The organism is Paracoccus aurantiacus, assembly GCF_007993065.1.
GTDB classification, from domain to species: Bacteria; Pseudomonadota; Alphaproteobacteria; order Rhodobacterales; family Rhodobacteraceae; genus Paracoccus; species Paracoccus aurantiacus.
In genome coordinates this window covers 113,846-169,410 of record NZ_VOPL01000007.1, presented here as the reverse complement: position 1 = coordinate 169,410, position 55,565 = coordinate 113,846, and the positions used below count along the sequence as shown (strand labels likewise).

Annotated in this window: 60 protein-coding genes and 1 tRNA gene (2 of these 61 running past the window's edge); 34 read left to right on the top strand and 27 right to left on the bottom strand. The window is 61.6% G+C overall.

Annotated features, from left to right (window positions below; genetic code table 11):
• Positions 1-241, top strand: the 3' end of a protein-coding gene (locus FQV27_RS15725; RefSeq protein ID WP_222611712.1) for a DMT family transporter. Its footprint begins 659 nt before the window's first position; only the last 241 of its 900 coding nucleotides appear in the window; the start codon falls outside the window, past its left edge; the stop codon is at positions 239-241.
• Positions 242-308: 67 nt separating this feature from the next.
• On the opposite strand, the gene rpsI is transcribed toward FQV27_RS15725, so the two are convergent.
• Both rpsI and rplM read right to left on the bottom strand, forming a co-directional pair.
• Entirely contained in the window at positions 309-830 is a 522-nt protein-coding gene (gene rpsI / locus FQV27_RS15720) for a 30S ribosomal protein S9 (protein ID WP_147100340.1), read from the bottom strand.
• Positions 831-832: 2 nt separating this feature from the next.
• Positions 833-1,297 carry a 50S ribosomal protein L13 gene (gene rplM, locus FQV27_RS15715; protein WP_147100338.1) on the bottom strand — a complete coding sequence of 155 codons (465 nt, stop codon included), beginning with the start codon at positions 1,295-1,297 and terminating at the stop codon, positions 833-835.
• A 240-nt stretch (positions 1,298-1,537) separates the two neighbouring features.
• Here rplM and FQV27_RS15710 point away from each other — a divergent pair, with 240 nt between their 5' ends.
• On the top strand, positions 1,538-2,221 hold the full coding sequence (locus FQV27_RS15710) for a hypothetical protein (protein WP_147100336.1): 684 nt from the start codon (positions 1,538-1,540) through the stop codon (positions 2,219-2,221).
• Here FQV27_RS15710 and FQV27_RS15705 read toward each other — a convergent pair.
• Entirely contained in the window at positions 2,200-2,619 is a 420-nt protein-coding gene (locus FQV27_RS15705) for a PaaI family thioesterase (RefSeq protein WP_147100334.1), read from the bottom strand. The genes FQV27_RS15710 and FQV27_RS15705 overlap by 22 nt on opposite strands.
• A 59-nt stretch (positions 2,620-2,678) precedes the next feature.
• Between FQV27_RS15705 and FQV27_RS15700 the strand changes: the two genes are divergently transcribed.
• Positions 2,679-3,488, top strand: a complete 810-nt coding sequence (locus FQV27_RS15700) for an enoyl-CoA hydratase (protein ID WP_147100332.1) — start codon at positions 2,679-2,681, stop codon at positions 3,486-3,488.
• Positions 3,489-3,495: 7 nt separating this feature from the next.
• Here FQV27_RS15700 and FQV27_RS15695 read toward each other — a convergent pair whose 3' ends face one another.
• On the bottom strand, positions 3,496-4,197 hold the full coding sequence (locus FQV27_RS15695) for a rhomboid family intramembrane serine protease (RefSeq protein WP_147100330.1): 702 nt from the start codon (positions 4,195-4,197) through the stop codon (positions 3,496-3,498).
• Between the two features lie 81 nt (positions 4,198-4,278).
• On the opposite strand from FQV27_RS15695, the gene trpS reads away from it, so the two are divergent.
• The 3 genes from trpS to FQV27_RS15680 all read left to right on the top strand — a co-directional run bounded on the left by trpS (position 4,279) and on the right by FQV27_RS15680 (position 7,454).
• Complete coding sequence (gene trpS / locus FQV27_RS15690; protein WP_147100328.1) at positions 4,279-5,298, top strand: tryptophan--tRNA ligase; 1,020 nt, start codon at positions 4,279-4,281, stop codon at positions 5,296-5,298.
• 343 nt (positions 5,299-5,641) lie between these two features.
• Complete coding sequence (locus FQV27_RS15685; protein ID WP_147100326.1) at positions 5,642-6,469, top strand: DUF262 domain-containing protein; 828 nt, start codon at positions 5,642-5,644, stop codon at positions 6,467-6,469.
• 346 nt (positions 6,470-6,815) lie between these two features.
• Positions 6,816-7,454 (top strand): HEPN domain-containing protein, encoded by a 639-nt coding sequence (locus tag FQV27_RS15680; RefSeq protein WP_147100324.1) that lies wholly within the window; start codon positions 6,816-6,818, stop codon positions 7,452-7,454.
• A 228-nt stretch (positions 7,455-7,682) separates the two neighbouring features.
• Here the strand turns inward: FQV27_RS15680 and ggt are convergent, their stop codons facing one another.
• From ggt to FQV27_RS15645, 7 genes are all read right to left on the bottom strand, one after another.
• Positions 7,683-9,425, bottom strand: coding sequence for a gamma-glutamyltransferase (gene ggt / locus FQV27_RS15675; RefSeq protein ID WP_147100322.1), 1,743 nt, complete (start codon positions 9,423-9,425; stop codon positions 7,683-7,685).
• Between the two features lie 184 nt (positions 9,426-9,609).
• A complete protein-coding gene (locus tag FQV27_RS15670; protein ID WP_147100320.1) occupies positions 9,610-10,359 on the bottom strand; it encodes a DUF4167 domain-containing protein in 750 nt (249 codons plus the stop codon).
• Between the two features lie 228 nt (positions 10,360-10,587).
• On the bottom strand, positions 10,588-11,448 hold the full coding sequence (prmC, locus tag FQV27_RS15665; protein WP_246133131.1) for a peptide chain release factor N(5)-glutamine methyltransferase: 861 nt from the start codon (positions 11,446-11,448) through the stop codon (positions 10,588-10,590).
• On the bottom strand, positions 11,445-12,497 hold the full coding sequence (gene prfA / locus FQV27_RS15660; RefSeq protein WP_147100317.1) for a peptide chain release factor 1: 1,053 nt from the start codon (positions 12,495-12,497) through the stop codon (positions 11,445-11,447). The genes prmC and prfA overlap by 4 nt, the downstream gene beginning before the upstream one ends.
• 50 nt (positions 12,498-12,547) lie before the next feature.
• Positions 12,548-12,925, bottom strand: coding sequence for a DUF4345 domain-containing protein (locus FQV27_RS15655; RefSeq protein ID WP_186827326.1), 378 nt, complete (start codon positions 12,923-12,925; stop codon positions 12,548-12,550).
• A gap of 34 nt (positions 12,926-12,959) precedes the next feature.
• Positions 12,960-13,922, bottom strand: a complete 963-nt coding sequence (speB, locus tag FQV27_RS15650; protein WP_147100312.1) for an agmatinase — start codon at positions 13,920-13,922, stop codon at positions 12,960-12,962.
• Between the two features lie 145 nt (positions 13,923-14,067).
• Positions 14,068-14,844, bottom strand: coding sequence for a YceI family protein (locus FQV27_RS15645; protein WP_246133130.1), 777 nt, complete (start codon positions 14,842-14,844; stop codon positions 14,068-14,070).
• Between the two features lie 225 nt (positions 14,845-15,069).
• On the opposite strand from FQV27_RS15645, the gene rpsF reads away from it, so the two are divergent.
• The 16 genes from rpsF to FQV27_RS15565 all read left to right on the top strand — a co-directional run bounded on the left by rpsF (position 15,070) and on the right by FQV27_RS15565 (position 27,987).
• Entirely contained in the window at positions 15,070-15,471 is a 402-nt protein-coding gene (rpsF, locus tag FQV27_RS15640) for a 30S ribosomal protein S6 (RefSeq protein ID WP_147100310.1), read from the top strand.
• A 13-nt stretch (positions 15,472-15,484) separates the two neighbouring features.
• The gene (gene rpsR / locus FQV27_RS15635; protein ID WP_090520233.1) at positions 15,485-15,712 is read left to right on the top strand and encodes a 30S ribosomal protein S18; all 228 of its coding nucleotides are present in this window, start codon (positions 15,485-15,487) and stop codon (positions 15,710-15,712) included.
• Positions 15,713-15,724: 12 nt separating this feature from the next.
• On the top strand, positions 15,725-16,330 hold the full coding sequence (gene rplI, locus FQV27_RS15630; RefSeq protein WP_147100308.1) for a 50S ribosomal protein L9: 606 nt from the start codon (positions 15,725-15,727) through the stop codon (positions 16,328-16,330).
• A 173-nt stretch (positions 16,331-16,503) separates the two neighbouring features.
• The gene (locus FQV27_RS15625) at positions 16,504-17,232 is read left to right on the top strand and encodes a hypothetical protein (RefSeq protein ID WP_147100306.1); all 729 of its coding nucleotides are present in this window, start codon (positions 16,504-16,506) and stop codon (positions 17,230-17,232) included.
• A gap of 8 nt (positions 17,233-17,240) precedes the next feature.
• Entirely contained in the window at positions 17,241-18,311 is a 1,071-nt protein-coding gene (locus FQV27_RS15620) for a YihY/virulence factor BrkB family protein (protein WP_147100304.1), read from the top strand.
• Positions 18,308-19,117 carry an NAD(P)H-hydrate dehydratase gene (locus FQV27_RS15615; RefSeq protein ID WP_147100302.1) on the top strand — a complete coding sequence of 270 codons (810 nt, stop codon included), beginning with the start codon at positions 18,308-18,310 and terminating at the stop codon, positions 19,115-19,117. Before FQV27_RS15620 ends, FQV27_RS15615 begins: the two co-directional genes overlap by 4 nt.
• Positions 19,118-19,198: 81 nt before the next feature.
• Positions 19,199-19,283: transfer RNA gene (locus FQV27_RS15610), tRNA-Leu, on the top strand.
• 16 nt (positions 19,284-19,299) lie between these two features.
• The gene (gene tig / locus FQV27_RS15605) at positions 19,300-20,634 is read left to right on the top strand and encodes a trigger factor (protein ID WP_147100300.1); all 1,335 of its coding nucleotides are present in this window, start codon (positions 19,300-19,302) and stop codon (positions 20,632-20,634) included.
• 88 nt (positions 20,635-20,722) lie between these two features.
• On the top strand, positions 20,723-21,124 hold the full coding sequence (locus FQV27_RS15600; RefSeq protein ID WP_186827325.1) for a nuclear transport factor 2 family protein: 402 nt from the start codon (positions 20,723-20,725) through the stop codon (positions 21,122-21,124).
• A 149-nt stretch (positions 21,125-21,273) separates the two neighbouring features.
• The gene (locus tag FQV27_RS15595) at positions 21,274-21,612 is read left to right on the top strand and encodes a P-II family nitrogen regulator (protein WP_147100297.1); all 339 of its coding nucleotides are present in this window, start codon (positions 21,274-21,276) and stop codon (positions 21,610-21,612) included.
• 82 nt (positions 21,613-21,694) lie between these two features.
• Positions 21,695-23,101 (top strand): type I glutamate--ammonia ligase, encoded by a 1,407-nt coding sequence (glnA, locus tag FQV27_RS15590; RefSeq protein WP_147100294.1) that lies wholly within the window; start codon positions 21,695-21,697, stop codon positions 23,099-23,101.
• 176 nt (positions 23,102-23,277) lie between these two features.
• On the top strand, positions 23,278-24,423 hold the full coding sequence (locus tag FQV27_RS15585; protein WP_147100292.1) for a phosphoserine transaminase: 1,146 nt from the start codon (positions 23,278-23,280) through the stop codon (positions 24,421-24,423).
• Between the two features lie 95 nt (positions 24,424-24,518).
• On the top strand, positions 24,519-26,108 hold the full coding sequence (serA, locus tag FQV27_RS15580) for a phosphoglycerate dehydrogenase (RefSeq protein ID WP_147100290.1): 1,590 nt from the start codon (positions 24,519-24,521) through the stop codon (positions 26,106-26,108).
• Positions 26,109-26,183: 75 nt separating this feature from the next.
• Positions 26,184-26,945, top strand: coding sequence for a metallophosphoesterase (locus FQV27_RS15575; protein WP_147100288.1), 762 nt, complete (start codon positions 26,184-26,186; stop codon positions 26,943-26,945).
• Positions 26,942-27,493: a DUF2585 domain-containing protein gene (locus tag FQV27_RS15570; RefSeq protein WP_147100286.1), complete on the top strand. Its 552-nt coding sequence runs from the start codon at positions 26,942-26,944 to the stop codon at positions 27,491-27,493. Before FQV27_RS15575 ends, FQV27_RS15570 begins: the two co-directional genes overlap by 4 nt.
• Positions 27,494-27,504: 11 nt before the next feature.
• Positions 27,505-27,987, top strand: a complete 483-nt coding sequence (locus tag FQV27_RS15565) for a CreA family protein (protein ID WP_147100284.1) — start codon at positions 27,505-27,507, stop codon at positions 27,985-27,987.
• Here FQV27_RS15565 and FQV27_RS15560 read toward each other — a convergent pair.
• Positions 27,929-28,726 (bottom strand): sugar transferase, encoded by a 798-nt coding sequence (locus FQV27_RS15560; protein WP_246133129.1) that lies wholly within the window; start codon positions 28,724-28,726, stop codon positions 27,929-27,931. The two genes, FQV27_RS15565 and FQV27_RS15560, sit on opposite strands and share 59 nt — an antisense overlap.
• A 155-nt stretch (positions 28,727-28,881) precedes the next feature.
• On the opposite strand from FQV27_RS15560, the gene FQV27_RS15555 reads away from it, so the two are divergent.
• The 4 genes from FQV27_RS15555 (at position 28,882) to FQV27_RS15540 (ending at position 31,007) form a co-directional block, all read left to right on the top strand.
• Complete coding sequence (locus FQV27_RS15555; RefSeq protein ID WP_147100283.1) at positions 28,882-29,337, top strand: universal stress protein; 456 nt, start codon at positions 28,882-28,884, stop codon at positions 29,335-29,337.
• A 125-nt stretch (positions 29,338-29,462) separates the two neighbouring features.
• Positions 29,463-30,020, top strand: a complete 558-nt coding sequence (locus FQV27_RS15550) for a NifU family protein (RefSeq protein WP_147100281.1) — start codon at positions 29,463-29,465, stop codon at positions 30,018-30,020.
• Complete coding sequence (gene tsaB, locus FQV27_RS15545; protein ID WP_147100279.1) at positions 30,013-30,603, top strand: tRNA (adenosine(37)-N6)-threonylcarbamoyltransferase complex dimerization subunit type 1 TsaB; 591 nt, start codon at positions 30,013-30,015, stop codon at positions 30,601-30,603. The genes FQV27_RS15550 and tsaB overlap by 8 nt, the downstream gene beginning before the upstream one ends.
• A complete protein-coding gene (locus tag FQV27_RS15540; protein ID WP_147100277.1) occupies positions 30,600-31,007 on the top strand; it encodes a GNAT family N-acetyltransferase in 408 nt (135 codons plus the stop codon). The genes tsaB and FQV27_RS15540 overlap by 4 nt, the downstream gene beginning before the upstream one ends.
• Positions 31,008-31,060: 53 nt before the next feature.
• On the opposite strand, the gene secA is transcribed toward FQV27_RS15540, so the two are convergent.
• Complete coding sequence (gene secA, locus FQV27_RS15535; RefSeq protein ID WP_147100275.1) at positions 31,061-33,766, bottom strand: preprotein translocase subunit SecA; 2,706 nt, start codon at positions 33,764-33,766, stop codon at positions 31,061-31,063.
• Positions 33,767-33,966: 200 nt separating this feature from the next.
• Here secA and FQV27_RS15530 point away from each other — a divergent pair, with 200 nt between their 5' ends.
• The 4 genes from FQV27_RS15530 (at position 33,967) to FQV27_RS19295 (ending at position 36,884) form a co-directional block, all read left to right on the top strand.
• Positions 33,967-34,809, top strand: coding sequence for a peptidylprolyl isomerase (locus tag FQV27_RS15530; RefSeq protein WP_147100273.1), 843 nt, complete (start codon positions 33,967-33,969; stop codon positions 34,807-34,809).
• A complete protein-coding gene (gene argJ / locus FQV27_RS15525) occupies positions 34,809-36,170 on the top strand; it encodes a bifunctional glutamate N-acetyltransferase/amino-acid acetyltransferase ArgJ (protein ID WP_147100271.1) in 1,362 nt (453 codons plus the stop codon). Before FQV27_RS15530 ends, argJ begins: the two co-directional genes overlap by 1 nt.
• 73 nt (positions 36,171-36,243) lie before the next feature.
• Positions 36,244-36,642 carry an 8-oxo-dGTP diphosphatase MutT gene (mutT, locus tag FQV27_RS15520; protein WP_147100269.1) on the top strand — a complete coding sequence of 133 codons (399 nt, stop codon included), beginning with the start codon at positions 36,244-36,246 and terminating at the stop codon, positions 36,640-36,642.
• 113 nt (positions 36,643-36,755) lie between these two features.
• Complete coding sequence (locus FQV27_RS19295) at positions 36,756-36,884, top strand: hypothetical protein (RefSeq protein WP_281290031.1); 129 nt, start codon at positions 36,756-36,758, stop codon at positions 36,882-36,884.
• Positions 36,885-37,095: 211 nt separating this feature from the next.
• On the opposite strand, the gene FQV27_RS15515 is transcribed toward FQV27_RS19295, so the two are convergent.
• The 9 genes from FQV27_RS15515 to FQV27_RS15475 all read right to left on the bottom strand — a co-directional run bounded on the left by FQV27_RS15515 (position 37,096) and on the right by FQV27_RS15475 (position 46,374).
• Positions 37,096-37,491: a winged helix-turn-helix domain-containing protein gene (locus FQV27_RS15515; protein WP_147100267.1), complete on the bottom strand. Its 396-nt coding sequence runs from the start codon at positions 37,489-37,491 to the stop codon at positions 37,096-37,098.
• Between the two features lie 48 nt (positions 37,492-37,539).
• Complete coding sequence (locus FQV27_RS15510) at positions 37,540-38,760, bottom strand: phenylacetate--CoA ligase family protein (protein ID WP_147100265.1); 1,221 nt, start codon at positions 38,758-38,760, stop codon at positions 37,540-37,542.
• A gap of 50 nt (positions 38,761-38,810) precedes the next feature.
• A complete protein-coding gene (locus tag FQV27_RS15505) occupies positions 38,811-39,647 on the bottom strand; it encodes an ABC transporter ATP-binding protein (RefSeq protein ID WP_147100263.1) in 837 nt (278 codons plus the stop codon).
• A gap of 96 nt (positions 39,648-39,743) precedes the next feature.
• Positions 39,744-41,027: an ABC transporter substrate-binding protein gene (locus FQV27_RS15500; RefSeq protein WP_147100261.1), complete on the bottom strand. Its 1,284-nt coding sequence runs from the start codon at positions 41,025-41,027 to the stop codon at positions 39,744-39,746.
• Between the two features lie 52 nt (positions 41,028-41,079).
• Positions 41,080-42,156 carry a branched-chain amino acid ABC transporter permease gene (locus FQV27_RS15495; RefSeq protein ID WP_147100259.1) on the bottom strand — a complete coding sequence of 359 codons (1,077 nt, stop codon included), beginning with the start codon at positions 42,154-42,156 and terminating at the stop codon, positions 41,080-41,082.
• The gene (locus FQV27_RS15490; protein WP_147100257.1) at positions 42,156-42,527 is read right to left on the bottom strand and encodes a VOC family protein; all 372 of its coding nucleotides are present in this window, start codon (positions 42,525-42,527) and stop codon (positions 42,156-42,158) included. The genes FQV27_RS15495 and FQV27_RS15490 overlap by 1 nt, the downstream gene beginning before the upstream one ends.
• A gap of 2 nt (positions 42,528-42,529) precedes the next feature.
• Positions 42,530-43,540 carry a branched-chain amino acid ABC transporter permease gene (locus FQV27_RS15485; RefSeq protein ID WP_147100255.1) on the bottom strand — a complete coding sequence of 337 codons (1,011 nt, stop codon included), beginning with the start codon at positions 43,538-43,540 and terminating at the stop codon, positions 42,530-42,532.
• 24 nt (positions 43,541-43,564) lie between these two features.
• Complete coding sequence (locus FQV27_RS15480) at positions 43,565-44,386, bottom strand: ABC transporter ATP-binding protein (protein WP_147100362.1); 822 nt, start codon at positions 44,384-44,386, stop codon at positions 43,565-43,567.
• A gap of 11 nt (positions 44,387-44,397) precedes the next feature.
• Positions 44,398-46,374, bottom strand: coding sequence for a long-chain fatty acid--CoA ligase (locus FQV27_RS15475; RefSeq protein ID WP_147100253.1), 1,977 nt, complete (start codon positions 46,372-46,374; stop codon positions 44,398-44,400).
• Between the two features lie 189 nt (positions 46,375-46,563).
• On the opposite strand from FQV27_RS15475, the gene FQV27_RS15470 reads away from it, so the two are divergent.
• The 4 genes from FQV27_RS15470 (at position 46,564) to kduD (ending at position 50,823) form a co-directional block, all read left to right on the top strand.
• Complete coding sequence (locus tag FQV27_RS15470) at positions 46,564-48,447, top strand: hybrid sensor histidine kinase/response regulator (RefSeq protein WP_147100251.1); 1,884 nt, start codon at positions 46,564-46,566, stop codon at positions 48,445-48,447.
• Positions 48,440-49,150 (top strand): response regulator transcription factor, encoded by a 711-nt coding sequence (locus FQV27_RS15465; protein ID WP_147100249.1) that lies wholly within the window; start codon positions 48,440-48,442, stop codon positions 49,148-49,150. The genes FQV27_RS15470 and FQV27_RS15465 overlap by 8 nt, the downstream gene beginning before the upstream one ends.
• Before the next feature lie 105 nt (positions 49,151-49,255).
• Positions 49,256-50,080, top strand: a complete 825-nt coding sequence (gene kduI / locus FQV27_RS15460; RefSeq protein WP_147100246.1) for a 5-dehydro-4-deoxy-D-glucuronate isomerase — start codon at positions 49,256-49,258, stop codon at positions 50,078-50,080.
• Positions 50,080-50,823, top strand: coding sequence for a 2-dehydro-3-deoxy-D-gluconate 5-dehydrogenase KduD (gene kduD, locus FQV27_RS15455; protein WP_147100244.1), 744 nt, complete (start codon positions 50,080-50,082; stop codon positions 50,821-50,823). Before kduI ends, kduD begins: the two co-directional genes overlap by 1 nt.
• 13 nt (positions 50,824-50,836) lie before the next feature.
• Here the strand turns inward: kduD and FQV27_RS15450 are convergent, their stop codons facing one another.
• The 5 genes from FQV27_RS15450 to FQV27_RS15430 form a co-directional block, all read right to left on the bottom strand.
• Complete coding sequence (locus FQV27_RS15450; RefSeq protein ID WP_147100241.1) at positions 50,837-51,682, bottom strand: shikimate dehydrogenase family protein; 846 nt, start codon at positions 51,680-51,682, stop codon at positions 50,837-50,839.
• 155 nt (positions 51,683-51,837) lie between these two features.
• Positions 51,838-53,334 carry a tripartite tricarboxylate transporter permease gene (locus FQV27_RS15445; protein WP_377768743.1) on the bottom strand — a complete coding sequence of 499 codons (1,497 nt, stop codon included), beginning with the start codon at positions 53,332-53,334 and terminating at the stop codon, positions 51,838-51,840.
• Positions 53,335-53,345: 11 nt separating this feature from the next.
• On the bottom strand, positions 53,346-53,930 hold the full coding sequence (locus FQV27_RS15440) for a tripartite tricarboxylate transporter TctB family protein (RefSeq protein ID WP_147100236.1): 585 nt from the start codon (positions 53,928-53,930) through the stop codon (positions 53,346-53,348).
• Between the two features lie 99 nt (positions 53,931-54,029).
• A complete protein-coding gene (locus FQV27_RS15435; protein WP_147100233.1) occupies positions 54,030-55,031 on the bottom strand; it encodes a Bug family tripartite tricarboxylate transporter substrate binding protein in 1,002 nt (333 codons plus the stop codon).
• Positions 55,032-55,149: 118 nt separating this feature from the next.
• Positions 55,150-55,565, bottom strand: the 3' end of a protein-coding gene (locus FQV27_RS15430) for a LysR substrate-binding domain-containing protein (protein WP_147100229.1). It continues 508 nt past the right edge of the window; the window shows 416 of its 924 coding nt (coding positions 509-924); the start codon falls outside the window, past its right edge — the gene reads right to left on this strand; its stop codon occupies positions 55,150-55,152.

Sequence of the window (55,565 nt, the reverse complement as noted above, 5' to 3'; positions counted from 1 at the left end):
CGGTCTGTCGGCACATTTCACCATGGCGCGCGCGTTCCAGACCCTTGACGTCTCTGTCGCTATTCCGATCGACTTCCTGCGCGTACCGCTGATCGCGATTGTGGGCTATCTGTTGTATGGCGAGACAGTCGGCCCGTGGCTTCTGGTCGGGGTCGCCATGATCCTGTCGGCGAATTACTTTGCCTTGCGGGCCGAGGGAAGGCGGGCGCGGCTGGCGAAAGCCGTATCCGGGCCGGGCTGAAACAACGATTGGAAATGAAAAACGCGGCCCGAATGGGCCGCGCATTGATCGTAGCTTGAGACGCGGATCAGCGCTTCGAGAACTGGAAGCTGCGGCGTGCCTTGGCCTTACCGTATTTCTTCCGTTCCACAACGCGGCTGTCGCGGGTCAGGAAGCCAGCGGCTTTCAGCGCGGCGCGCAGCGACGGCTCGTGCAGTTGCAGCGCCTTGGAAATGCCGTGCTTGACTGCACCGGCCTGACCCGACAGGCCACCACCGGTAACGGTTGCAACAACGTCATACTGACCAGCAACGCCCGCGATATCGAAAGGCTGACGCAGGATCATCTGCAACACCGGACGCGCAAAATATTCGTTCATCGGCTTGCCGTTGACGGTGATCTTGCCGGAACCGGCTTTCACCCAGACGCGGGCAACGGCGTCCTTGCGCTTGCCCGTGGCATAGGCGCGGCCGTGCTGGTCGCGAACCGGCTCGCGCGGGGCGGCGGGTGCGACAGCGGTGCCTGCGGTTTCAACGGCGGCACCTGCGGGTGCTGCGGTTTCCGTGACCACGTCTTTCAACTGGTCGAGGGATTTGATGTCTTCGGCCATGATTACGCGCTCCGGGTGTTCTTCTTGTTCAGGGACTTGACGTCCAGCACTTCAGGCTGCTGAGCCTCGTGCGGGTGCTCGGTCCCGGCATAGACGCGCAGATTGGACATCTGCTGCTTGCCCAGTTTGTTGCGCGAGATCATGCGTTCAACCGCCTTGATCACGACACGCTCGGGATGTGCGCCTTCCAGCACCTGACGCGCGGTCCGGTGCTTGATGCCGCCCGGATGGCCGGTGTGCCAGTAATATTTCTTGTCATCGCGCTTCGCGCCGGTCATCTGCACCTTGTCGGCGTTGATGATGATGACGTTATCACCCATGTCCATGTGCGGGGTGTAGGTCGGTTTGTGCTTGCCACGCAGACGCATGGCGACGAGGGAGGCGAGACGGCCCAGAACGACGCCCTCAGCGTCGATCAGGATCCACTTCTTCTCGATCTCCGCCGGTTTTGCGGTATAGGTCTTCATGTCGCTGCCCTTTTGGGGGTTCAATTTCGAGATGGCGGTGTATTGACGATTGCTGATCGCAGGTCAAGCGAGCTTTACATAAATTTATCATTCTAAATCAATAGTTTAATAAATAGGTATTTTAATACCTTCCCAAAACCCCGCCAGATACCTGCAAAATCCGGCCTTGCGGACAGGCTGCCCAGCCGAGTAGGCAGGGCTCTTGCGCCATTCCTGCGCGCAAAGCAACGAGTTGACGATATGAGTACCGACCAAGAAAGCCAGGTGACGCTGCACCAGCGAATGAACGCCGCGCCGATGCCACCAGCCACGACTATGCCCGCCATGGTGGCCGCCCCCGCAATCTCTCTTGCCGTGCTGATGATTGCAGCCACCGGAATCGCCGCTGGCAAATGGGACGCGGCGAGCGTGTTCCGCGACCCTGCGACACAGTTCGGATTTCCGATATATGGCGGCTTCGTTTCCGCGCTAGGATTTGCTGGGTGGATCGTCGCGGCAACCGCCGGCGGCATTGGTGCCGCCCTTCTGCCCCACCTGCGCCGCACGCTGCTGGCTGCCTTCATGCTGTCGATGATGCTGGGGATCGACGACCGCTTCATGCTGCACGAGGCATTGCTGCCCCGCATCGGCATCCCCGAGGAAGCTGTGCTGCTGATCTATGCCGTGCTCTGCCTTTGCGCAATGTGGCCCTTCAGGGCGGAACTGGTGCGGTTCCGAATGCCGCTTCTGGCAATCGCGCTTCTTCTGTTCGTGTTGTCTCTGGTGGTCGACGACCTGACCGAATACAGCAGCGCTTCCGCCCTCATGACCGAGGATATGGCAAAATTTGCTGGCATCGTCTTCTGGGCGACCCATTGGTGCCACTTCACGATCCTAGCCGTTCGGCGGCGCATGGCGGCGGCTCAGCGCGGCGGGATCGAATAAGTCATTGAGCAGCGCGCAACGGGCTTCTCCTGCCCGTCCGAAAAAATCATCGCTTCACCAACCGCCAGAACCCGGCCCAGCTTCAGCAGGCGGCAATGCGCAAGCAAGTCGCGCCCTGCTTCCGGCTTTCGCATGAAGTCGATGCTCGCATTCGTTGTAACCGCCAGCCCTACCGGGCCGATATTCGACAGGATCGCGGTATAGATCGCGACATCCGCCAGCGCGAACATTGATGGCCCGCTGACCGTCCCGCCGGGACGCAGATGGGACTCGCTCACGTGCAGCCTTGCGATCAGCAGTTCCTCATCCGCATGCTCTACCGCGAATTGCCCGGTCAATTGCGGGAAGTCCGTGCCGAGAAAGGCGTTCAGCGCCGCCGCATCCATTTTCAAAGCCATGCTTTCCCCTCGTTTCGCTTTGGGTCTATGCTGCGTCGAGCCTTGGGAGGAAAGCAACGATGTCCGATCTGATCTTACGCGACGACACCGGGCCGATCGTGCGGCTTGTGTTGAACAGCCCACAGAATTTTAACGCCCTCTCGGCAGAAATGATTGCGACGCTCTATACGACGCTCGCCACCGTCGCCAATGAAGAAGGGCCGCGCGTCATCATCATTGCCGCCGAAGGAAAGGCATTCTCGGCGGGTCATGATCTGCGACAGATGCAGGCCGCGCGGGCCAATATCGACGGCGGGCGCGCAGGCTTTGCGGCGCTTTTCGAAGGATGCAGCCAGCTCATGCAGCTGATTTCGACGCTTCCGCAGCCAGTCATCGCCGAGGTTCAGGGCATAGCGACCGCAGCGGGTTGCCAGCTTGTCGCGTCGTGCGACCTTGCCGTCGCGTCCGAGAAAGCGCGCTTTGGCGTCAACGGGATTGATGTCGGGCTGTTTTGCGCGACGCCTGCCGTGGCATTGTCCCGCGCCATACCGCGCAAGGCTGCGTTCGAGCTGCTCGTCACCGGCGACTTCATTTCGGCCGTCGAAGCCCAGCGGCTTGGCCTTGTGAACCGCGTTGTCGCGCCCGATTCGCTTGCGTCGGAAACCATGTCGCTTGCAAGAAAAATCGCGCAAAAGCTGCCTTCGGCCATCGCCATGGGCAAGCGCGGATTTTATGAACAGCTCGCCCATGATACCGCTGACGCCTACGAGGCCGCGGGCGATACGATGGTCGCAAACATGATGCTGTCCGACACGAATGAGGGGCTTAACGCATTCCTCGAAAAGCGCCGCCCCTCATGGGATGCGACAGAGCCTGAGGCAGCGGAATAAGGTTCGCTCAGCGTCGGCGCAGGGCCGCAACCGCCCTGCCCCAGCCGCCGGGGACCAGAACGAAGCACAGCAGGAAGCCCACGCAGAAACCGCCGACTTCGGCGATCCAGGAATAGCCTGAATTGCCGAAAGCGAGCCCGAAAACCAGCTGGAACAGCAGCAACATGCCGATAAGGGTGAAGGCGCGCATGCGGTTCGCGTGCTCCATCCCTAGCCTGACCCACAGCAGGAACGTGAAGCCGCCGACCAGGCCGTAAACCGCCGGATACCCCCCGATCAGAGGGCCAAGATCAACCCCGAGGATCAGGCCGAAAACGGTATAAATCACCGCCCCGCCGATCGCAGCGCCGAAAAACAGCGCCAGCAGCGCCCACGGCCGGAACTGCTCGGCAATCATTTTGCCAAGCGCCAGCGTAAAGACGATCACGAACAACGCGTGGGTCAATGATCCGTGGATGAACGGATAGGTCAGAACCCGCGCCGCCTGCCGCAGATCGAAAACACCTAACTGCCACATGCGCAGCGGAATCTGCGGGAAATAGGCCGCAAGCTGCATGGCGTTCAGGCGAAACCCGACACCCTGCGCGCCACCGAGGAACCCGACCGAGGCCAGCCCGAAAACGACCTCGGACGCGATCATCGGCAGCGCCAACGCCCAGACGACGGGCGGCAGCGCATTGATGGGCGATTCGTCATATCCGGGGCGCATGGCATTCTCCTACTCAGGGCGGTTGCGCCCGGTTCTGCGCAGGGTTAAGCCACCAGCACGGATTTTCCAAGCAGGCGCGACATGACCGAAGCCACAACTCAACGCATCTTTTCCGGCATCCAGCCTTCCGGGCACCTGACTCTCGGCAACTATCTGGGCGCGCTCAAGCGCTTTGTCGAACGTCAGGATGACGGGATTGAGACGGTCTATTGCCTTGTCGACATGCATGCGATCACCGTCTGGCAGGCGCCCGAAACCCTGCGCCAGCAGACGCGGGAAGCGGCGGCGGCCTTCATGGCGGCGGGGATCGACCCGGCGCGGTCGATCCTGTTCAACCAAAGCCAGGTCCCGGCCCATGCCGAACTGGCGTGGCTTCTGAATTGCGTGGCGCGGCTTGGCTGGATGAACCGGATGACGCAGTTCAAGGACAAGGCAGGCAAGAACAGCGAGAATGTGAGCCTTGGGCTTTACGCCTATCCGGCGCTGATGGCGGCGGACATTCTGGCCTATCACGCGACGCATATCCCGGTGGGCGAGGATCAGAAGCAGCATGTCGAGCTGACGCGGGACATTGCGGCGAAGTTCAATCACGACTATGGCGTTGATTTCTTTCCACTTCCTGAGCCGGTGATCGAAGGGCCCGCGACGCGGGTCATGTCGCTGCGGGACGGGTCGAAGAAGATGTCGAAGTCTGATCCCTCGGACGCGAGCCGGATCAACCTGACCGACGATGCCGACACCATCGCGCAGAAATTCCGCAAGGCGCGGACCGATGCAGAGCCCCTGCCCGGCAGCGCTGAGGGTCTGAAAGACCGGCCCGAGGCGCGGAATCTGGTCAATATCTATGCCGCGCTGTCAGGCGAGACACAAGATCAGGTGCTTTCGCAGTTCGAGGGCAAGGGCTTCGGCGACTTCAAACCGGCGCTTGCGGATGTGGCGGTATCGGTCCTTGGCCCCATCTCGACCCGGATGGGCGAGTATCTGGCGGACCCCGCCGAGATCGACCGCATCCTTGGCGAGGGGGCGGGCAAGGCCGAGGCGATCTCTGCCCCAATCGTCGCGAAGACGCGCGAGATCATGGGGATGATTTTGTCGCGGTAAGGGCCGCACACGGCGTACACCGCGCGTACACTGGGTGTGCACAGGTGGTGCATACGAATGTGGCTGGAGGAGATACTCTCGACCCGGCTTGCTTGCTCCGTCTTAGCGCAGTTTGCAAAGCGATCACATAAACGAGCAGGGGCCGACGTAACCAGCCCCGTGCCGACCTTCGCAGCTGGGTTTGTGGATGCCCGGTGTCGGCCGCGAAGGCGACGTTCGCGCATCGCGCAGTACACTTAGGAGAGTTGCCGGTCACAATGAACCCGTATAGCCTCATCCATGAGTTGCTCGGCCAGCGTCAGCCGCAAAATCGAACTCACCAACTTTCTTATGGGATGTAAAGATGGCCGACGAATCCGAACTTGACCTATGGAATGCCGAGTATGAAGATGAGGTCAAAATTGATGACTTGTCGTCAATTGTCGTGTACTCACGAGACTGGACCGTTGAAACAATAATTAGCCAAATTCAGCAAGGGAACATAGATCTGGATCCAGCATTCCAGCGCAGAAACGCATGGAATGATCATAAGAGAAGCAAGTTGATTGAATCTCTTATTTCCGGTCTTCCGGTTCCGCAAATTGTTCTTGCTGAAGATCAAGCTAAAAAGGGGTCATTTATCGTGATTGACGGCAAGCAGAGATTGCTTGCGATTTCCGGCTTCGTCGATCCTGATAAGTTCCCATACTGGAAATCAGACAAGCTAAAGGGGCTTACAACGCGTCCTGACCTTGACGGGGTAAACATGAGGGATCTTTCCTCACAAATTAATTATGAGACGGAGCATCGTCAGTTCCTGAATGCTGACATTCGATGCACAATAATAACTGGCTACAAATCTGAGCAAGTTCTTTACGATATTTTTTACCGCCTGAACTCAGCAAGCGTACCACTAAGCTCTCAAGAACTTAGGCAAGTCCTCAATAGAGGGGCGTTTTCGGAGTTGATTATGACTGAAACGAACCGAGTGATCCCACTCCACGAAGTGATGGGATTATCTGGTCCGGATCCGAGATTGCGAGATGCCGAAATTTTACTGCGCTACATTGCGCTTTGTACTCGCGGCAATGAGTATCGTGGAAATCTAAGTGCATTCCTCACTGACACACTAAGGTACGGCAATGAGAATTGGCCGCAGGAAGAAAAAAAAACTTCGAGACTTGGTCTCTGATTTCAATCAAGCAGTACAGTTAGTAATCGACATTTTCCCCGAAGGAAGGGCCGGTCGGAAGTTCGCAGGAGGGAAGTGGGAGTCTCGGTTCAATAGGGTGCTTCTCGAAGTCGAAGCCTACTATTTCTCTAGGATCGGGCGCGCTAAATTTGAAGGGCGAACCACAGATTTTTTGGTGGCGTTTGAGAAATTCTGCAATAGCAATGAAAGGTTTATGGATAGCATAGAGTCAACCACGAAAACAATAGATCGATACTACACACGTTTTTCGGAATTTCAGAAGTTCATAAATGGCTTCTTTGATATAAATATTGACGACATCCCTACGCCAGAACCGGTTCGATAGATGTCCGAGTTTGACGATCTATACGATGAACTTTCCGTTGAGCTGACCAACATAGAGCAGCGCTTTCTAGAAAGATATTTTCCCGTTGATCCGAGCCATACTCCTGATGTTTTCGAGTATGATGTTAAATCATACTGCATATTGTCACATGCAAGCTTCGAAGAATTTTTGGAAATGATGGCTGAGAAAATACTTTCGAAAGTAGAGTCTGAATTCTTATCCAGACAAATCTCTCTCGCAACAGCCTCCCTGCTATTGTCATATGCCACCAATTGGAGCCAGGGCGGAGAAAGCAATGCCTTCGATACTTGCTTTGATGCAGTAAGGAAGGCGATCAGCGATTGCAAGAGCAAGCATTCCGCCACCCTTAAAGATAATCACGGCTTTGCGTTGAAGTACATGCTCAAAGTCCTCAATCCCGTTGGAATAAATCCACCCAACGACAGCTTAAAATTAGATTCGGCCTCAAAACTGGCTAAGGCTCGCGGCTCTTTTGCTCATAGGAAGTCAAAGAACGCTATGTACGGCGAATATCGAAGCACAACTAGGCCATTGGCCCCAGAAGATGCGCGGAAAATTGTCGCTGATTGTCTGCAGATTTGCAGCGGAGTTCGAGACTCTGCGAATTCAAGATGGTAAGAAAGGCAAATTACTTGGTAATGAAGGCTAATTTATTCTATTGCGCCGTGCCTTCGAGCGTGTCTAATCTCCGCTCTCCAAAGTGTCTTGGCTTATGTCCACGTCGCCACGCGTCGCAGCCTTTCATCGAGGCGCGGCGAACTTCCCGCTTCCCGCCCGACCCCGCCATTGCGAATGAGTTTAGGTTAACTTGACGAGGGCCGGGTCTCCCCGGCCCCTCCCCACTCCTCAATACCCCACGGTCGCAGCCCCTGCCCGTCTCGGATCAGACGCGCCCAGCAGGAACCCCGTTTCCGGATCCTTCATCACCGACTGGGTCGAGCCCATCACCTCTTGAAGGGAAATCGTGTGGCCCTTGGCCTGCAATGCGCGTTGGGTGTCGAGGCTGATGCCCTCCTCGATCCGCAGCTCGTCCGGCAGCCATTGGTGGTGGATGCGGGCGGCGGTGCTGGCTTCGGCCACGTTCATGTCGTGGTCGATCATGTTCATGATGACCTGCAGGACCGTGGTGATGATGCGCGCGCCGCCGGGGGAGCCGGTGACCAGCCAGACCTCGCCATCCTTGTTGACGATGGTCGGGGTCATCGACGACAGGGGTCGCTTGCCGGCCTCGACCGCGTTGGCGTCACCGCCGATCAGACCGTAGGCGTTGGGGACGCCGGGCTTGGCGGAAAAGTCGTCCATTTCGTTGTTCATCAACACGCCAGTGCCGTCGGCGACAAGGCCCGATCCATAGCTGAAGTTGATCGTGTAAGTATTTGAAACGGCGTTACCATCCTTGTCAATGATCGAGAAATGCGTGGTCTGGTCGGATTCGTAGGGGGCGAGATCGGCGGGTTTGATCTGTTCGGACGGGGTCGCGAAGCTGGCGCTGATCTTGGCGCGCATATCGGCGGCGTAATCCTTGCTCATCAGCTGCGAAACGGGGACATCGACGAAATCGGGATCGCCCAGATATTCGCTGCGGTCGGCATAGGCGAGCTTCATCGCCTCGGCCATGAGGTGGATCGTCTCGGCCGAATTTTCGCCAAGCGCCCCGATGGGATAGCCTTCGAGGGTGTTCAGGATCTGGACAAGATGAACCCCGCCCGAGGATGGCGGCGGCATCGAGACGATTTCATAGCCGCGATAGGTGCCCTTCACGGGCTCGCGGTTGATCGCCTTGTAATTCGCCAGATCCTCGACGGTCATGTTGCCGCCGGCATCGGTCACGGATTTGGCGATCGCCTCGGCGACCGGGCCCTTGTAGAAGCCGTCAGGCCCCTGTTCGGCAATGGTTTTCAGCGTCGCGGCAAGATCGGCCTGCACGAAATTGTCGCCGGGGCGATAGAATTCGCCGCCGTCCTTGTAAAAGATCGCGGCGGCGGAAGGGTATTTCGTCAGCCGCTCTTGCGAGGCTTCAAGGCTGTCGGCGAGGTCGGGGGTGACGGTGATGCCTTCCTCGGCCAGACGGATCGCGGGGGCGATCACATCCGCCCACGACATGGAGCCGTATTCGTCAAGGGCCATCCTCATGCCCGCAACGGTGCCCGGCACGCCCGACGCCGCGCCGGAATAGCGCGACAATTCGCTGTCAGCTTCGCCCGCCGCGTCAAGGAACATGTCGCGGGTGGCACCGGCGGGGGCCATTTCGCGATAGTCGATGGCATGGGTTTCGCCGGTTTCGGCGTCATGGACCAGCATGAAGCCGCCGCCGCCCAGATTGCCGGCGCGCGGCAGCGTGACAGCAAGCGCGAAGGCCACGGCCACACCGGCATCGACGGCGTTGCCGCCAGCCGCGAGGATGTCGCGCCCGACTTCGGCGGCGACACGTTCCTGGGCCGAAACCATGCCGCTTTCCGCCCAGACCGGATGCACGCGGTCCATGCCCGAATAGATCGCCGCTTCCTGCGCGGCGGCAGGAAGTGCGGCACCGGTTGCGAGCGCAAGCGCGCCAAAGCCCGCCGCGCGAATTTTTTCCAACAGAATCATCGAAGACCCCTCCTTCACGATTGCTTGAAATCGGGTCCAGTCGAACGCCGATCCCGGCGGCGGTCAAGGCAAATTGCCCCAGGGTCACACAGCGGGGCAGATCTTCATCGCGATCAGGTGAAGGGCAAAAAGCAACGGGCCGCATCTGCGGCCCGTCATCGTCGTTCAGATTGAAGCCCTTCGATCAGGCGGGCTCAGTCCCGTCGGCTGCGGGCGCGGCGCCTTCCTGCGGCTCGGGCGCAGCTTTGCGGCGCGTGCGCGGTGCCGAAGCGGCACGGGGTGCTGCCGCTGCGCGCGGTGCGCGGGGACGGCGGGCCGGGGCCTTTTCTTCAGGCGTTTCGACCCGCACCTCGTCCGAAGTATCGTCAAGGTTCACCGGATCAGGCAGCCCGGCGGCATCGCTGTCCGACTGAAGCTGGCCCTGCGATTGTTGCTGGTTCTGGTTCTGGTTCTGGCGCGAGTTGCGACGCGCCGGGGCCGGGGCCTGTCCTTCGCCCTGTGACGGCTGGTCGGGCGCGCGCGACTGATCCGCGGCAGGTTGATTCTGCTGCCCATCATCGTCGCGGGGCTGGGCGTTATGGCCGTGGCTTCCCTGACCGCCAGAATTGTCGCGATCGTCGTCATAGCCGCGATTCTGATTCTGGTTCTGATTCTGGTGCTGCTGATGATTCTGCTGACGCTCTGCCTGCTCTCGCTGCGCTTCGCCCAGCATGCGGGTATAGTGTTCAGCGTGCTGCAGGAACGCCTGTTCCGCCACACGGTCGTTTGAAAGCTGCGCATCACGCGCAAGCGCAAGGTATTTGTCGATAATCTGCTGCGGCGTGCCGCGCACCTTGCCTTCCGGCCCGGAGGAATCGAACACGCGATTAACAATATTGCCAAGCGAACGCTGACGGTTCGACTTCGAACGCGAACGGGATTTCGATGATCTCATCTGTCTGACTTTATCCAGTCGTCTGGAATTGTTCCTCACCAGCGGTGTTTGCTTAGGCCTGTTGTGCGGCATCTTCCGCATCCAGACTTAGCGATGTCGTGGCTGGTCAATGCGGTGGAGCACGTCCACCTGCATCTGTTTCGAATAAGCACGGCTCAGGGACCGATACAAGAAAAAAATTGCGCGCTCCGGTCAATATCGCGCCAGATTCGGCAAAGAAAGGCCAATTCAGGTCGATTTTCCGCCGAATTGAGCGTGAATAACCCTATCGTGACCGTTCAGATCCTTGAGGGTCGCGACATCTGCGCCTGCGGACACAAAAATTGCCGTAACGTCATTCGCCTGCTGCCACCCGATCTCGGCCAGAAGATGGCCGCCGGGGGTCAGATGGGCCGCGGCATCCGCCGCAATCGCGCGATAGGCCGACAGACCGTCGCCGAAATCGGTCAGCGCGGAATGCGGTTCCCAATCGCGGACCTCTGGCTGAAGCCCGCCCATTTCCGACAGCGCGATATAGGGCGGGTTCGACACGATCAGGTCGAACCTGCCGGTCACACCGTCAAACCAGTCGGCTGCCGCGAAAGTGGCCTCGACGCCGATCCGCGCGGCATTGTCACGCGCAACGGCCAGTGCCGATGCTGACAGATCGGTTCCCATGCCCGTCGCGCCGGGGCGTTCGGCCAGAAGCGATATCAGGATCGCGCCGGTGCCGGTGCCAAGATCGAGAACCGAGCGCCAGCCGAGCTTCAGCGCCGCCTCGATCAGCGTTTCGGTATCGGGACGCGGGTCCAGCGTGTCGCCGGTCACGGCGAAATCATGGTTCCAGAAGGCGCGCCTGCCGATGATCTGGCTGATCGGCTGGCGCTTTTCGCGGGCGCTGACAAGCTGTTCATAGGCCGCGATCAGGTCAGGTTCGGCCCGGTCCATCAGGTGCTGCGCCATATGGTGATGCTTCACGCGGTTGCCAAGGGCCTGGTGCAGCGCATGCTGAAAAAGCGTCGAGGCGTCCAGCGCCGCGCTGTCGATGCCCGCCGCTTCGAACCGGGTCTGCGCGGCAAGACAAAGCTGCATCCCCGTGGGCGCGGTCATTCCTGCGCCGCCAGCTTCGCCGCCTGATCGTGCGCGGTCAGCGCGTCGATGATTTCGGTCAGATCGCCCTGCATCACCCGGTCGAGCGCGTAAAGCGTCAGATTGATACGGTGATCCGTCATCCGGCCCTGCGGGAAGTTATAGGTGCGGATGCGTTCAGACCGGTCGCCGCTGCCGACCTGCGACTTGCGGTCCGCGGCGCGTTCGCTGTCGGCGCGCTCACGCTCCATCTCGTAAAGGCGGGCGCGCAGAACGGACATGGCATTGGCGCGGTTCTGGTGCTGCGACTTCTCGCTACTGGTCACGACGATGCCGGTGGGCAAATGCGTGATCCTGACCGCCGAATCGGTCGTATTGACGTGCTGGCCGCCCGCACCCGAAGCGCGCATCGTGTCGATTCGGATATCGGTGGCGGGGATGTCGATATCCACCTCTTGCGCTTCGGGCAGAACCGCGACGGTCGCGGCGGATGTATGGATGCGCCCGCCCGATTCGGTTTCCGGCACCCGCTGCACCCGATGCACGCCGGATTCGTATTTGAGGCGCGCGAAGACGCCCTCGCCCTCGATCCGCGCGGTGGCTTCCTTGACGCCGCCCAGCTCTGTCTCGGTCAGATCGAGCATCTGGAACTGCCAGCCCTGCCCTTCGGCGTAACGGCGATACATGGACAGAAGGTCGCCCGCGAACAGCGAGGCTTCCTCGCCCCCGGTGCCGGGGCGGATTTCAAGGATCGCGGGGCGCGCATCGGCGGCGTCCCTGGGCAGAAGCGCAATGCGCAGCGCCTGCTCCAGTTCGGGCAGTTCCGCTTTCAGGCGCTGGATTTCTTCCTCGGCCAGTTCGCGCATGTCGGGATCGGCCAGCATGGTCTGCGCTTCGGCCAGACCGTCGCGGGCGCTGCGCCAGGTCGCGATCTGCGTCACCACGGGCTTCAGCTCCGCGTATTCGCGGCTGATGGCCGCGATTTCGTCCGGCGCGGGGCCGGCATTCAGCTTCGCTTCGAGAAACTCGAAGCGCTGGGTGATCTGGTGAAGGCGGTCTTCGGGCAGCATCCGCCGGAATTAGCGCCGCGCCGCCCGCCCGACAAGGCGCAATCCGGTGCTCAACCCGGATAGGCGCGCCGGTGCATCCAGATGAAAACCGGCGGCAAGACCAGTTCAACGACGGTCAGAAAGACGAAAAGTGCGTTTGGCCAGCCCACTGCCGCGACAGAGATCAGCCGCGCGATACCGCCCAGAAAGAACACCAGCAGCAAAGCCTGAAACAGTCTGCGGCGTTCGGAAAGGTCGCGCGACGCCCAGATCATCGCAGCGCCAAAGCCCAGAAACAGCGTGGCATAGAAGCGGTCCTCGCTGTCCATCGTCGCGTTGACGGGGACGGAGCCCGGGATCGACGCAGGACCGATGGCGATATGCGCCAGCGCGATCAGGCAGCAGACCGCACCGAAGATCGCCGACAGGGTGGACAGGGTCCGTGCCAAGGCTGCCTTCCTCTGGTTGCGAAGCAAGATCAGGCTAGGGCCGCCGCGTCCAGCCGTAAAGGCAGATCAGTTCCGTCGCCACATGCGCGCCGGCGATCGCGGTTGCGCCGGTGGTGTCATAGGGGGGCGAGACCTCGACCACATCGCCGCCCAGCAGGTTCACGCCCGCCAGCCCGCGCAGCAGCGCCGCCGCCTGCCAGCTTGCCAGCCCGCCCCAGACCGGCGTGCCGGTGCCGGGCGCGAAGGCCGGATCGAGCGCGTCGATGTCGAAGGTGATATAGACCGGGCGTTCGCCCACCACATCGCGGATACGCGACAGCGTGGCATCAATGCCGTCGCGATGGACGGACGGCGCATCAAGGATGGTCACGCCGAGCGTATCGGGATTCTCGGTCCTGATGCCGACGCTGACGCTGGCCGAGGGGTCCACGACGCCTTCGCGGATCGCCTTGTACAGAAAAGTGCCGTGGTCGATCCGGTCGGGGTCGTCATCGGCCCAGGTATCGGAATGGGCGTCAAACTGGATCAGCGCGACGGGACCGTGCCGGTCGGCATAGGCGCGCAGGATCGGCAGGGTGATGAAGTGGTCGCCGCCAAGCGTGATCGTGCCGACGCCCTGTTCCAGCAGACCGGCGATATGCGCCTTGATGCGGGCCGGCACCTCTCGGGTGTTGGCATAGTCGAAGGCCATGTCGCCCGCATCGGCGATGGCGAGTTCCGACAGCGGGTCGTAGCCCCAGCCATAGGGCGGGTCATAGGGTTGCAGCGTCGATGCCTCGCGGATCGCGCGCGGCCCGAAGCGGGTGCCGGGGCGATGCGTCACGGCCTGATCGAAGGGAATGCCCGTCACCGCGAGGTCGAAGCCGGCCAGATCCTTCGTATAGCGGCGGCGCAGAAAGCTGGTCGCGCCGCCAAAGGCGTTTTCGAAACTGAGCCCGCGCGGATCGTCGCGTGTGAAGGCCTGATCGACCTGGGTTTTTGCGTCTTCCAGTGCCATCGCCATACCTCTGCTGCCTCTCGCAACTGAATATCACGCCGGAACGGAAATAGGAGGCGCTGCGCGACAGACAGTCGAACGAAAAACAGGGGCCGCACGACGCGGCCCCCCCAACTTCATGAAATCATTCGCCACCAGACCGGGATCAGCCGTCTTTCTTGGCCTCGACATTGATCTCGAACTCGACTTCGTCACTTACCGCGGGCGCAAAAGCGCCGAGGTTGAAGTCCGAACGCAGAATCTCGGCCTCGGCGCTGAATCCCACGGTTTCAGCCTGAGTCATCGGGTCGAGCCCGGCGCCTTCAAATTCGACCTCCAGCACGACAGGCTTCGTGACGCCGTTCAGTGTCAGATCGCCGGTAACGCGGGCCTCATTATCGCCATCCGCCTCGACGCTGGTCGAAGTAAAGGTGACGACCGGGACATCGCCTGACACGTTGAAGAAATCCGGTCCCATCACATGCTGATCCAGTTCCGCATCAATCGTGCGCAGCGCATCCAGCGGGAAAGAGGCCTCGACAGTCGCGGATGCGATGTCGGCAGGATCAAGCGTGATCGTGCCCTCGACGCCATTGACGAAGCCGTGCGAGGTCGAAAAGCCCATGTGATTATAGGAATAGACGATCTGGCTATGCGCGGGATCGAAAGCATAAGTGCCGGCCGTGGGCACCGTGTCGTCATTGCCCGGACGCTGCATCGGATCGCCGGCGCCATCTGCCGGTGCGGATCCCGCGGCAGGGGCCGACGCGTCGGGCGCGGGTGCATCTGTCGTCGCGGCCTCGTCCGCCGGGGCTTCGGTCGCCGTCGCATCTTCGGTCGCGGCATCCTGCGTTGCGGCGTCCTGAGCAAATGCAGGCGCGCCAAGGCCGCTGGCCAGAATCAGTGCGAACAGCGATGTGGTGCGTGACAATGAACAGCTCATCGAAAACTCCTTCTCGTTGCGGGTTGAACACGCCCCTTGGGGCAGAGTTCCATTTCCCGTCATATCCATGAACGCTGCATCTCCCCGGCGAATCACCTTGCATCGCCGTATTTCCCCGCTATAAGACCGCATCCTTCCGCAATCGCGAAACCGGCAAGCCTCTCGTGGCGGGGCGCGGAAGGGGTGTTCCGCCGTTGAAGCTGCCCTGAAACTGAAAGGTCTGACATGCCGCTTTACGAGCATGTGATGATCGCCCGCCAGGACCTGTCGAACACGCAGGCCGAAGGGCTGATCGAACATTTTTCCACCGTGCTGGCCGATAATGGCGGCAAGGTGATCGACAGCGAATACTGGGGTGTCCGCACCCTCGCCTACAAGATCAACAAGAACCGCAAGGGCCATTACGCCTACCTGCGCACCGACGCACCGTCGGCCGCCGTGCAGGAGATGGAGCGTCTGGCACGCCTGCATGACGACGTGATGCGCGTCATGTCGATCAAGGTCGACGCGCATGAGGAAGGCCCGTCGGTCCAGATGCAGAAGCGCGAAGAGCGTGGTGAGCGCGGCGACCGTGGTGATCGTGGCGACCGTGGCGAGCGCCGCGAGCGCCGTGACCGCGACAACTGAGGAGATCTGAGCAATGGCGAACAAACCGTTTTTCCGTCGTCGCAAGGTCGATCCGTTCGGTGGCGACAACGCCCCGAAAATCGACTATAAAGACACCCGTCTGCTGCAGCGTTACATCAGCGAGCGCGGCAAGATCGTGCCCTCGCGCATCACCGCCGTTTCGGCCAAGAACCAGCGCAAACTGGCCCAGGCCATCAAGCGCGCGCGTTTCCTGGCGCTGCTGCCCTACGTCGTGAAATAAGGAGGAAGACCGATGCAAGTCATCCTGCTGGAACGTGTGGCCAAGCTGGGCGCCATGGGCGAAGTGGTGAAGGTCAAGGAAGGTTACGCCCGTAACTTCCTGCTGCCGCAAGGCAAGGCGCTGCGCGCCTCTGACGCCAATATCGCACAGTTCGAGGCCCAGAAAGCCGCTCTCGTCGCGAAGAACGACGAATCGAAGGCCGAAGCACAGAAGCTGGCCGACAAGATCGATGGCGAAACCTTCGTCATCATCCGCTCGGCATCGGATGCCGGCGCGCTTTACGGTTCGGTCACCCCGCGTGACGCAGCCGACGCCGCCGCCGAGGCCGGTCACGAGATCGACCGCAAGCAGATCGTTCTGGGCGCGCCGATCAAGGAACTTGGCCTGCACAAGATCCAGGTCGTTCTGCACCCGGAAGTCGAAGCGGAAATCACCCTGAACGTCGCGCGTTCGACCGAAGAAGCCGAACTGCAGGCCTCGGGCAAGTCGATCCAGGATCTGGCAGCGGAAGAAGATGCCGCCGCCGAATTCGAGATTGCCGAGCTGTTCGACGATATCGGCTCCGCCTCGCGCGATGACGAGGGCGAAGGCGAAAGCGAAGCCCGCGCGGAACAGTAATCCGCAAACGCTTTTCTGACTTGGGCCGCGCCGGGAAACTGGCGCGGCCTTTTGCGTTGCATCTGCGCTGACCGATTTCAGGGGAAATGTTGCCCGGTGAACCTTTGTCAAACGGAACGAATCCCGCCCTCGTTTCGTTTTGACGCTGAACCGATTGCATAAGGAAATGGTCCATGTCGCGATTTGCTGACGTCACCACCGACACCCCTCATGGCCCTCGCCCCGTTCCGCGCGGGCATGTTTCCGACGACGATCACCGCGTCTATGACGGTCTGCCGCGCAGCACCCGCAGCCCATCGTCGCGCTGGCTGGTCTGGGGCGGCGTCGGCATTGCCGCTGCGGCCACCACGGCGTTCAGCATCATGGCCACGCGCGCGGTCGTTCACGCAATCGCCGGCGATGACGAAGACCGCCCGCATCCGCGCCCCCATTCCGGCAGCGTCGCTGGCCCGCGCATGGCGCCGCGCTATGCCGCGATGTCGCCCGAGGATCGCGCACGGGTCCGCGCGCGCGCCCGCGCCGATATGGACGATTTCGACGAGCGCGCCGAAAAGGTCCGCCGCGCGGCCCTGAAGAAGCGTCGCCAGCAGCGCAGCGCCGCCCGGCGGTCCGAGGCAAATGACGGGCCGGGTTTCTTCGACAACCTCAGCAGCAACGCAACCAAGCTTGCGACGAATATCGGCGGGCTGATTACGGCGGCCAATGCGGCGGTCGAAGGGTTCCAGCAGGTTTCGGGTCGCGCCGATGGGATCGTGCGCGATTTCACGCAGGCCGCTGACCGGCTGCGCGGCTATCTCGACACACGCAGCAGCGATGCGCGCGATGACAATGCGCCCGAGCCTCGGGCCAGAGATGAGCGCACGGCCTCGCAGGGTGACGTCAAACGCAACCACAATCTGTAGGCTCAGCCGTGCCAAGGCCAGCCGATCGCAGTGTCTCTGACGCACTGTTCGGGCCACTGCCCGAGGCCGAGCGCCGCCGCATCTATGGCGACGGCGGCGGCCGCAGCGCATCACCTGCAACGCAAACCGGCCAGGACGGACCGGACGTTGCGGGAAAGGGCCGTCCCGGCAAGGAAAACCTGCCAAGCCCGCGCGAGAACGCGCCTGAATCGCCCTGGGGCCTGCGGCCGCGCGAATGGTGGGGCGTCCTGAAGGATACGGTGGCCGAAATCGGTCAGGACAGGGTCACGTCCGTGGCCGGAGGCGTTACCTTTTTCGGGCTGCTCGCGTTGTTTCCCGCGATCACGGCGCTGGTTTCCATCTTCGGGCTGGTGGCCGATCCGACACTGATCGAAAGCCAGCTTGAAAAGCTGGGCGGCTTCATTCCGCCATCCGCACTGGACATCATCAGCGGCCAGGTCGAGGCAATCGTGAAGGCGCCCGGCGCCGCCCTGTCCTTTGCCGGGATCGCCGGGCTTCTGGCGACGCTTTGGTCCGCAAACGGCGGGATGAAGGCGCTGATGGACGCGCTGAACGTCGCGCAGTTTCAGCGTGAAAGCCGGGGGTTCATCAAGCTCAACATCGTTTCGCTGCTGCTGACGCTGGGGGCGATGGTGCTTCTGATCCTGCTGATCGCGGCCATTGCGGTCCTGCCGGCGGTGCTGGCATGGCTGCCGCTGCCGGAAAGCACGAAAGACATGCTGACCTCGATCCGCTGGCCGATCATGTTCGCGGTGCTGCTGCTGGCGATCTCGGCGCTGTATCGCTGGGGGCCAAGCCGCCATGATGCGCATTTCAGCTGGATTTCGCCCGGCGCATTGCTGGCGGCAATCGGGCTGGTCGGAACGTCGGCGCTGTTTTCGTGGTATGCGGGCAACTTCGCCAATTACAACGAGACTTACGGCACGCTCGGTGCGGCGGTCGTGCTGATGATGTGGCTGTGGATCTCGGCCATCGTGGTCATGGTCGGGGCAGAGCTTAACGGCGTTCTCGAATCGCATCTGCGGGCGCTCAGCGGCCAAGCGCAGAAGCCGGAATGAGCGGCGCGCAGCCTGCGGCGGCGCGGCTGCTGAAGGCGGGCGGCCACAAATACGATCATGGTCATGTGCTGGTCGTCGCCGGTGGGCCGGGTCACGGTGGGGCCGCCCGTCTGGCAGCGCGCGCTGCGCTGCGGATCGGGGCGGGTCTGGTGACGCTGGCACCGCCCGCCAGCGCCATGCCTGACCATTCGGGCATGCCGGATGCCCTGATGCGCATTCCCGTCGACGACCCCGCGGCATTGGCCGATGCCCTTCGCGCAAGGCGGATCACGGCGATTTGCCTTGGACCGGGCTGCGGGGTTGCGCGGGCGGCATCGCTGTTGCCGGTGGCGCTTGGTGCCGGGCTGCCCTGCGTGCTGGACGCGGATGCGCTGACGGCGCTTGCGGACAGCGCGGCTGCGCCGGGGCCGGATGTCGTGATGACGCCCCATGGCGGCGAATTCGCGCGCATGTTTCCCGATCTTGGCAGCTTGCTTTCGGATCAGGCACGCGTTGAAGCTGCCCGGACCGCCGCAGGCCAGACCGGGTCGGTCATGCTGCTGAAGGGGCCCAGGACGGTGATCGCCGCATCCGATGGGGAAACCCGCGTGAATGACGCGACCGACGCGCCCTGGCTTGCGACCGCCGGGTCTGGCGACGTGCTGGCGGGGATGATCGCCGGTCTGCTGGCGCGTGGCCTCACGCCCCTTGATGCCGCGACCGACGCGGCCCATATCCACGCCGAATGCGCGCGCCGCTTCGGGCCGGGACTGATCGCCGACGATCTTCCCGAACTGATCCCGGCCGTTCTGCGCGGGATCGCTTGATTTTTCCCCTCGCGCATGGGCGAACGCTTTGCTAGAACGGCGCGGATTTTCGTGGCGGGCCCTGGCCCGCTGCATGACATTGCGGGTGTGGCGAAATTGGTAGACGCACCAGATTTAGGTTCTGGCGCCGCAAGGCGTGGGGGTTCAAGTCCCTCCACCCGCACCATGACGAAGGATAGGACATGCAGGTCACAGAGACCCAGAACGAAGGCCTCAAGCGCGGCTACACGATGACGCTTCCCGCAGCCGATCTGGCCGCGATGGTCGATCAGAAGCTGAAAGAAGCCCAGCCGGAAGTCGAAATGAAAGGCTTCCGCAAGGGCAAGGTGCCGATGGCGATGCTGAAAAAGCAGTTCGGCCCGCGCATCTTGGGTGACGCGATGCAGGATTCTGTCGATGGCGCGCTGCGCGAGCATCTGGAAAGCACCGGCGACCGTCCCGCCGTGCAGCCCAAGATCGAAATGCAGAACGGCGAGGAGTGGAAAGAGGGCGACGATGTCGTCGTCAACGTGTCCTACGAGGTTCTGCCGACGATCCCGGAAGTCGATCTGGGCAAGCTGGATCTGGAGCGGCTTGTCGTGAAGGCCGAAGATGCCGCCGTCACCGAAGCGCTGGATAATCTTGCGAAGAACGCCAAGTCCTATGAGGACAAGAAAAAAGGCTCGAAAGCCGCGAAGGACGATCAGATCGTGATCGACTTCAAGGGCTCGGTCGATGGCGAGCTGTTCGAAGGCGGTTCGGCCGAGGATTACCCGCTGGTTCTGGGTTCGGGAAGCTTCATCCCCGGCTTCGAGGATCAGCTGACCGGCGCCAAGGCCGGCGACGAGGTCGAGGTCAAGGTCCAGTTCCCCGCCGATTACGGCCATGAAGCGCTGGCGGGCAAGGACGCGGTTTTCGCGACCACCGTCAAGGCGGTCAAGAAGCCGGTCGACGCCAAGCTGGATGACGAGTTGGCCAAGCGCTTCGGCGCCGAGTCGCTCGACAAGCTGAAAGAGCAGATCGCCGAGCGTCTGGAGGCCGAATATACCGGCGCCAGCCGCGCCGTCATGAAGCGCGCCCTGCTGGACCAGCTGGACAATCAGGTCAAGTTCGATCTGCCGGAGGTCCTGGTCGAGGCCGAGGCCGGCCAGATCGCGCACCAGCTTTACCACGAAGAACACCCGGACGATCATGGCCACAGCCATGGCGAGATCGAGCCGACGGACGAGCACAAGAAGCTGGCCGAACGCCGCGTTCGCCTTGGCCTGCTGCTGGCCGAGATCGGTCAGAAGGCCGAGGTAAAGGTTTCGGATCAGGAATTCACGCAGGCTGTCATGATGCAGGCGCGTCAGTTCCCCGGCCAGGAGCGTCAGTTCTTCGAATATATCCAGCAGAACCCGCAGGCGCAGCAGCAGCTTCGCGCGCCGATCTTCGAGGATAAGGTCGTCGATCACATCGCCGAACAGGCGAAGGTGAAGGACAAGGAAGTCTCGAAGGAAGATCTGGAAAAGGCCGTCGAAGCGCTCGACGAGCTTTGATCCCAGCTTGAAGTTTCAGACGAAAGCCGCGACCCTTGGGCCGCGGCTTTTTTGCATGAAAAGCCCGACGGCATGAGCAGAGATGGCGATGAACAGCACTGACATCGTGCGCGGCTTCTGGGAGGCCATGCGCGGCAACGATTTTACCCTGGCCGCCGAACGCTGGCTGTCGCCCGACTATATCGGCCTCTGGCCGCAATCCTCGGAAGTCATTCAGGGCCCGGCGGCCTATGCGCGGGTCAATAACGCCTTTCCCGGTCGCGGCGACTGGCGCTTCGAGGAACGCGCGCTTCTGGCCGACGGTGCCCGCGTCGTCACTGACATGCTTATCAGCAACGCGCCGCTGGAGGTGGAGATTCATGCGATCACCTTCCACGAAACGCGCGACGGCCTGATTCACCGCCAGACGGAATACTGGCCCGACCGCTACCCCCGCCCGGACTGGCGCGCGGACCTTCTGCCGGTGGACCCGGAGATTGCAAGATGGTAGATATGCACATTATTTAAGCAAGTTGACCTGACTATCAGCAGTAATCCGACTCTTTTCGGGACAAACGCCCGAAAATTACGCGCAGATCGTGGACGATTGACAGCAAACCCGGCAAGCAGAGCACAGTTAGCGCAGGAAGGATCACCCGGATGAAGAAGATCGAAGCGATCATCAAGCCCTTCAAACTGGACGACGTGAAGGAGGCCCTTCAGGAAGTCGGCGTGCAGGGCCTGACCGTTACCGAAGTCAAGGGCTTCGGTCGTCAGAAAGGCCACACGGAACTGTATCGCGGGGCCGAATACGTCGTCGACTTCCTGCCGAAGATCAAGATCGAGATGGTTCTGCCCGACGATCAGATCGACGCCGCCGTCGAGGCCATCGTCTCGGCCGCGCGGACCGAAAAGATCGGCGACGGCAAGATCTTCGTTTCCCCCGTCGATCAGGCAATCCGCATCCGCACCGGCGAGACCGGCGAGGACGCGGTCTGATCCGACCGGACCTGAGATTTACAGCAGATTACGGGACCGGCCTCGGCCGGTTCCGGCATGAAGACAGAAAGGGAAAGGCCCAATGAAAGTCAAAGACGTCACTGACCTGATGAAGGACGAGGAAGTCGAATATGTCGACATCCGCTTCACCGATCCGAAAGGCAAGCTGCAGCACGTGACGCTGGTTGCCGATCTGGTGGACGAGGACTTCTTCGAGGAAGGCTTCATGTTCGACGGCAGTTCGATCGCCGGCTGGAAGTCGATTGACCAGTCCGACATGAAGCTTATGCCCGACCCGGCATCGGCCTATCTGGACCCGTTCTATGCCGAAAAGACCCTGTGCGTTCACTGCAACGTGGTCGAGCCGGATACCGGCGAAGCCTATGCCCGCGATCCGCGCGGCACCGCCGTCAAGGCAGAGGCCTATCTGAAATCCTCTGGCATCGGCGACGCGGCCTATTTCGGTCCGGAAGCGGAATTCTTCCTGTTCGACGACGTGCGTTATTCCGTGACCCCGCAGAAGGTAGGCTTCCAGATCGACGCCGATGCGGCTGCGTGGAACACCGACAGCGAATATGACATGGGCAACCAGGGCCATCGCGCCGGCCACAAAGGTGGCTATTTCCCGGTGAACCCGATCGACGAAGCGCAGGATATTCGTGGCGAGATGCTGTCCACCATGAAGAACATGGGCATCAAGGTCGACAAGCATCACCACGAGGTTGCGACCTGCCAGCACGAACTGGGCATGATCTTCGGCCAACTGACCGAGCAGGCCGACAACATCCAGAAATACAAATACGTCATCCACAACGTGGCCGACGCCTATGGCAAATCGGCGACCTTCATGCCGAAGCCGATGAAGGGCGATAACGGGTCGGGCATGCACGTCAACATGTCGATCTGGAAGGACGGCAAGCCGCTTTTCGCGGGCGACAAATATGCCGATCTGTCGCAGGAAGCGCTGTGGTTCATCGGGGGCATCCTGAAGCATGCGAAGGCGCTGAACGCGCTGACCAACCCGTCCACCAACAGCTACAAACGCCTGATCCCGGGCTTTGAAGCGCCGGTTCTGCGCGCCTATTCGGCCCGCAACCGTTCTGGCTGCGTTCGTATTCCGTGGACCGAATCGCCCAAGGCGAAGCGCGTCGAGGCCCGCTTCCCCGATCCGTCGGCGAACCCCTATCTGGCCTTCGCGGCCCTGCTGATGGCCGGTCTGGACGGCATCAAGAACAAGATTGATCCGGGTCCGGCTTCGGACAAGGACCTGTACGATCTGCCGCCGGAAGAACTGGCCGAAATCCCCACCGTCTGCGGCTCCCTGCGCGAAGCGCTGGAAGAGCTGGAGAAGGACATGGACTTCCTGCTGGCCGGCGACGTGTTCACCAGGGATCAGCTGGAGGGCTATATCAAGCTGAAATGGGAAGAGGTGTATAACTACGAACACACCCCCCATCCGGTCGAATATCAGATGTATTACTCGGTCTGATCCGATCCGCAGAATTGAGGACAGGCGCCCCATACGGGCGCCTGTTTTCGTTTCGGTGCTGGCAAACCGCATGATCGCGTCACGCGTTTTTTGTTGCAGTATCGCTGACAGAGGCGTATGCCCCACGGCGGGACACCCCTCCCCAACGAGGGGCTTTTGCCTGAAAGGGTAACGATATGGCGAATACGCTTCCGGCTGCGCGTCCGGCTAATCCGCGCTTTTCTTCTGGCCCCTGTGCCAAAATCCCCGGTTTCGATCTGAACATGCTCGCAGACGCGCCCCTGGGCCGTTCGCACCGCGCTGCTGTTGGCAAGGAAAAGCTGGCGAAAGCGATCGACACCACCCGTGAAATTCTGAATGTGCCCGCGGATTACCGCATCGGCATCGTTCCCGCGTCCGATACCGGCGCGGTTGAAATGGCGATGTGGTCGCTGCTTGGCGAACGCCCGGTCGAGATGCTGGCCTGGGAAAGCTTCGGGTCCGGCTGGGTCACCGACGTGGTCAAGCAGCTGAAGCTGGATGCCAAGGTCCAGACCGCCGATTACGGCAAGATCGTGGATTTCGGCAGCGTCGATTTCGACCGCGACGTGGTCTTTACGTGGAACGGCACGACCTCGGGCGTACGGTTGCCGAATGGCGATCAGATCCCGGCGGATCGCGGCGGGCTGACCATCTGCGACGCCACCAGCGCCGCATTCGCGATGGAGCTGCCCTGGGACAAGCTGGATGTGGTCACCTTCAGCTGGCAGAAAGTTCTGGGCGGCGAAGGCGGGCATGGCGTCCTGATCCTGAGCCCGCGCGCGGTTGAACGGCTGGAAAGCTATACCCCCGCATGGCCGCTGCCGAAGATCTTCCGCATGACCAAGGGCGGCAAGCTGATCGAAGGTATCTTCAAGGGCGAAACGATCAACACGCCGTCGATGCTGTGTGTCGAGGATTACCTTGTTTCACTGGAATGGGCGAAATCCGTTGGCGGCCAGAAAGGGCTGCAGGACCGCGCCAATGCCAATGCGCAGGCGGTCTGGGATTTCTGCGATTCGCGCGACTGGATTGCCAATCTGGCGGAAGATCCGGCGACGGCCTCGACCACCAGCGTATGCCTGAAATTCACCGATGATCGCATCAAGGATGGTGCAGCCTTCGCGAAGGCCGTGGCAAAACGGCTGGAGAAGGAAGGCGTGGCGCTCGATATCGGGGCATATCGCGATGCGCCTGCCGGTCTGCGGATCTGGTGCGGATCGACTGTTGAAACGGCTGACATTCAGGCGCTGCTGCCCTGGATCGAATGGGCGTTCAACGAAGAAATCGCCGCGCAGGCCTGATCTTGTAGCGGTGCGCTGAAGCGCACCCTACGCCCTCATCCATATTCCCATTCGCAGGGTGTGCCGCGGCGCACCTTCACCCAAAGGAGCATCACATGCCCAAGGTTCTCGTATCCGACAAGCTTTCGGAAACCGCCGTTCAGATCTTCCGCGACCGTGGGGTCGAGGTCGACTATCTGCCCGATGTCGGCAAGGACAAGGAAAAGCTGGCCGAGATCATCGGTAACTATGACGGTCTGGCGATCCGTTCGGCCACCAAGGTGACGGAAAAGCTGCTGGAAAATGCGGCCAATCTGAAAGTGATCGGCCGGGCCGGGATCGGTGTCGATAACGTCGATATTCCGGCTGCGTCGAAGAAAGGCGTGATCGTGATGAACACGCCCTTCGGCAACAGCGTGACCACCGCCGAACACGCCATCGCGCTGATGTTCGCCGTCGCACGTCAGCTGCCGGAAGCAAGCGTTTCGACCCATGCCGGGAAGTGGGAAAAGAACCGCTTCATGGGGGTTGAGGTCTTCAACAAGACGCTTGGCCTGATCGGTGCGGGCAATATCGGCTCCATCGTCGCCGACCGCGCGCTTGGGCTGAAGATGAAGGTGCTGGCCTATGACCCCTTCCTGTCGGAAGAACGCGCTGACCAGCTGGGCGTCAAAAAGGTCGAGCTGGACGAACTGCTGGCGAAAGCCGATTTCATCACCATGCACGTGCCCCTGACCGACAAGACCCGCAACATCCTGTCGCGCGAAAATATCGCCAAGACCAAGAAGGGTGTTCGCATTGTCAACGCCGCGCGTGGCGGGCTGATCGACGAGGAAGCTCTGGCCGAGGCGCTGAAATCGGGCCATGTCGCCGGTGCAGCGCTTGACGTCTTCGCAACCGAACCTGCGACCGAAAGCCCGCTGTTCAACCTGCCGAACGTCGTTGTGACGCCTCACCTTGGGGCTTCGACCAATGAGGCGCAGGAAAACGTGGCGCTGCAAGTGGCAGAACAGATGTCGGATTACCTGCTGACCGGCGCCGTGTCGAACGCGCTGAACATGCCGTCTGTCACGGCCGAGGAAGCCAAGGTCATGGGCCCGTGGATCAAGCTGGCCGGTCATCTGGGCAGCTTTATCGGTCAGATGACGGATGAAGCGATCAAGTCGATCAACATCCTGTACGACGGCGTCGTGTCCGAGATGAACGTCAACGCGCTGAACGCATCGGTCATCGCAGGCGTCATGAAGGCGACGAACCCTGAGGTCAACATGGTCTCTGCCCCGGCCATTGCCAAGGATCGCGGCATCCAGGTCGCGACCACACGCCAGGAAGCCGGCGGCGTCTATGATGGCTATATCAAGGTGTCGGTCGTCACGGCAGAACGCGAACGCTCTATCGCTGGCACGGTGTTCAGCGACGGCAAACCGCGCTTCATCCAGATCCGTGGCATCAATCTGGACGCCGAGATCGGGGAACACATGCTGTACACGCGCAACAAGGACGTTCCCGGCGTCATCGGCGCGCTTGGCAGCACCCTTGGTGAGATGGGCGTCAACATCGCAAACTTCCAGCTTGGCCGGTCGGCCAATGGAGAAGACGCGATTGCGATCCTTTATCTGGACGAAGCGATCTCGCCCGAGGTTCTGGCCGCACTGGAAGCGACAGGCAAGTTCCTGCAGGCGCGCGCGCTTCGTTTCGAAGTCTGAGCGAGTTCGCAACCATATCGGGGCCCGGCCGTTGAAGTGCCGGGCCTTTGATATTCCAGCAGGTATCTTCAGAAAATGAACAGCAAGACCGATTTTCAGCCGATCTATGCGCTTGGCGATGTGCATGGCCGCATGGATGCGCTGACAGAGGCGCATCGCCTTATCGCGCGTGATGGTGGCAGCGATGCGCGCATCGTTCATCTGGGGGATCTGATCGACCGCGGGCCGGCCTCTCGGCAGGTGATCGACTATCTGATGGACGGACAGGCCAAGGGGCGCGACTGGACGGTCATCAAGGGCAATCATGACCACAAGCTGCCGCGATTCATGGATGATCCCGGCTGGATCGACCCCGGCCCGTCAACCGAAAACACCTGGACAGGCGATCAGCGAAACGGGGCGGATGCGACATTCGCGTCATATGGGATCGACGGCGCGTTCGAGCGCCCGCTGGAAGATTTGCACGCCGAAGCACTGAAAAAGATCCCTGTCGAACATGTGCGCTGGCTGGACGGGCTGCCGCCCTGGCTGTTGCATCCCGCCGGTTTCCTGTTTGTCCATGCCGGCATTCGACCCGGCGTCGACCTGTCGCTGCAGTCACCGGTCGATCTGATGTGGATACGCAAGCCCTTCCTTGAATCCTCGGCCGATCACGGGGCGCTTGTCGTGCATGGTCACACCGCGATCAAGCATGCGACGCATTATGGGAACCGGCTGAATCTTGACAGCGGGGCGGGGTATGGCGGCCCGGTATCCGCAGTCCGGCTGGATCGCGACGGCGCATGGCTGCTTGGCGATGACGGCCCCCAGCATATGCAGCCCGGCCCCGCCGAATGAGGCGGGCGGTCGCCATTTCGCTTGGGATCGTCGTCGTTGCTGCCGCCATATTGCTTGTCATGGGCCGCACGCCGATCTGCGAATGCGGATATGTGAAGTTGTGGCATGGACAGACGCTGAGCAGCGAAAATTCGCAGCATCTGACGGACTGGTACACGCCCTCACATGTGCTTCACGGTCTGGGTTTTTACGCGCTTCTCTGGCTGGTCGCGCGACGGCTGAGCCTTGGGACACGGCTAATCATCGCGACCGTGATCGAATGCATCTGGGAGGTTGTCGAAAACTCCCCAGCGATTATCGAGCGGTATCGCGCGGTGACGATCTCGCTGGATTATTACGGTGACAGCGTCATCAATTCCGTCGCCGACATCTTGGCCATGATGGTCGGTTTCGCGCTGGCGCGGGTTCTGCCTGTCTGGTTGTCGCTTACGCTTTTCGTCATCGCCGAGGCCGTGACGACCTACTACATTCGTGATGGATTGATGCTGAACATCCTGATGCTGGTCTGGCCGCTGGAGGCGGTGCGCGACTGGCAGGCCGCAACGTGAAAGGAACAATCATGCTTGAAAGAATCGCTGCTCTTGCCCCCGCTCTGATCCTGCTTGCCGCACCCAGCTTCGCCGAACAGGTGGCAGAAGTCGGCGTCGACTGGGTCGGAAACGATATTGTGGTCGAGGCGATCCATGATCCGGAAGTCGAGGGCGTGACCTGTCATCTGGCCTATTTTTCCCGCTCGGTCATCGACCGGCTGAGTCAGGGAAACTGGTTCGAAGACCCGTCAAACAGCGCCATAGAGTGCAGCCAGACCGGGCCCATCACGGTCGGCGACATTTCAAAAAGTCAGGATGGAGAGGATGTGTTCAGCGAAGGCCGGTCGCTGGTGTTCAAGTCGCTGCGCGTGAAGCGCATCTATGACGAGAAGAATCAGGTGCTGATCTATCTCGCCCATGCGAACGAGCTGTCCGAGGGATCGGCAAAGATGTCTATTTCGACGGTACCGATTCGACCGGCCGCGGGCGGTGGCGTCCCGGCGGCGGAATGATCTCGACCGAGCGGCGCTTGCGCGGGCGGTCATAGCCGACAACGGCAAGGAACGTCCGCCACATGATCCAGAAATCCAGCCAGGGCGATGCGGCCTGCCGGTAAACCAGTTCGATGCGAAGCTTGGTCGGCAGGCAGCGCGCGTAATAGCAGCGCTCGGTTTCTTCGGCGGTATCGCAGCGGGCGAGGATACGGTCCTCGTGGCGATGATAGATCAGCGTGGCAAGCCCGGTCACGCCCGGCTTGATCTGCAGCACCGCATTATAAATCGCGGGAAACCGCTCGACATATTCCGGAAGCGGCGGGCGCGGGCCGACAAAGCTCATATCGCCGGCGATGATGTTGAAAAGCTGGGGAAGTTCGTCAAGGCGCGTGCGGCGCAGGAAACGGCCCAGCGGGGTGATACGCCAATGTTTATGCGCGCCGGTGGCCCCGCCATCGTCATCGTCGCGAATCATCGTGCGGAACTTGAACTGCCGGAAAGGCTTGCCCGGCGACTGCATTCGTTCGCCTGCATAGATCAGCGGGCGACCCTGACTGATAAGCAGTGCGGCAGCTACCAGCGCCATCGGCAGCGCGAGAATTGCCAGCATCGCAAGGGAAAGCACCAGATCGACGGCCCGCTTGAGGTGACGGCGATAGAAACTGTCGGGGCTGGTCACCTGATGCAGGTGCCACAACTCGGCTTCTGGAATGGCCGGCCGAAGATCGACTGAATCCCAATTCTGGTACAGTGTCAAAGCTTCGGCTCCCCAAGCGTTGAATTTATTACCAAAGCGTTAACACATTCCATTTGGAGGTAAAATGAAGCGTGACCCTCAACAGTTCCAATGTGTTGCCGGATTAGCGCAAATGAAGCAACCTATACGCGAAACTTTGCCGAAGAGGCTGATTTATGCGCAAATTCCTCGTCCTGCTTGACGAATCCCCCGAATGCCAGAACGCCATGCGATTCGCGGCGATGCGCGCCGCGCGCACGCAGGGCGGGGTCGTGGTGCTGTCTATTATCCCGCCAGAGGCAATTCAGCATGGAATCGGCGTGGCAGAGTTGATGCGGCAGGAAGCAGAGGACCGCATCACCTCTCAGTATCAGGTCTTTGCGCATTGGATGCGCGACAGTCAGGGCGTCGATCCCGAACTGGTCATCCGTGAAGGCGACCCCTCGGCGCAGCTTCTGGCACATCTTGAAAGCGACGCCGAAATCGGCGTTCTGGTTCTGGGTGCCGCGCCGGGCAAGGGCGGGCCGGGGCCGATTATCAGCAGGATATTGCGCGACCTGTCGGGGCTGCCCTGCGCGATCACGCTGATCCCTGCCGAGTTGTCGCGCGACCGGCTGGAAGCGATTGCGTAACAGGTCTCGCCGCCTGCCGGGCGGGTCGCAACCCTGCATTCGCGAACGATTGCCGTGCGCGGCACGGCTGACGCGGGTTGACCGAACGCGACGCGCAGCCCATATCAGCACGAAAGGAGCGCCCCATGTTCATCCAGACCGAGACGACACCAAACCCCGCAACGCTGAAATTCCTGCCCGGCCAGCCTGTTCTGGAACGCGGCACCGCGGATTTCACCGATGCCGAAGCGGCCTCGGTTTCGCCGCTGGCGACGCGCGTTTTTGCGGTCAATGGTGTAAGCGGCGTCTTCCTCGGCTCGGATTTCGTGACCGTCACGAAGGCCGACAGCGCGGAATGGGACCATATCAAGCCTGCGATTCTGGGCGCGATCATGGAACATTTCCAGTCCGGCGCACCCGCGATGCAGGGCGCGGCCGATCTGACCGGCCATGCAGACCATTCTGGCGAGGATGAAGGGATTGTCAGCCAGATCAAAGAGCTGCTCGATACCCGCGTGCGTCCGGCTGTGGCGCAGGATGGCGGCGACATCACCTTTCACGGCTTCGACAAGGGCGTTGTCTATCTGCATATGCAGGGCGCCTGCGCGGGTTGCCCGTCCTCGACCATGACGCTGAAAATGGGGATCGAGAACCTGCTGCGCCACTACATCCCCGAAGTGACCGAGGTGCGCCCCATTGCCTGAGGCGCTGACGCTTGGCTTTGACACATCGGCCGCGCATTGCGCGGCCGCTTTGCTGTCAGGCGATCAGCTTCTGGCCGAAGTCCATGAGGAGATGGCAAAGGGTCAGGCCGAACGGCTGATGCCCCTGATCGAGGAAATGCTGGCCGGATCCGGGGCAAACTGGCGCGATCTTGCGCTGATCGGGGTCGGGACCGGGCCGGGCAACTTTACCGGCATCCGTATTTCCGTCGCTGCGGCCCGCGGGCTGGCATTGTCGCTGAACATCCCTGCCATTGGCATCGGCGCGACCGAGGCGCTTGCCTTTGGCCTGCCCCGCCCCTGCCGCGTTGTCATTCCGGGCAAGCGCGATCTGGCAATCTGGCAGGACTTCGGCGACGGGCTGGTCAGCGCGCCGCAGCAATCGCCCCTGAACGACATCCCGCCCGGCCCCCCTGTCGCCGACCCGCAGGTCGGCATCGCCGAAGGCATCGCCCGACTTGCCCTGCTGCGCGCCGGCACCCCGCAGCCACGGCCCGCGCCGATTTACCTTCGGCCTGCGGACGCAGCACCTGCGACCACGAAAGGACCGGTCATTCTGCCATGACCCCGATGGAAATGGCCCGCATCCACGCCGCCAGCTTCACCCGGCCGCGCCCGTGGGGCACTGCCGAATTTGCCGCGCTGCTGGCCGACCCGGCCAGTTTCGCGATTTCGGTGGATCAGGGCTTCATCCTGGGACGAACGGTGATCGACGAGGCAGAGCTTCTAACCCTTGCCGTCGCACCAACTGACCGGCGCCGCGGCGTCGGCCGCGCACTTCTGACGAGCTTCGAGGCAGAGGCGCGGCGGCGAGGCGCTCTCGCGGCATTTCTGGAAGTGGCATCGGATAACACAGCGGCGCAGGCGCTGTATGTCGCGCATGACTGGCAGGAGGCGGGGCGCAGGCGCAACTATTATGGCACCGGAATTGACGGGCTGGTCATGCGCAAGGAAATCGCCTTGCCCTGATTGCGATGGCGCGAAAAGGAAACGGGGGCATCTGCGCCCCCGTCTTTGCTTCGTCAGACCAGCTGGCCGTGGCAATGCTTGAACTTCTTGCCCGAGCCGCAGGGGCACGGATCGTTTCGTGATGGGTTCCCCCAGCTTGCCGGATCGTTTTCGTCGAAGCCGGGGGCGTGGGCGGATGCCTCGCCGCCCTCGGCCTCTTCGTGTTCGGCATGCATCTGTTCCTGCTGCTGGGCCTGCTGTTCCTGATACTGGCGCATCATCTGGTCACGCTCCTCGTCCGTCAGCGGACGAATGCGGCCAAGCTGCTGCGTGACATCGGCGCGCAGACCGTCAAGCATACTCTCGAAAAGCTGGAACGCCTCGGTCTTGTATTCCGACAGCGGATCGCGCTGCGCATATCCGCGGAACCCGACGACAGAGCGCAGATGTTCCAGCGTCAGCAGGTGGTCGCGCCATTTCTGGTCAATGGCCTGAAGCAGGATCTGCTTTTCGATCTGGCGCATCGTATCGCCGCCGAAACCGGCTTCCTTCTCGGCCATATAGGTGTCGGTCGCCTCGGTAATGCGTTCGCGGATCGTTTCCTGATCGACGCCTTCCTCGGCGGCCCATTCGTCGATGGGCAGGTTCATGTTCAGCCGGTCCACAGCCGCTTTGTGCAGGCCCGCATTGTCCCACTGTTCGGCATAGGCGCGGGCTGGCATGTGTTCGTCGACCAGATCTTCGATGACCTGATGACGCATATCGGCTGCGACCTCTCCCACCTCTTCGCTGTCCATGATCTCGCGGCGCTGGCTGAAGATCGCCTTGCGCTGATCGTTCATCACGTCGTCAAACTTCAGAAGCTGCTTGCGGATGTCGAAGTTGCGGCCTTCGACCTTCGCCTGCGCACGCTCCAGCGACTTGTTGACCCACGGGTGAACGATCGCCTCGCCTTCCTTCATGCCCAGACGCGACAGAACGGAATCCAGCCGCTCCGAGCCGAAAATCCGCATCAGGTCGTCTTCAAGCGACAGGAAGAACAGCGACCGTCCCGGATCGCCCTGCCGGCCCGAGCGACCGCGAAGCTGGTTGTCGATCCGCCGGCTTTCGTGGCGTTCTGTGGCCAGAACGAACAAACCGCCTGCGCCGAGGACTTTTTCCTTGTCGGTGGCGTGTTCCGCTTCGATCTTCGCGCGCAATTCGTCGGGATTGGCTTCGGGATCGGCGGCAAGCGCCTGCATCACCTTCATTTCCACATTGCCGCCAAGTTGGATGTCGGTGCCGCGTCCGGCCATGTTGGTGGCGATTGTCACCGCGCCGGGCTTGCCGGCCTCGGCCACGATATGGGCCTCTTGCTCGTGCTGGCGTGCATTCAGGACGTTATGCGCGATACCGGCCTGCGTCAGCATCTGCGACAGCATCTCGGATTTCTCGACGCTGGTGGTGCCGACAAGCGTGGGCTGGCCCTTGGCATGGGCTTCCTGAATCGCCTCGATCACGGCGGCGTATTTTTCGTCCCCCGTCCGGTAAACGCGGTCATGTTCGTCAACCCGCGCAATCGGCTTGTTGGTTGGCACTTCGACCACGCCCAGCTTGTAGATATCGGCAAATTCCTCTGCCTCGGTGGCGGCGGTGCCAGTCATGCCGCCCAGCTTGTCGTAAAGGCGGAAATAGTTCTGGAACGTCACGCTGGCCAGCGTCACGTTTTCGGGCTGGATGGTGACGCCTTCCTTCGCCTCGATCGCCTGATGCAGACCGTCCGACAGGCGGCGGCCCTTCATCGCGCGGCCGGTGAATTCGTCGATCAGCACCACCTCGCCATTCTGGACCATGTAATTCTGATCGCGATGGAACAGCTTGTGGGCGCGAAGTGCCTGGTTGGCGTGGTGAACGATGGTCGTCGATTCCGGGTCATACAGCGTCTGACCTTCGGGCAGCACGCCCGCCTGGGACAGAAGCTGCTCCATCTTCTCGTTGCCCTCTTCGGTGAAGGTGGCATTGCGCGCCTTCTCGTCCAGCTTGTAGTCCTCGTCCGCCAATTGCGGCATGAACTGGTTCAGCGTCACGTAAAGCTCGCTGCGGTCCTGTGAGGGGCCCGAGATAATCAGCGGCGTGCGCGCCTCGTCGATGAGGATGGAGTCGACCTCGTCCACGATGGCATAGAAATGGTAACGCTGGACCATCTGCTCGACCGACCCCTTCATGTTGTCGCGAAGATAGTCGAAGCCAAGCTCGTTATTCGTCGCATAGGTGACGTCGGCCTGATAGGCCTGACGCTTTTCCTCGTCGGGCTGGAACGGATAGACAACGCCGGTTGTCATGCCGAGCGCGCTGAACACCTTGCTCATCCATTCGGCATCGCGCTTTGCCAGGTAATCGTTGACGGTAACGACATGGACACCCTTGCCCGCCAGCGCGTTCAGATAGGCTGGGAAGGTCGCCACAAGCGTCTTGCCCTCACCCGTCTTCATCTCGGCGATATTGCCCTGATGCAGAAAGATGCCGCCCATAAGCTGCGTATCGAAGGCGCGCAGGCCAAGCGCCCGGCGTGCAGCCTCGCGGCAATTCGCGAAGGCCTCCGGCAGCAGCGCGTCCAGATCCTCGCCGGATCTGGCCCTGTCCTGAAGTTCGCGCGTCTTTGCGATCAACTCTTCGTCAGAGCGCGCCTGAACCTCGGTTTCCATCGCATTGATCTTGGCCACCAGCGGGCGGACCGACTTCACCTTGCGGTCGTTGGGCGTCCCAAAGACCTTTTTCGCCAAATTGCCTAGACCCAGCATGATAACTCCGGCCGTATCGTTTCGGGAAAGGCTGGGGCACGGCCCCTTGCCCGGACCGTCAGTCCTGCCGTAACAGTGCAGGGAATAAACGGCGCGGGCGCGCCTTTTCGGTTGCGCCGGATGTAGGCCCGCGTCCATGCAGTGTCAACGCTTGCCCCTGTAACGTAACGCCTTCCGGGGGCGCATTCCAAGGAAACACCATGCTGATCCGCACCGCTTCTGCCGCCCTGATGATGGCCGTTCTAGCAATGCCGGCACTTTCGCAAGATGCCGACACCGTCATCGCCAAGGTCAATGACACAGAGATCACGCTTGGCCAGATGGCGGCGATGAAGCTGGGCCTGCCGCCCGACATGGCCGGGATGCCCGCGCCGGAGCTGTGGGACATGATGCTGGATCAGATGATCCGGCAGGCCGCGATGGCCGAGGTCGGCGAAAAGACCATGACCCCGCGCGACAAATCCGTGCTGGAGATCGACCGCCGCGCCTATCTGGCCGGTGCCGCACTGGAGCGCTATGCCGATTTCGAGCCGACGGACGAGGAAATCCAGGCCGCCTATGAAAAGGCGTTCCCGGCCGACAAGCCGATCACCGAATACGACGCAGACCACATCCTTCTGGAAACCGAAGAGGCTGCCAAGGCGGTGATCGACGAACTGGCCAAGGGCGCCGATTTCGCCAAGCTGGCAGAGGAGCGTTCGGTCGATACTGCGTCCGGCCTGAATGGCGGCGATCTTGGCTGGTTCACGCGCGACCGCATGGTCAAGGAATTTGGCGATGCCGTTGCAGAAATGGAAGACGGCGCAACCTCGACCGAGCCGGTGAAATCGCAGTTCGGCTGGCATGTCATCAAGCTGAACGGCAGCCGCGTGCAAGAGCCGCCTGCCCTTGCCGATATCCGCGACGCGCTGGTTCAGCAGATCCGCCGCGAAAAGGTCGAGGCAGAGATCGAGCGCATCACCAGCGAGGCCAAGGTCGAAAAGACCGAAGGGATCGACCCCGCCGTGCTGGAACAGGACATCCTGAACGCGAAGGCTGAGTGATGGCGAAGGACGACAAGAAGAAGGCAGCGAAGACCAAGGCCGAAAAGGCGGAAAAGAAGCTGCGCAAGGCTGCGAAGAAGTCGGCGAAGGCTGCAAAGCCCGTAACGGCGGCCAAGGCGCCGCCCGTCGTCTCGCCGCTCGCGCCGAAATCATTCCCGGATCTGCCGATTGTCGAGGGGGTCGAATTCGCCTCTGCCGCGGCGGGGGTGAAATATCAGGGGCGCACCGACGTGATGCTGGCGCGCATGGCACCGGGCACCGCGATTGCCGGGGTGTTTACCAGGTCATCCACACGCGCGGCGAGTATTCTTGATTGTCAGGCGAAGCTTTCGGGCAGTCAGGATCAATCGCAGGGCGCGGCGATCATCGTCAACTCTGGCAATGCCAACGCCTTTACAGGCCGCAACGGGCAAGAGGCCGTGGACCGGGTGACGGGCGCGGTGGCCGAAGCACTCGGCATGCCGTCGAGCCGGGTTTTCTCGTCCTCGACCGGGGTGATCGGCGAACCGCTTCCCGCCGAGCGCATCACGGCCGTGATCTCGGAAACGGCGGCGCGGCTGGACCCGGCAGGCGCGGCTGGCGCTGCGCAGGCGATCATGACCACGGATACCTTTGCGAAGGGCTCTGGTGCCGTCGTGCAGGGTGACGGTGGCCCGATCCATATCGCCGGCATTGCCAAGGGGTCCGGCATGATCGCGCCGGATATGGCGACGATGCTGGTCTATATCTTCACCGACGCGAAAATCTCGGCTGACAACCTTCAGAAGCTGCTGTCGAAGCAGGTGGACGAGACGTTCAACGCGATCACCGTGGACAGCGACACCTCGACCTCGGACGCGCTGATACTTGCCGCGACAGGCCGGTCGCCTGCGGCAGAGCTTCGCGACATGCGCAGCAAGCCCGCGCGCGACTTCGCAGCGGCGCTGAACGGGGTGATGCTGGATCTGGCGCAGCAGGTCGTGCGCGACGGCGAAGGTGCGACGAAATTCGTCGAGGTCCGCGTGACCGGCGCGGAAACGCCGGCAGATGCGCATAAGGTCGCGATGTCGATTGCGAACTCTCCATTGGTCAAGACGGCCATTGCAGGCGAGGATGCAAACTGGGGCCGCGTCGTCATGGCGGTCGGCAAATCAGGCGCAAAGGCCGATCGCGACCGGCTGACGATCCGTTTCGGCGACATGGTTCTGGCCGAGAACGGCTGGCGCGCGCCGTCCTATGACGAAGGCAAGGCCAGCGCCTATATGAAGCGCGACAGCCTTCTGATCGGCGTCGATCTGGGCCTTGGCAAGGCATCGCGAACGGTCTGGACCTGCGATCTCACGCATCGCTATATCGACATCAACGCCGATTATAGATCCTGAGACGTGGGCGGAGGAACACCTCCGCCCCACCTCGCATTTGCCTGCCGCGACGGACGAAAACTGGAATAGGCTCATGAAAATTGTTCTCGTCGCCGCCGTGGCGCTGATCGACCGCGATGGACGGGTGCTTCTTGCGCAGCGGCCTGAAGGCAAATCGCTTGCAGGTCTGTGGGAGTTTCCCGGCGGCAAGGTCGAGCCCGCCGAAACCCCCGAGGTCGCGCTGATCCGCGAACTGCACGAAGAACTGGGCATCGACACCCACGCGTCGTGTCTGGCCCCGCTGACCTTCGCGAGCCACAGCTATGAAAGCTTTCACCTGCTGATGCCGCTTTTCGCCTGCCGTCGCTGGAACGGGATCGCGCAACCGCGCGAGGGGCAGACGCTTGCATGGGTTAAGGCGAAAGACCTGCGCAGCTATGAAATGCCGCCTGCTGATGTTCCGCTTATCCCGGTATTGGAGCAGTGGCTGTGACCTTTTAGCAACGCTATCGGCGAAATTCCGCTGAACCGTGCAGTCAAGCCATCTTAATTAACCACAAGTTGAGCGTTCCGTTCGATAAATAAACCTCAACGGAGGGACATCGAATGATTCGCACTATCACCATTGGGAGCTATATCTCGATTCAGGGCCTGTTCGAACGGCAGGTCGATGGGGGGGATATTGTCGTCCGTGTCGGCGAAAAAATCTATCAGGGCAAACCTGTTAGCAAGTGATTTGCGATCTGGCTGCCATGTGGCGGCTGCGTGTTTTGGAAGGCATCGCGGGCTGACGCGATGCCTTTTTCATGTCCTGAAACACTGCATGAATGCCGCGGCGCAGCGATGCAAGTGCGACAAAAAAGAACCTTTCAGTTCAATTTTCAGCGCTATTTTCGGCCATTCCCTGCCGAAATTCCCGCATTCACAACCAAAGCGTGTAGAAAACTCAGTTTGACCGCTTCGGGTTCGGAAGCTTTCGCTGCAGTTGCAAAATCGCGTCTGTTCCGGCTTTCGACGCGCGCGCGGCGTCGCGCTGTATCCCGCGAAAAAGATGCAGGGCTTTTGTGCCGGTATCGGTCAGTTGCGCGCCGCCACCCCCTGCACCGCCGCGCTCGCTCGTGACCAGCGGCTCCCCGAACATGCGGTTCATACCTTCGACCAGCGACCATGCCCGCTTATAGCTCATCCCCATGCGTCGTCCCGCTTGCGCGATCGACCCTGTTTCGTCGATGAGTTCCAGAAGGTCGGCTTTTCCGGGACCGATCCAGCAATCCGGACCCAGCCAAAGCCGGATCTGCAATCGGGGATAACGGTCCGGATCATGAAGCGGCGGGTGGGACATGCGCCGATCCTGACGCCAAGACGGCAGCGCGGCAAGACGCGCCGCGCCTCAATCGTATTTACGCCTGTCTTCAATCACCAGGCCGTCATTAGGCAGGCTGCCGGGCGCGACGATTTCCACCCGCCCACGCAGCTTCAGCGCCTCGGCGATAGAGGCCGCGTATTCCGCGCCGGCATCGCGCGGGCTTTCGATCTGGACGGTCATGGCGTCCATCTCTCCCTCGCGGTCGGCGATGACGCGTGCGCGGGCGATTTCCGGGTGGCGCGCGACCAGATCGGCCACCTGTTCCGGGCGCACGAACATACCCTTGATCTTGGTCGTCTGATCGGCGCGGCCCATCCAGCCACGGATGCGCGTATTGGTTCTGCCGCAAGGCGATGCGCCGGGCATGACTGCAGACAAATCGCCGGTCGCAAAACGGACAAGCGGATAATCCGGGTTCAGCGTGGTCACGACAACTTCACCGACCTCGCCGTCGGCCACGGGGATACCTGTGCCGGGACGCACGATTTCGACGATGACGCCCTCATCCACGATCATCCCTTCCATCGCCTCGGATTCGTAGGCGATATTGCCCAGATCGGCGGTCGCATAGCATTGCCGCGTGATGATACCGCGATCGGCGTAATGGTCGCGCAGCGACGGGAACAGCGCGCCACCGGCAACCGTCGCCCGTGTGATCGACAGCGTTTCGCCAAGTTCATCGGCACGGTCGAGTATCTGTTTCAGAAAGTCCGGCGTGCCGGCATAGACGGTGCTGCCGATATCGGCAGCCGCGCGCACCTGCAGATCGGTCTGTCCGGTCCCGGCCGGTAGAACCGCGGCATCCACCGCGCGGGCGGCGCTGTCGAACATCATTCCCGCAGGCGTCAGGTGATAGGCAAAGCAGTTCTGAACGATATCGCCGCGCCCGACGCCGCTGGCGAACAGGAACCGACCAAGCCGCCACCAGTCGCCTTCGCGGCGACCCGGTTCATAGATCGGGCCTGGCGACTGAAAGATGTGGTCAAACTCTGCCGCCAGTCTGGTCGTGTAACCGCCGAAGGGCGGGTTCTTCTTCTGCGCCTCGACAAGGTCCGATTTGCGGATGACCGGCAGCGCCGCAAGCTTTGCCATGTCGCGCACGCTTGCCGGATCGACATCGCGCAGCAGCCGCGCCAGCGCCGGCGCGGTCTTTGCGCGTCCAAGCGCGGCAGGCAGCGCCTCTTCCAGCCACTCGGCGCGTTCGTCGGGATCGCGCACTTCCAGCTCGTCAAAATATCCGGCCATGAAACGATTCCTCAGCTGATGTCCCGCACGGGTAGCACTTGCATGACCTCTTATGAAAGCCAGCGTTTGCGGCGGCGGTAACTGCGCACATCGCGGAAGCTTTTGCGGCCTTCCTCGGACATGCCGAGGTAGAATTCCTTCACATCCGGGTTTTCGCGCAGCTCCTGTGCCGTGCCGTCCATCACGACGCGCCCGTTTTCAAGGATATAGCCGTAATGCGCGAAACGCAGCGCGACATTGGTGTTCTGTTCGGCCAGAAGAAAGGTCACGCCCTCGCCTTCATTCACGGCCTTCACGATCTCGAAGATCTGCTCGACCAGCTGCGGGGCCAGGCCCATCGACGGCTCGTCAAGCAGGATCGTTTCGGGGCGGCTCATCAGGGCGCGACCCATCGCGACCATCTGTTGCTCTCCGCCCGAGGTATAGCCCGCCTGCGAGCGGCGGCGCTCCTTCAGGCGCGGGAAATAGTCATAGACCATATCGAGATCGGCCTTGATCGCTGCCGCGCCATCCGTGCGCGTATAGGCCCCGGTCAGCAGGTTTTCTTCGACAGTAAGATGTTCGAAGCAGTGCCGGCCTTCCATCACCTGGATGACACCTTTCTTGACCAGCGAGGCCGGGTTCAGCGAGGCGACGCGTTCGCCGCGATAGACGATACTGCCCTTCGTGACCTCGCCCCGTTCCGAAGCGAGCAGGTTTGAGATCGCCTTCAGCGTCGTCGTCTTGCCAGCGCCATTCCCGCCGAGAAGCGCGGTAATGCTTCCCTTCGGCACCGAAAGGCTGACACCCTTCAGCACCAGAATGACGTGGTTATAGATCACCTCGATATTGTTGACCTCCAGCAATGCCTCGGTCTGAGAGGTGGATGCGGCAGCGGTATCGAGCATGGCTGTTCCTTGCGCTTCAGGCGTCGGCGGCGCGGGGTTGCGCCGCCGACGATGTTTGGGCCGGCGCAGCGGGATGCCGCGCCGGCAAGGCGGGGGTCAGTTACAGCTGCGTTCTGTGACGCCCGCCTCTTGCGCGTACGCGGCCGAATCCTCTGCGATCAGGGGGTCAAGCACTTCGGCATCAGGCTCCATGAACTCGGTGATGAGGTTCCATTTCTTTTCCGCCGCGTCCCATTGCTGGATGCGGGCCATGCCGCTGCCGCCGTGGTTATCGCAGCTCAGCTTGATTTCCGGGCCAAAGTCGGGAAGGCCGATCTCGGCCAGCCGTTCCGGGGTGATGTCGAGCTGCTCGAACCCGTCACGAAGCTGTTCGGGCGTGATCGCGGATGTCCCGGCCAGCTCCTGCGCCTTCCTGATCGCCTCGGCGATGACCACCGCAGCATACATGCCACGCGAATAGACGGCAGACCCGACATGCTCGCCGCCCTGGCTGGCCTTGCCGGTGTCGATCACATGGGTCTTGAGATCGTCATAGATCGGATAATCCATGCCGACACCGTTGAAGGTCAGCGCCTTATAGCCATTGGCACCTTCCCCCGCCGGCATGACGTCGAGTTCCGAGCCGGCCCACCAGATGCCGATGAAATTCTCCATCGGGAAGCGGATATTGGCGGCTTCCTGAATAGCCACCTGGTTCATGACACCCCAGCCCCACATCAGCACATAGTCGGGCTTGTCGCGGCGGATCTGAAGCCATTGCGACTTCTGTTCCTGCCCCGGTGCTTCGACCGGGATCTCGGTCAGGGTGAAGCCGTGCTTCTTGGCCAGCTCCTGCAGGGTGCGGATCGGCTCCTTGCCGTAGGCAGAGTTGTGATAGACAAGCGCGATCTTCTTGCCGTTCAGATCGCCGCCGTTTTCATCCAGCAGATACTTGATCGCGACGGACGCGCCGTCCCAATAGTTCGCGGGCGCATTGAACACCCATTCGAACACCTTGCCGTTCTTCGCGGAGGTGCGGCCATAGCCGGGCGTGTACAGCACCTTCTTGTCGACGCCCACTTTCGGGATCAGCTGATAGGTGATGCCGGTCGACAGCGGGTTGAAGACAAGCGCGCCGTCTTTCGTCGCCTCATAGCATTCGACGCCCTTCTCGGTGTTATAGGCCGTCTCGCATTCCGGCACGCTGATCGTTTCGCCGCCAATGCCGCCATCGCGTTCGTTCAGCAGCGTGAAATAGTCGTTGAACCCGTCGGCATATTGGGTGCCGTTCGCGCCATAGGGGCCAGTCCGGTAAGACAGGTTCGGCACGATCAGTTCGGCCATGGCAGGGGCTGCGGTCATCAGGGCCGCCGCCACCAGACTTGCAAATTTCAGTTTCATTCTTGGTCTCCTCCCAAGGGTTTTCTTGCCGGATTGCCCGGTTCTGGTTGCGTTAGTGCGGGAACGGCCACAGCCGCAATTTCTCCTTCACAAGCTGCCAAAGCCGGGCGAGGCCGTGCGGCTCGACAATCAGGAAGAAGATGATAAGCGCGCCCACGATCATCAGCTCGATATGGGCGGCAAGATCGGTCGGCCAGCCCAGAACGCCGACCAGAACGTTTTTCAGTAGCACCGGCAGCAGCACCAGGAACGCGGCACCCGCGAAGCTTCCGAAGATCGAGCCAAGGCCCCCGATGATGACCATGAACAGCACGAGGAAAGACTTGTTGATCCCGAAGGCTTCGGTCACTTCCGCCGCCCCGAGATACACGGCGAACAGAAGCGCACCCGCGATTCCCACGAAGAACGAACTGACGCCGAACGCCGTCATCTTCGCGCTGAGAGGGTTCACCCCGATGATCTCGGCCGCGATGTCCATGTCCCGGATCGCCATCCATTTGCGTCCGATCATGCCACGCGTCAGGTTGCGCGCGACCCACGCCGCGAAGATCACGAACCCCAGACAGATCAGGTATTTCGCCGACGGGCTGGCAGCCGGACCCGTCACCGCCCAGCCAAGCACCGTGCGTTCCGGCGCGTTGATCTGGCCAGAGGCTGAATAGTTGTAAAACCACGGCACCTTGTTGAACAGCCAGACAAGGAAGAACTGCGCGGCCAGCGTCGCCACAGCCAGATAGAAGCCCTTGATGCGAAGGCTTGGCAGACCGAAGGCGATCCCGACAAGCGCGGTGATGCCGCCTGCGAGCAGGATGTGGATGACGACGCTGACCTCCGGGAAGGCCGTCATCAACTTATAGACCGCATAGGCGCCGACCGCCATGAAGCCGCCGGTCCCAAGGCTGACCTGACCGGCATACCCGACAAGGATGTTCAGCCCGATCGAGGCGATCGCATAGATAAGGAAGGGCAGAAGCACCGCGCTTGCCCAGTAATCGTTGATGACGAACGGGACAATCAGCACCGCCACGAACAGGATGGCATAATAGCCCAGCCGATCCAGCGTGATCGGGAATGTCTGCCCGTCGTCGCGATAGGTGGTCTTGAAATCGCCTGCCTCGCGGTAAAGCATCAGCCCACCTCTTTCGCGTTCGTGTCAAATGCCGGGCCCTGCGGGTCGACCACGCAGAAGCGGTGGCCGGTCGGCGCTTCCATCACGATCCAGCGCTTGATCCGCTCGACCACCTTCGCGCCGCAGGCTTCCAGTCGCACGACCTCTGCCTCTTTGTCATCGGATTCGATGTCGAGATGCACACGCGGGTCATGACCGACCGCCTGAACCAGCACCTTCAGCTGACCCTGATCCGTGATCTCGGCGTATTTCCCCTGGTCATCCACCTCGACCTGGCCGTTAAGGGCTTCGCCCCAGAAGCGCGCAGCATCTGCGACGTCTTCCGTGCGGCAATCAATGACGAGTGCGCCAAGTCTTGAACGATGTGCCATTCTCAGACCCTTTCGATAATGCGTTCGCCGAACAGACCCTGCGGGCGGAAGACGAGGAACAGAAGCGCGAGGACATAGGCGAACCAGTTCTCGGTCGCGCTGATCGTAAAGCCGAACCAGCTGCCCGCAAGGTCCGGGCTGGACATGATGAATTCGAAAAGCTTCTCGCCCACGCCGATGATAAGACCGCCCACGATGGCGCCGGGGATCGAGGTGAAGCCGCCCAGCATCAGCACCGGCAGCGCCTTCAGCGCGATCAGCGACAGGCTGAACTGCACCCCGGATTTCGTGCCCCACATGATCCCCGCGACCAGCGCGACAAAGCCCGCGATCGACCAGACCATGATCCAGATGAACTGCAGCGAAATGCCGACCGACAGCGCCGCCTGATGATCGTCCGCGACGGCACGCATAGCGCGGCCTTGCTTGGTGTATTGACTGAAGGCGACCAGCGCCGCGACCAGAAGCGCCGCGATGATGGTGGCCCAGATATCCAGCCGATCGATGAAGAATCCGTAGCCGAACCAGTTTGCGGTGGTCTGTTCGACCACGTCGGAAATGCCCTGTGGCAGCCCGACATCCAGCGTCTTGATGTCGGCACCCCACATCACGTCGCCCAGCCCTTCCAGAAAATAGGCAAGACCGATGGTGGCCATGAACAGGATGATCGGCTCTTGCCCGACGAGGTGCTGAAGAACCAGCTTCTCGATCAGGATGGCCAGCACCACCATCACGCCCGCCGTCAGCAGGATCGCGAAGACCGCAGGTATGTTCCAGCCGAAGTTTTCGATATGGGTTCCGAACATCGCATTGATGAGATGCGCGAAGGGCACCTGCCCTTCCATGATCCCCACCAGCGTCAGCGCCGCGAAAAGCGCCAGCACACCCTGCGCATAGTTGAACACGCCCGACGCCTTGTAGATCAGCACGAAACCAAGTGCCACGAGCGAATACATCACCCCGGTCATCAGCCCGTTGATCAGAACCTCGGTCCCGTAAAGAAGCTGGTCCATCAGCGGGCCTCCTTCAGAATGCGATCAGTCATGTGCGACCCCCAGATAGGCGTCGATGACTTCCTGATTGTTGCGCACCTCGTCCGGGGTGCCGTCGCCGATCTTGCGGCCGTAATCCATCACCACGACCCGGTCGGACAGGTCCATGACCACCCCCATGTCGTGTTCGATCAGCACCGTCGTCGTGCCGAATTCGTCATTCACATCGAGAATGAAGCGCGACATGTCCTCTTTCTCTTCGACATTCATGCCGGCCATCGGCTCGTCCAGAAGCAGGATCTGTGGCTCTGCCGCCAGCGCGCGCGCCAGTTCGACGCGCTTCTTCAGGCCATAGGGAAGCCGGCCGACAGGGGTCTTGCGGATATTCTGGATTTCAAGAAAGTCGATGATCTTTTCCACCTGTTCGCGGTTGGCAATCTCTTCGCGTTCCGCCGGACCCCACCACAGGGCCTGGCTTAGAAAGCCGGACTTCGTCTTGTTCAGCCGCCCGGTCATGATGTTGTCGAGAACCGACATCCCGTCGAACAGCGCGATATTCTGGAAGGTCCGCGCGATGCCAAGACGCGCGACCTGATAGGGGCGCATCGGTCCGCGGCGATAGCCCTTGAACCAGACCTCGCCTTCCTGCGGGACATAGAAGCCCGAGATCACGTTCAGCATGGACGATTTGCCGGCACCGTTCGGCCCGATGATCGCCCGGATCTCGCCCTGACGTATGTCGAAGCTGATATCCTTGATCGCGACGACGCCGCCAAAGCGCAGGGTGATATTCTTCAGGTCCATGACGACCGGGCCGATCTGGCGACCGTCGGCGGTCACATAACCCTCGGCGGGTGCGTCAAGCAGCATTGTATCGCTCATTCCGCCGCCACCTTCTGTTCGTCGCCCGGCACCACTTCCGCATTCTCCAGCTTCAGCGTTGCCTTGATCTTGCCCTTCCGGCCATCCTCATAGGTGACTTCGGTTTCGGTATAGACCGTGTCAGACCCGTCATAGAGCGCTGTCACAAGGTCCGAGAACTTTTCGGCGATGACTGCGCGGCGAACCTTGCGGGTGCGCGTCAGTTCACCATCATCAGCGTCGAGTTCCTTGTGCAGCACAAGGAAACGGTGAATCTGACAGCCCGACAGCATCGGGTCTTCGGCGACCGATCTGTTGACCTCTTCAACATGAGATCTGATCGCGGCATAGACGTGCGGATGACCCGCCAGTTCCTGGTAGCTTGCATAGGCAATGTTGTTCCGCTCGGCCCAGTTGCCGACCGCCGACAGGTCGATATTGATCATTGCCGTGCAATAATCGCGACCATTGCCCAGCACGACCGCCTCCAGGATGTTGGGATAGAACTTCAGCTTGTTCTCGACGAATTTGGGCGCGAACATCGTGCCGTCGGCCATCTTGCCCACGTCCTTTGCACGATCAATGATGCGCAGTTGTCCGGTTTCCTGATCGAAGAAACCCGCATCACCCGTCGCCACCCAGCCTTCCGGGTCCTTGGTCGAGGCCGTGCTTTCCGGGTTCTGATAATATTCGACGAAGGTGCCGGGGCTGCGGTAAAACACCTCTCCGGTATCGCCGATCTTCAGTTCGACGCCCGGCGACGGCACGCCGACCGTATCGGAACGCACGCCACCATCCGGCTGCTGGGTGATAAAGACCGACGCTTCGGTCTGCCCGTAAAGCTGTTTCAGATTGATGCCGAGGCTGCGGTAGAAATCAAAGATCTCCGGCCCGATCGCTTCACCGGCGGTATAGCCCACGCGGATACGGCTGTAGCCCAGCGTGTTTTTCAGCGGGCCATAGATGAACAGCTTGCCCAGCCCATAGGCCAGACGCCCGCCAAGCCCGACCGGCTTGCGATCCAGAAGCGACGGACCGACGCGGTTGGCGACCTTCATGTAATGCCTGAACAGCCAGCGCTTGAAGCGGCCGGCATCTTCCATGCGGATCATGACATTGGTCAGCTGGCCCTCGAAAACGCGCGGCGGTGCGAAGAAATAGGTGGGCCCGATCTCTCGCAGGTCGGTCATCATGGTGGCCGCACTTTCGGGGCAGTTCACCGTGAACCCGGTCCATGTCGCCTGCCCCATCGAGAAGATGAAATCGCCGACCCATGCCATCGGCAGATAGGCAAGCACCTCGTCGCGATAGGTCAACTTGTCGAATTCGCTGGTGTTCCTGGCAGTTTCTATAATGTTGCGGTTCGACAGCACCACGCCCTTCGGCTTGCCCGTCGTGCCCGAGGTATACAGCATCACACAGGTGCTGTCGTAATCCAGCGCCGCGATGCGGGCATCCAGTTCCGCGCTGAGCCGTTGCGCGGCGGCGCGGCCTTCGGATTGCACATCCTCCAGCGCGTTCATGCGGGAATGGTCGTATTTCCGCATGCCGCGCTTGTCGGTGTAAATGATCTGTTCGACGCCTGGTGCGTGTTCCTGCACCTCCAGCACCTTGTCGACCTGTTCCTGATCGCCGCAGATGACGAAGCGCGCGCCGCAATGGCCCAGGACATAGGACATTTCTTCCGCGACAGCGTCCTGATACAGCGGCACGGGCACCGCCCCGCACATCTGGGCTGCGATCATGGCCCAGTAATGTGCAGGGCGGTTGCGCCCGATAACCGCGACATGGTCGCCCGGCGCAAGGCCGAGATTCAGCATGCCAAGCGCAAGCGCCCGGATTTCCTTTTCGGCTTCGGCCCAGCTCCAGCTTTGCCAGATACCGAATTCTTTTTCCCGGTAAGCGGGCCGGCCGCCAAGGCGTTCGGCATTGCGCGCCAGAAGCGCCGGTATGGATTGCAGACCCGCATCCGCGGGTTCAGCTTGCTGCGCCATGTCTCCTCCCTTATCGGACCCGGTTGGCGGCGGATCGTCAGTGCCGAATGCGATTTCTCCCCGATCACGTTCCGGCCCGTAAAGGTTTGCCGGGGACTCTTGCGGCAGTTTGTCAGGAATCTAACGAATTCTTACAGGCTTTGCGATGCGCGATCGCGGTGCTAACCAACCGTCGGGGGAGATGACGAAATGCAGGAAATTACGACCGATTCCCGCGCGGCGCTCATGCAGTCCGGCCTGAACCTGATCGGACAGGCGCTGTCGATCTTCGATGCCGATCTGCGGCTTTGCGTGGTAAATCGCCAGTATCAGACCATGTTCGATCTGCCTGACAACCTGATCCGGCCTGGCACTTATTTCGAAGACACGATCCGCTATCTTGTGTTGCGCGGCGAATATGGCCCGCAGGACGACCCGGATGAGGCCGTGCGCATCCGGGTCGAGCAGGCCCGCGCCTTCCAGCCGCATTACATGGAACGGGAACGCGCGGATGGCCGCTGGGTCGCGGTTGAAGGTGCGCCGCTTTCGCAGGGCGGCTGGGTCGCGGTCTATACCGACATCACCGAAACCAAGCAGCAGGAAGCGCTTCTGCGCGCCCGGTCCGAAGAACTTTCCGGGCAGGTGCTGCAGAATGCCGAACGGCTGGCTGCCGCGAACCGCGAACTTGCCGCGACGATCACGGCGCTTCAGGAGGCGAAGCGCGTTGTGACAGAAACGCAGGCGCGAACGCGGCAGGTCACGGAAATGGTGCCTGCCCATATCGCCCATCTCGACCGCGCGCGGCGATATGTCTTTTCCAATCGGCAATTGCCGAAAGTATTTCCCGGCACGCGCGCCGACATCCTTGGCCTGACCGCCGAACAGGCGCTCGGCCCCGAAACCTATGCCGTGATCGGGCCGCATCTTGATCTCGCCTATGCGGGGCGCAGCCAGGTCTGCGAGATTACGCATCCCGAATCCGGTCGCCGCATCCGCAGCGCGCTGACGCCGGATCGCAACGGAAACGGGGTGTTCGTTCTGTCAACGGATGTCACCGCCGAGGTCGAGGTGCGCGAGGCGCTGACGCATGCCTCTCGCCGGGAGCTGGCGGCGAAGATCACCTCAGGACTGGCGCATGATTTCGGCAACCTGCTGACCGTCATTCTCGGGCTGCAGGACCGTCTGTCACGCAGCCAACTGCCCGAGGATGCGCTTCGCGATGTGGCCGGGACGCTGGCCGCGGCGCGTCGCGGGGTGGAATTGCTGGATCGGATCGGACAGATCGCAGCGCCGCGTGGCAACGACCGCCAGCCCGTGCGGCTGGAGGTTCTGCTGCGCGACCTGACCGCGATGGCGCGCCCGACGCTTGGCGACAATATCACGCTGTCGCTCGACATGGACCTGCCCGACACGCTTCTGATGCTCGACCCCGGCCATATTCAGGATTCGCTTCTGAACCTGATCCTGAATGCGCGCGACGCCATGGGGCCTGCAGGCGGCACGATTACGGTCGTTGCGCGCGCGGCAGAGCCGTGGCTGCATATCGAGGTGACGGATACAGGCCCCGGCTTCACGCCCGAGGCCATGAAGCGCGGGACAGAGCCATTCTTTTCGACGAAGCAAGGACAGGGTTCGGGACTGGGGCTGGCCATGGTCTTCGATCAGGCGCGGCTTGCGGGCGGCACGCTGCATCTGTCGAACAGGCCTGACGGTCCCGGTGCGCGGCTGCGTCTGCGCCTGCCGCTGCGCCCTGTCCATCCGCAGATGATCCTGCTGGCCGAAGACAACGACAATCTGCGCGAAGTCCTGCGCAGGATGCTGACCGGGCTTGGTCATTCGGTGATCGAGGCAGGATCGTTGGACGAGGCAAAGCGTCTGGCGGATCTGCCCGGCCTGACGCTGATCCTGTCGGACATGCAGCTTGGCGACGGGCTGGGCAGCGCGCTTGCGCGGGCTGACGGGCCGCCGCTTATCCTGATGACCGCGCTGCCCCCAGGCGACCCCCTGCGCGCCGGTGCGCCGGGACCGATCCTGACCAAACCGTTTTCTGCCGCCGATCTGGCGGACATCCTGACGCAGGTGCTTGATGACTGATAAACCGCTGATCGCGATCCTTGAAGACGAGCCGGGCATCCGACGCATCATGTCCGAAACCCTGGAGGCTGCGGGCTTCCGGACCCAGTGCTTCGCGCGCGCCACCGAATTCGAGGCCGCGCTGCGTCATATCACCCCCGATGCCTGCCTTGTCGATCTTGGGCTGCCGGACCGTGACGGGCTGGCTCTGGTCCATCGGCTCGCGACGGAATCGGGGGCTGCGATCATCATCGTCTCGGGGCGCACGCAGGTGCAGGATCGCGTCACCGGGCTGGAGCTTGGGGCAGACGATTACATCATCAAGCCGTTTGAACCGGCAGAGCTGATTGCCCGCCTGCGTGCCCGCCTGCGCCGCCCGCCCGCACAGACACGCGCCGATCAGCGCAATCGCGCCTCATTTGCCGGATGGACGGCGGATTTCGACCAATATGCGCTGATCTCTCCGGACGGGGCGGAAACGCCGATGAGCCATGCCGAAGCCGAGGTGCTGCGTATGTTTCTCGACAACCCGCGGCGGCTCATCTCTCGGGCGCAGATGCTGGAAATTCTTGGCGGCGCAGGCGGGGAAAGCTTTGACCGCGCGATGGATGTGCGCATTTCCCGGCTGCGCAGCAAGCTGGGCGAAGACCCGAAAAACCCGCAACTTATCAAGACCATCTATGGCGCTGGATATATTTTTCTGGCCGAAATCGGGTGGAGCTGACGCGCGCCGTTTGCCACGCGCATGATCGTCACCTACTGTCCCGCCAAAGCCATGCCGCCGCGAAAGGTGGCCGTCGCGCTGCAGCGCAGTCCAGAAGGAGTTTGCATGCTTACCGTTGAAACCCGCCAGGCCGTTCACCCCGAACATGCCAAGTCGATGGATACCGCCGCCCTGCGCAAGAATTTTCTGGCGCAGAACCTGTTCGCGGATGGCGAGATCCGGCTGATCTACACCCATTACGACCGCTTCGTCATGGGCGGCGCAGTGCCTGCGGGCGGCAGCCTGACGCTGGACAAGGTTGACGAGACGAAGACGCCCAGCTTCCTTGACCGGCGCGAAATGGGCATCGTCAATATCGGCGATGCCGGCACGGTCGAGGCGGGTGGCGAGACCTATGCCATGAATCGCGGCGATGTGCTGTATCTGGGCAAAGGAACGGGTGCGGTCACATTTGGCGGTCAGGGGCGGTTTTACATCACCTCCTGCCCTGCGCATCACACCTATCCGTCGCGGCTGGTTACACTGGCTGACTGTGTCGAGGTGAAGATGGGTGCCGCCGAAACATCGAACAAGCGGACGATCAAGCAGTTCATCCACCCGCAGGTGATGGAAAGCTGCCAGTTGATCCTCGGCTATACCTCGCTGGAGGACGGCTCGGTCTGGAACACCGTCCCGAGCCATATCCACGACCGGCGGATGGAAGCGTATCTGTATTGGGGCATGGATGACGATGCCCGCGTTCTGCACCTGATGGGCCAGCCGCAGGAATCGCGCCACCTGTTCATCGGGAACGAACAGGGCGCGATCTCGCCCCCCTGGTCTATCCATTCGGGCGCGGGGATCGGCGAATATACCTTCATCTGGGCCATGGCGGGCGACAATGTCGATTACACCGATATGGAGTTCATTCAGCCGAAGGACATGCGCTGATGTCGGGTCTGTTTTCGCTGGAAGGACAGCGCGCGCTGGTAACTGGCGCAAATACCGGGATCGGGCAGGCAATTGCAGTCGCCCTTGCTGCGCAGGGCGCGCGTGTCACCTGCGCCGGGCGGCGCTCGTCATCCGAGACCATCGCCGCGATCACCGATGCGGGCGGGCAGGCGGAAGATCTGCTGATCGACTTTGCCGATCCGCTGGCCGCGAAGGGCGTGTTTGCCGATGCCGGCTATACGCTGCTGGTCAATAACGCGGGCATCATCCGGCGCGAGGATGCCGTCAGCCATTCCGAAGCCGACTGGGATGCAGTGATCGACACGAACCTGAAGGCCGTGTTCTTCACCTGTCAGGCCTTCGGCAAGGAACTGATCGCGCGGGGTCGCGAAGGTGCGATCGTCAACATCGCCTCGCTTCTGTCCTTTCAGGGCGGCATCCGCGTCCCCGGCTATACCGCAAGCAAGCACGGCGTGGCGGGCATCACCAAGCTGCTGGCCAATGAATGGGCGCCGCATGGCATCACCGTGAACGCCATCGCGCCCGGTTATATCGCCACCAACAACACCGAGGCGCTGCGCGACGATCCCGAGCGTTCGCGTCAGATTCTCGAACGCATTCCGGCCGGTCGCTGGGGCAACCCGGAAGATATCGGCGGCACAGCAGCTTTCCTGTGTTCGCCTGCCGCGCGCTACATCACCGGCGCGGTGCTGAATGTGGATGGTGGGTGGCTGGCACGCTGAGGACGCGCTTGTCTCATGCCGCCTCGGCGGCGTTGAGCAGGTCAGCGCGCAGCCGCGCCTCGTCCAGCGGCATCCCCGCGAAGTGACCCCATGCGTGGACGCCCTGATAGAAAAACAGCTCCTCGCCCGAGATCACCTGCAATCCCGCCGCCGTCGCGTCCGACAGAAACTGCGTCATCGGCGGGGTATAGACGGCATCGAACGCCCATTTCGCGCCCTCAATCGCGCTTGCAGGCAGCGGCGTGCCCGCGTGCCCGACCATCCCGAGCGGGGTGCCGTTCAGCAGACCCGCCGCGCCCTCTGCAGCCGCAACCGGATCGGTCGAGACGCAGACGGGGGGTGCATCGCGGACCGCCTGAAGGTCGGCCGCAAGGGCTTCTGCCTTCGCGCCGTCGCGGTCAACCAACCGGATCTCGCTTGCGCCAAGCGCCAGAAGCCCGAATGCCAGCGCCCGACCAACCCCACCCGTGCCGATCAGGCACGAGACACCCGGCGCGACATCGCCCCTCAGATTACGATAAGCGGCAATGAAGCCGCTGTAATCGGTGTTCAGCCCCTTCGGACCGCCTTTGTCGAACAGCACGGTGTTGACGGCACCGATGGCGCGCACCAGCGGGTCGTCCATAGACACCTTCTTGGCCGCCAGTTCCTTATAGGGATAGGTGACATTCACGCCCCGATATCCCGATGCAGCGGCGGTTTCGAAAACGCTGTCGAAGTCCTTGCCCAGATCCCTGGGAATCAGCCGGTCATAGGTGACCTCGACACCGTTCTGTTCCCCTGCCAGCCGGTGCAGTAGCGGCGAGCGGGATCGCAGGATATTGTCGCCGATCAGGCCAAGATGCAGCGCCTGCGTCATATGGTCGTCCTTTCTGCCTTGCGAGGCATGAATTCGCTCGCAACCGCTTCGACGACTGCCATGTTTGACTGCCGAGGCGCATTGCGAAGTCGCGTCGATATGCCGAAGGCCGATCAGGCCGGCCCCGGCAACTGCAATGCGAACGCGGTCCGGCATCAGGCCGCCCGACGCCCGAACACGCGGCCCTTGAACCAGGCCCAGGCCGGTGTCTGGCTGACGAAGATGAAGATCACCGCCAGGAACAGCACCAGCGAAAGCGGGCTGGTGAAGATGCCCATGAAGAAAGCGCCCAGATCCTCGCGTTCGGAAATGATCGCGCGCCTCCAGTTATCATCCAGCAAACGCGACAGGATCACGCCCAGAATGACCGGTCCCAAGGGATAGCCGTAATGGCGCATGAAATAGCCGAACAGGCCGAAGGCCAGCATCCAATAGACATCGGTGATCGAGTTGTTGACCGCATAGGCACCGACAATGGACAGCAGCATGATCATCGGGATCAGCACGCTGCGCGGCATTTCCACGATCTTGGTGAACAGCCGGATGCCGGTCAGCCCGAACAGCAGCATGAAGAAGTTGGCCGTCACCAGCGCGCCAACGATGAACCAGAACATGTTCGGCTGTTCGACCATCAGCATCGGACCGGGGTTCAGCCCGTGGATGAACAGCGCGCCGATCATGATCGCCGTCACCGCATCACCCGGAATGCCAAGCGTCATCATCGGGATGAAGGCCCCGCCCACAGCCGCGTTATTCGCGGTTTCGGGCGCGACCAGCCCTTCGATCGCCCCATCACCGAACGGGCGTTCAGGATTCTTTGTCACCCGCTTGGCATGGTCATAGGCCATCAGCGCCGCAATATCGCCGCCCGTGCCCGGCAGCGCGCCAATGACAACGCCGATGGTCGATGTCTGCAGGCTGAGCGGCAGATGCTTCTTCACGGTCGCCCAGGACGGCACGATCCGGTCGATTTTCTGGCGCACGGCTTCCTTGTCGACATGGTGCAGCTGCGCCAGCGCCTCGGACACGCCGAACATGCCGATCATCACGGCGATGAAGGAAATGCCGCTTTGCATGATGGTCAGATCGAATGTGAAACGCTCGGAAAAGGTCAGCGGGTCACGGCCGACCGCGCCAATGGCGATACCCAGCGCACCAGCGAAGATGCCCTTTACCAGACTGCCCTGGCTTAGCGAGCCGACCAGAAGGATGCCCAGCACGGCCAGCAGCATGTAGTCGCGGGGCTGAAAGCTGAGCGCGAAGTCCGACACGAACGGCGCCGCCAGCGCCAACACGGCGATGCCGATGAAACCGCCAAGGAATGACATCACTGTGGTCACACCGATCGCCGTTCCAGCCTCGCCCCGCTGCGCCATCGGATAGCCGTCAAGGGCTGTCGCAATTGCCGACGGCGCGCCGGGAATGTTCAGCAGGATCGCCGTGCGCGACCCGCCATAAACGCCGCCCATATAGATGCCGATCATCAGCGACAGGGCCGGCAGTACGTCCCAGGCAAAGGTGAACGAGATCAGGATCGACACCGCCATGGTCACCGAAAGGCCCGGAATAGCGCCGACATAGACACCCGCAAAGGTGCCCAGACCGACCAGCAGCAGCAGTTGCGGCTGGGTGAAGATGGTCATGAAATCCATGAATGCCTGCATCAGGACGCCCCCCCACCGATCATGTTGCGGAAGAACTGGATGAACTCTGCCTCGGGGACGATGCCGGGCGGCATGAGGACCGTGAACACGATCCGGAAGATCAGCCAGATCACGACAAGGCAGACGACCGAGATCATCAGAACCCAGGCCCAGCTACGCCGCGACAGAAGCTTGATCGAGATCACAAGGAACAGAAGCGAGGTCGGCAGGAAGCCAAGCGGGCGCAGCAGCACCCCATAGCCGATCAGCAGCGCAGCAAAGATCAGCACCACCGGCGGCAGAATATCGCGCGATATCGTCTCGGTCCGGTCAGGCGGAAGCCGCGAAGTCCGAAGCAGGACCAGCGCCGCTGTCACGACCATGACAAAGCTGGTCGCCATCGGAATAGCGCCCGGCGATGACAGCGCTTCGAAACCGGCAATGCCGTAGGCATTCCAGAGCAGCGCGAGACTGCCGATCAGCAGAAACGCCCCGAATGCAAGCTCGCCCGGACGGCGCTGCGTCGGCTCGCCACCCGGCGTCGCGTCGGACGTGCCGTCATGGTGTTCAGGGTCAATAATGGTGTGGGTGTCAGTCTGTGGCATAGGGTCCTCCCTTGCGCGTTCGAAATAGAACAGGCGCAGTGCGTCGCAGAGACAAGGGCTGCCGGGCCATCCTGGATGCCCCGGCAGGTTTCGGTGGTCTTACTCGGCGGGCCGTTCGATCCCGAATTCCTCGGGCGAGGCTTTGGTCAGGCCCGCATCCTGCAGCAGCCAGGCGGTGCCCTGCTGCCAGTTGTTCAGGAATTCCTCGGCCTCGGCGCCGGAAATGCTCATCATGGTAAAGCCGCGATCATCCATCAGCTTGACGAAATCGGCATTTTCGGCACCTGCGGCATAGGCCTCGGTCAGCTTGGCGACCACGTCGTCAGGCGTTCCCTTGGGCACGAAGACACCGAAGAACGGACCCCAGGGCAGATGTTCCGCATAGCCTTCGTTGAACGAGGTGATGGTTGGCACGTCGGGCAGGCTTTCGCTGGCTTCGGTATCAATCACCGCCAGCGGTTTCATCTTGCCGCCGCGAATGAATTCGACGGCAGCGCCGACAACCGCAGGCATCACGTCAATGGCACCGCCCTGAAGCGCGGTCAGCGCCGGGCCGTCGCCGTCGTAAGGCACGGTGATGACATCCAGCTCACCCTCGACCGACTGGATCATCGAGGTTACGACCGACGGCAGGCCACCCGGCCCGGTCGAGCCGAAGCGGACCTGCCCCGGATTGGCGCGGATATATTCCATCATCCCCGCATAATCATCGAAAGGCGCGTCGGGATTGGCGACCAGCACGGCAGTGCCGCGGGCAAGGATATTGATCGGGGTGAAGTCCGAATAGTCCTTGTCGCCAAGGCCCATCACCTTATAGAGCAGCGGGTTTTCCGCGCCCATCAGCAGGGTATAGCCGTCGGGATTCGATGCCGCGACCTGGTTCAGACCGATCGCACCCGCACCGCCGGTGACGTTCTGCATGACGACCTTGCCGCCCAGAACTTCTTCAGCATGGGGTGTGACAGACCGCATCACGGTATCGGTCGAACCACCGGCACCCCATTGAATAATGCCCTGAATTTCTTTTTCAGGATATTCGGCAACGGCTGCGCTCGCGCAGATCAGAAGCGCGCCAAGCGCGCCGCTCAGTATCTTCTTCATGGGTCTCCTCCCCGATTTGATGTCCACCGGCTGAGAACAGCGGCGGCGAATGGGTCAGAGTGTCGGCCGGAAATGTCGTAACGTCAAATATAGATAACGTCGCTTCTTTAACATGATGTTATTTCAGAAGTAAGGACGGCCCTGTCTCGACCGCGCGCGCCAGTTCACGCCGGAACTGCTGAATCGTGTATTCCGCAAACCCCGACAGGACCCGCCCCTTCTTGCGCGCAACAAAGGTTCTGATACGCGCGTCTTCGGCCAGGGGACGCCGGACGAGGCCGGGCATATAGACTTCGGCCACGGAAAATTCGTCGATCAGTGCCACCCCAAGACCATGCCGCACGAGGCTGACAACCGTCTGCGCAAATCGCCCGCGCATCGCGTGACGAACCGGAAGCCCCGCCTGCACGAAAGGATCGGCCAGCATCGCGCCATAGGGGTCGTCGGGATCGACCCCGATCACATCTTCCTCGGCCAGATCGCGCACCGAGATCACCGGCTTCTGCGCAAGGCCGTGCCCCTCGGGCAGGATCA

Bases quoted from the DNA above. Each gene is read 5' to 3' on its own strand.
- rpsI (WP_147100340.1), bottom strand. From the start codon at position 830: ATGGCCGAAGACATCAAATCCCTCGACCAGTTGAAAGACGTGGTCACG.
- rplM (WP_147100338.1), bottom strand. From the start codon at position 1,297: ATGAAGACCTATACCGCAAAACCGGCGGAGATCGAGAAGAAGTGGATC.
- FQV27_RS15710 (WP_147100336.1), top strand. From the start codon at position 1,538: ATGAGTACCGACCAAGAAAGCCAGGTGACGCTGCACCAGCGAATGAAC.
- FQV27_RS15705 (WP_147100334.1), bottom strand. From the start codon at position 2,619: ATGGCTTTGAAAATGGATGCGGCGGCGCTGAACGCCTTTCTCGGCACG.
- FQV27_RS15700 (WP_147100332.1), top strand. From the start codon at position 2,679: ATGTCCGATCTGATCTTACGCGACGACACCGGGCCGATCGTGCGGCTT.
- FQV27_RS15695 (WP_147100330.1), bottom strand. From the start codon at position 4,197: ATGCGCCCCGGATATGACGAATCGCCCATCAATGCGCTGCCGCCCGTC.
- trpS (WP_147100328.1), top strand. From the start codon at position 4,279: ATGACCGAAGCCACAACTCAACGCATCTTTTCCGGCATCCAGCCTTCC.
- FQV27_RS15685 (WP_147100326.1), top strand. From the start codon at position 5,642: ATGGCCGACGAATCCGAACTTGACCTATGGAATGCCGAGTATGAAGAT.
- FQV27_RS15680 (WP_147100324.1), top strand. From the start codon at position 6,816: ATGTCCGAGTTTGACGATCTATACGATGAACTTTCCGTTGAGCTGACC.
- ggt (WP_147100322.1), bottom strand. From the start codon at position 9,425: ATGATTCTGTTGGAAAAAATTCGCGCGGCGGGCTTTGGCGCGCTTGCG.
- FQV27_RS15670 (WP_147100320.1), bottom strand. From the start codon at position 10,359: ATGAGATCATCGAAATCCCGTTCGCGTTCGAAGTCGAACCGTCAGCGT.
- prmC (WP_246133131.1), bottom strand. From the start codon at position 11,448: ATGACCGCGCCCACGGGGATGCAGCTTTGTCTTGCCGCGCAGACCCGG.
- prfA (WP_147100317.1), bottom strand. From the start codon at position 12,497: ATGCTGCCCGAAGACCGCCTTCACCAGATCACCCAGCGCTTCGAGTTT.
- speB (WP_147100312.1), bottom strand. From the start codon at position 13,922: ATGGCACTGGAAGACGCAAAAACCCAGGTCGATCAGGCCTTCACACGC.
- FQV27_RS15645 (WP_246133130.1), bottom strand. From the start codon at position 14,844: ATGAGCTGTTCATTGTCACGCACCACATCGCTGTTCGCACTGATTCTG.
- rpsF (WP_147100310.1), top strand. From the start codon at position 15,070: ATGCCGCTTTACGAGCATGTGATGATCGCCCGCCAGGACCTGTCGAAC.
- rpsR (WP_090520233.1), top strand. From the start codon at position 15,485: ATGGCGAACAAACCGTTTTTCCGTCGTCGCAAGGTCGATCCGTTCGGT.
- rplI (WP_147100308.1), top strand. From the start codon at position 15,725: ATGCAAGTCATCCTGCTGGAACGTGTGGCCAAGCTGGGCGCCATGGGC.
- FQV27_RS15625 (WP_147100306.1), top strand. From the start codon at position 16,504: ATGTCGCGATTTGCTGACGTCACCACCGACACCCCTCATGGCCCTCGC.
- FQV27_RS15615 (WP_147100302.1), top strand. From the start codon at position 18,308: ATGAGCGGCGCGCAGCCTGCGGCGGCGCGGCTGCTGAAGGCGGGCGGC.
- tig (WP_147100300.1), top strand. From the start codon at position 19,300: ATGCAGGTCACAGAGACCCAGAACGAAGGCCTCAAGCGCGGCTACACG.
- FQV27_RS15600 (WP_186827325.1), top strand. From the start codon at position 20,723: ATGAACAGCACTGACATCGTGCGCGGCTTCTGGGAGGCCATGCGCGGC.
- FQV27_RS15595 (WP_147100297.1), top strand. From the start codon at position 21,274: ATGAAGAAGATCGAAGCGATCATCAAGCCCTTCAAACTGGACGACGTG.
- glnA (WP_147100294.1), top strand. From the start codon at position 21,695: ATGAAAGTCAAAGACGTCACTGACCTGATGAAGGACGAGGAAGTCGAA.
- FQV27_RS15585 (WP_147100292.1), top strand. From the start codon at position 23,278: ATGGCGAATACGCTTCCGGCTGCGCGTCCGGCTAATCCGCGCTTTTCT.
- serA (WP_147100290.1), top strand. From the start codon at position 24,519: ATGCCCAAGGTTCTCGTATCCGACAAGCTTTCGGAAACCGCCGTTCAG.
- FQV27_RS15575 (WP_147100288.1), top strand. From the start codon at position 26,184: ATGAACAGCAAGACCGATTTTCAGCCGATCTATGCGCTTGGCGATGTG.
- FQV27_RS15570 (WP_147100286.1), top strand. From the start codon at position 26,942: ATGAGGCGGGCGGTCGCCATTTCGCTTGGGATCGTCGTCGTTGCTGCC.
- FQV27_RS15565 (WP_147100284.1), top strand. From the start codon at position 27,505: ATGCTTGAAAGAATCGCTGCTCTTGCCCCCGCTCTGATCCTGCTTGCC.
- FQV27_RS15555 (WP_147100283.1), top strand. From the start codon at position 28,882: ATGCGCAAATTCCTCGTCCTGCTTGACGAATCCCCCGAATGCCAGAAC.
- FQV27_RS15550 (WP_147100281.1), top strand. From the start codon at position 29,463: ATGTTCATCCAGACCGAGACGACACCAAACCCCGCAACGCTGAAATTC.
- FQV27_RS15540 (WP_147100277.1), top strand. From the start codon at position 30,600: ATGACCCCGATGGAAATGGCCCGCATCCACGCCGCCAGCTTCACCCGG.
- secA (WP_147100275.1), bottom strand. From the start codon at position 33,766: ATGCTGGGTCTAGGCAATTTGGCGAAAAAGGTCTTTGGGACGCCCAAC.
- FQV27_RS15530 (WP_147100273.1), top strand. From the start codon at position 33,967: ATGCTGATCCGCACCGCTTCTGCCGCCCTGATGATGGCCGTTCTAGCA.
- argJ (WP_147100271.1), top strand. From the start codon at position 34,809: ATGGCGAAGGACGACAAGAAGAAGGCAGCGAAGACCAAGGCCGAAAAG.
- mutT (WP_147100269.1), top strand. From the start codon at position 36,244: ATGAAAATTGTTCTCGTCGCCGCCGTGGCGCTGATCGACCGCGATGGA.
- FQV27_RS19295 (WP_281290031.1), top strand. From the start codon at position 36,756: ATGATTCGCACTATCACCATTGGGAGCTATATCTCGATTCAGGGCCTG.
- FQV27_RS15515 (WP_147100267.1), bottom strand. From the start codon at position 37,491: ATGTCCCACCCGCCGCTTCATGATCCGGACCGTTATCCCCGATTGCAG.
- FQV27_RS15510 (WP_147100265.1), bottom strand. From the start codon at position 38,760: ATGGCCGGATATTTTGACGAGCTGGAAGTGCGCGATCCCGACGAACGC.
- FQV27_RS15505 (WP_147100263.1), bottom strand. From the start codon at position 39,647: ATGCTCGATACCGCTGCCGCATCCACCTCTCAGACCGAGGCATTGCTG.
- FQV27_RS15500 (WP_147100261.1), bottom strand. From the start codon at position 41,027: ATGAAACTGAAATTTGCAAGTCTGGTGGCGGCGGCCCTGATGACCGCA.
- FQV27_RS15495 (WP_147100259.1), bottom strand. From the start codon at position 42,156: ATGCTTTACCGCGAGGCAGGCGATTTCAAGACCACCTATCGCGACGAC.
- FQV27_RS15490 (WP_147100257.1), bottom strand. From the start codon at position 42,527: ATGGCACATCGTTCAAGACTTGGCGCACTCGTCATTGATTGCCGCACG.
- FQV27_RS15485 (WP_147100255.1), bottom strand. From the start codon at position 43,540: ATGGACCAGCTTCTTTACGGGACCGAGGTTCTGATCAACGGGCTGATG.
- FQV27_RS15475 (WP_147100253.1), bottom strand. From the start codon at position 46,374: ATGGCGCAGCAAGCTGAACCCGCGGATGCGGGTCTGCAATCCATACCG.
- FQV27_RS15470 (WP_147100251.1), top strand. From the start codon at position 46,564: ATGCAGGAAATTACGACCGATTCCCGCGCGGCGCTCATGCAGTCCGGC.
- FQV27_RS15465 (WP_147100249.1), top strand. From the start codon at position 48,440: ATGACTGATAAACCGCTGATCGCGATCCTTGAAGACGAGCCGGGCATC.
- kduI (WP_147100246.1), top strand. From the start codon at position 49,256: ATGCTTACCGTTGAAACCCGCCAGGCCGTTCACCCCGAACATGCCAAG.
- kduD (WP_147100244.1), top strand. From the start codon at position 50,080: ATGTCGGGTCTGTTTTCGCTGGAAGGACAGCGCGCGCTGGTAACTGGC.
- FQV27_RS15450 (WP_147100241.1), bottom strand. From the start codon at position 51,682: ATGACGCAGGCGCTGCATCTTGGCCTGATCGGCGACAATATCCTGCGA.
- FQV27_RS15445 (WP_377768743.1), bottom strand. From the start codon at position 53,334: ATGGATTTCATGACCATCTTCACCCAGCCGCAACTGCTGCTGCTGGTC.
- FQV27_RS15440 (WP_147100236.1), bottom strand. From the start codon at position 53,930: ATGCCACAGACTGACACCCACACCATTATTGACCCTGAACACCATGAC.
- FQV27_RS15435 (WP_147100233.1), bottom strand. From the start codon at position 55,031: ATGAAGAAGATACTGAGCGGCGCGCTTGGCGCGCTTCTGATCTGCGCG.